Annotated in this window: 47 protein-coding genes and 1 pseudogene; 34 read left to right on the forward strand and 14 right to left on the reverse strand. The window is 73.0% G+C overall.

Annotated features, from left to right (window positions below):
* The 6 genes from dacB to folE form a co-directional block, all read left to right on the forward strand.
* The coding region (gene dacB, locus ACMA1D_RS18765; protein ID WP_414725149.1) for a D-alanyl-D-alanine carboxypeptidase/D-alanyl-D-alanine-endopeptidase at positions 1 to 718 on the forward strand (718 nt) is incomplete at its 5' end.
* A gap of 154 nt (positions 719 to 872) precedes the next feature.
* On the forward strand, positions 873 to 2,006 hold the full coding sequence (locus tag ACMA1D_RS18770; protein ID WP_414725150.1) for a zinc-dependent metalloprotease: 1,134 nt from the start codon (positions 873 to 875) through the stop codon (positions 2,004 to 2,006).
* 180 nt (positions 2,007 to 2,186) lie between these two features.
* The gene (gene tilS / locus ACMA1D_RS18775; protein WP_414725151.1) at positions 2,187 to 3,731 is read left to right on the forward strand and encodes a tRNA lysidine(34) synthetase TilS; all 1,545 of its coding nucleotides are present in this window, start codon (positions 2,187 to 2,189) and stop codon (positions 3,729 to 3,731) included.
* 59 nt (positions 3,732 to 3,790) lie between these two features.
* The gene (gene hpt / locus ACMA1D_RS18780) at positions 3,791 to 4,330 is read left to right on the forward strand and encodes a hypoxanthine phosphoribosyltransferase (RefSeq protein WP_349996615.1); all 540 of its coding nucleotides are present in this window, start codon (positions 3,791 to 3,793) and stop codon (positions 4,328 to 4,330) included.
* 235 nt (positions 4,331 to 4,565) lie between these two features.
* Positions 4,566 to 6,596: an ATP-dependent zinc metalloprotease FtsH gene (gene ftsH, locus ACMA1D_RS18785; protein WP_414725152.1), complete on the forward strand. Its 2,031-nt coding sequence runs from the start codon at positions 4,566 to 4,568 to the stop codon at positions 6,594 to 6,596.
* Positions 6,597 to 6,904: 308 nt separating this feature from the next.
* Complete coding sequence (gene folE / locus ACMA1D_RS18790) at positions 6,905 to 7,510, forward strand: GTP cyclohydrolase I FolE (protein ID WP_414725153.1); 606 nt, start codon at positions 6,905 to 6,907, stop codon at positions 7,508 to 7,510.
* 186 nt (positions 7,511 to 7,696) lie between these two features.
* On the opposite strand, the gene ACMA1D_RS18795 is transcribed toward folE, so the two are convergent.
* Positions 7,697 to 8,836 carry an alpha/beta hydrolase gene (locus ACMA1D_RS18795; RefSeq protein ID WP_414725154.1) on the reverse strand — a complete coding sequence of 380 codons (1,140 nt, stop codon included), beginning with the start codon at positions 8,834 to 8,836 and terminating at the stop codon, positions 7,697 to 7,699.
* A 153-nt stretch (positions 8,837 to 8,989) separates the two neighbouring features.
* Between ACMA1D_RS18795 and ACMA1D_RS18800 the strand changes: the two genes are divergently transcribed.
* The 6 genes from ACMA1D_RS18800 (at position 8,990) to ACMA1D_RS18825 (ending at position 14,568) form a co-directional block, all read left to right on the forward strand.
* Positions 8,990 to 10,969 carry a phosphatidylglycerol lysyltransferase domain-containing protein gene (locus ACMA1D_RS18800; protein WP_414725155.1) on the forward strand — a complete coding sequence of 660 codons (1,980 nt, stop codon included), beginning with the start codon at positions 8,990 to 8,992 and terminating at the stop codon, positions 10,967 to 10,969.
* 127 nt (positions 10,970 to 11,096) lie between these two features.
* Positions 11,097 to 12,170, forward strand: coding sequence for a dihydropteroate synthase (gene folP / locus ACMA1D_RS18805; protein WP_414725156.1), 1,074 nt, complete (start codon positions 11,097 to 11,099; stop codon positions 12,168 to 12,170).
* On the forward strand, positions 12,167 to 12,655 hold the full coding sequence (locus ACMA1D_RS18810) for a nuclear transport factor 2 family protein (protein ID WP_414725157.1): 489 nt from the start codon (positions 12,167 to 12,169) through the stop codon (positions 12,653 to 12,655). The genes folP and ACMA1D_RS18810 overlap by 4 nt, the downstream gene beginning before the upstream one ends.
* Positions 12,656 to 13,047: 392 nt before the next feature.
* A complete protein-coding gene (folB, locus tag ACMA1D_RS18815; protein ID WP_414725158.1) occupies positions 13,048 to 13,407 on the forward strand; it encodes a dihydroneopterin aldolase in 360 nt (119 codons plus the stop codon).
* The gene (folK, locus tag ACMA1D_RS18820; protein WP_414725159.1) at positions 13,404 to 13,997 is read left to right on the forward strand and encodes a 2-amino-4-hydroxy-6-hydroxymethyldihydropteridine diphosphokinase; all 594 of its coding nucleotides are present in this window, start codon (positions 13,404 to 13,406) and stop codon (positions 13,995 to 13,997) included. Before folB ends, folK begins: the two co-directional genes overlap by 4 nt.
* Positions 13,998 to 14,079: 82 nt before the next feature.
* A complete protein-coding gene (locus tag ACMA1D_RS18825; protein ID WP_414725160.1) occupies positions 14,080 to 14,568 on the forward strand; it encodes a DUF3180 domain-containing protein in 489 nt (162 codons plus the stop codon).
* Between the two features lie 94 nt (positions 14,569 to 14,662).
* Here ACMA1D_RS18825 and ACMA1D_RS18830 read toward each other — a convergent pair whose 3' ends face one another.
* Positions 14,663 to 15,823 (reverse strand): ABC transporter ATP-binding protein, encoded by a 1,161-nt coding sequence (locus ACMA1D_RS18830; protein ID WP_414725161.1) that lies wholly within the window; start codon positions 15,821 to 15,823, stop codon positions 14,663 to 14,665.
* A 159-nt stretch (positions 15,824 to 15,982) separates the two neighbouring features.
* Between ACMA1D_RS18830 and ACMA1D_RS18835 the strand changes: the two genes are divergently transcribed.
* From ACMA1D_RS18835 to ACMA1D_RS18850, 4 genes and pseudogenes are all read left to right on the forward strand, one after another.
* Positions 15,983 to 16,720 carry an ABC transporter permease gene (locus tag ACMA1D_RS18835; RefSeq protein ID WP_414725162.1) on the forward strand — a complete coding sequence of 246 codons (738 nt, stop codon included), beginning with the start codon at positions 15,983 to 15,985 and terminating at the stop codon, positions 16,718 to 16,720.
* Between the two features lie 5 nt (positions 16,721 to 16,725).
* Positions 16,726 to 17,289: pseudogene (locus tag ACMA1D_RS18840) on the forward strand (ABC transporter permease); the annotation flags it as partial.
* A gap of 195 nt (positions 17,290 to 17,484) precedes the next feature.
* Positions 17,485 to 18,411: an ABC transporter substrate-binding protein gene (locus ACMA1D_RS18845; RefSeq protein WP_414725210.1), complete on the forward strand. Its 927-nt coding sequence runs from the start codon at positions 17,485 to 17,487 to the stop codon at positions 18,409 to 18,411.
* A 133-nt stretch (positions 18,412 to 18,544) separates the two neighbouring features.
* Complete coding sequence (locus ACMA1D_RS18850) at positions 18,545 to 20,482, forward strand: hypothetical protein (RefSeq protein ID WP_414725163.1); 1,938 nt, start codon at positions 18,545 to 18,547, stop codon at positions 20,480 to 20,482.
* A gap of 191 nt (positions 20,483 to 20,673) precedes the next feature.
* Here ACMA1D_RS18850 and ACMA1D_RS18855 read toward each other — a convergent pair whose 3' ends face one another.
* Together ACMA1D_RS18855 and ACMA1D_RS18860 are read right to left on the reverse strand one after the other, a co-directional pair.
* Positions 20,674 to 21,816: an NADH-quinone oxidoreductase subunit D gene (locus ACMA1D_RS18855; RefSeq protein WP_414725164.1), complete on the reverse strand. Its 1,143-nt coding sequence runs from the start codon at positions 21,814 to 21,816 to the stop codon at positions 20,674 to 20,676.
* Between the two features lie 5 nt (positions 21,817 to 21,821).
* Positions 21,822 to 22,994: an SAM-dependent methyltransferase gene (locus ACMA1D_RS18860; RefSeq protein ID WP_414725211.1), complete on the reverse strand. Its 1,173-nt coding sequence runs from the start codon at positions 22,992 to 22,994 to the stop codon at positions 21,822 to 21,824.
* A 535-nt stretch (positions 22,995 to 23,529) separates the two neighbouring features.
* Here ACMA1D_RS18860 and ACMA1D_RS18865 point away from each other — a divergent pair.
* A complete protein-coding gene (locus ACMA1D_RS18865) occupies positions 23,530 to 24,738 on the forward strand; it encodes a sensor histidine kinase (RefSeq protein WP_414725165.1) in 1,209 nt (402 codons plus the stop codon).
* Positions 24,739 to 24,973: 235 nt separating this feature from the next.
* Positions 24,974 to 25,654 (forward strand): response regulator, encoded by a 681-nt coding sequence (locus ACMA1D_RS18870; RefSeq protein WP_414725166.1) that lies wholly within the window; start codon positions 24,974 to 24,976, stop codon positions 25,652 to 25,654.
* Between the two features lie 174 nt (positions 25,655 to 25,828).
* On the opposite strand, the gene ACMA1D_RS18875 is transcribed toward ACMA1D_RS18870, so the two are convergent.
* Positions 25,829 to 26,923, reverse strand: coding sequence for a DUF5937 family protein (locus ACMA1D_RS18875; protein ID WP_414725167.1), 1,095 nt, complete (start codon positions 26,921 to 26,923; stop codon positions 25,829 to 25,831).
* A 99-nt stretch (positions 26,924 to 27,022) separates the two neighbouring features.
* On the opposite strand from ACMA1D_RS18875, the gene ACMA1D_RS18880 reads away from it, so the two are divergent.
* The 11 genes from ACMA1D_RS18880 to ACMA1D_RS18930 all read left to right on the forward strand — a co-directional run bounded on the left by ACMA1D_RS18880 (position 27,023) and on the right by ACMA1D_RS18930 (position 37,946).
* Positions 27,023 to 27,292: a hypothetical protein gene (locus ACMA1D_RS18880; RefSeq protein ID WP_414725168.1), complete on the forward strand. Its 270-nt coding sequence runs from the start codon at positions 27,023 to 27,025 to the stop codon at positions 27,290 to 27,292.
* A gap of 535 nt (positions 27,293 to 27,827) precedes the next feature.
* Positions 27,828 to 28,799: a Rossmann-like and DUF2520 domain-containing protein gene (locus ACMA1D_RS18885; RefSeq protein ID WP_414725169.1), complete on the forward strand. Its 972-nt coding sequence runs from the start codon at positions 27,828 to 27,830 to the stop codon at positions 28,797 to 28,799.
* Positions 28,796 to 29,926: a pantoate--beta-alanine ligase gene (gene panC / locus ACMA1D_RS18890; protein WP_414725170.1), complete on the forward strand. Its 1,131-nt coding sequence runs from the start codon at positions 28,796 to 28,798 to the stop codon at positions 29,924 to 29,926. Before ACMA1D_RS18885 ends, panC begins: the two co-directional genes overlap by 4 nt.
* Complete coding sequence (locus tag ACMA1D_RS18895; protein WP_414725171.1) at positions 29,923 to 32,163, forward strand: L-aspartate oxidase; 2,241 nt, start codon at positions 29,923 to 29,925, stop codon at positions 32,161 to 32,163. Before panC ends, ACMA1D_RS18895 begins: the two co-directional genes overlap by 4 nt.
* A 2-nt stretch (positions 32,164 to 32,165) precedes the next feature.
* Positions 32,166 to 33,206 carry a carboxylating nicotinate-nucleotide diphosphorylase gene (gene nadC, locus ACMA1D_RS18900; RefSeq protein ID WP_414725172.1) on the forward strand — a complete coding sequence of 347 codons (1,041 nt, stop codon included), beginning with the start codon at positions 32,166 to 32,168 and terminating at the stop codon, positions 33,204 to 33,206.
* The gene (locus tag ACMA1D_RS18905) at positions 33,206 to 34,003 is read left to right on the forward strand and encodes a type III pantothenate kinase (protein WP_414725173.1); all 798 of its coding nucleotides are present in this window, start codon (positions 33,206 to 33,208) and stop codon (positions 34,001 to 34,003) included. Before nadC ends, ACMA1D_RS18905 begins: the two co-directional genes overlap by 1 nt.
* 931 nt (positions 34,004 to 34,934) lie before the next feature.
* Positions 34,935 to 35,897 carry a hypothetical protein gene (locus ACMA1D_RS18910; RefSeq protein ID WP_414725212.1) on the forward strand — a complete coding sequence of 321 codons (963 nt, stop codon included), beginning with the start codon at positions 34,935 to 34,937 and terminating at the stop codon, positions 35,895 to 35,897.
* Between the two features lie 174 nt (positions 35,898 to 36,071).
* Entirely contained in the window at positions 36,072 to 36,257 is a 186-nt protein-coding gene (locus ACMA1D_RS18915; protein WP_349994623.1) for a hypothetical protein, read from the forward strand.
* A 269-nt stretch (positions 36,258 to 36,526) separates the two neighbouring features.
* A complete protein-coding gene (locus ACMA1D_RS18920; RefSeq protein ID WP_414725174.1) occupies positions 36,527 to 36,922 on the forward strand; it encodes a BlaI/MecI/CopY family transcriptional regulator in 396 nt (131 codons plus the stop codon).
* Between the two features lie 9 nt (positions 36,923 to 36,931).
* Complete coding sequence (locus tag ACMA1D_RS18925) at positions 36,932 to 37,450, forward strand: amino-acid N-acetyltransferase (protein ID WP_349994621.1); 519 nt, start codon at positions 36,932 to 36,934, stop codon at positions 37,448 to 37,450.
* 160 nt (positions 37,451 to 37,610) lie between these two features.
* Positions 37,611 to 37,946 (forward strand): Lsr2 family protein, encoded by a 336-nt coding sequence (locus ACMA1D_RS18930; protein ID WP_349994620.1) that lies wholly within the window; start codon positions 37,611 to 37,613, stop codon positions 37,944 to 37,946.
* On the opposite strand, the gene ACMA1D_RS18935 is transcribed toward ACMA1D_RS18930, so the two are convergent.
* Positions 37,877 to 38,527 (reverse strand): SCO3374 family protein, encoded by a 651-nt coding sequence (locus tag ACMA1D_RS18935; protein WP_414725175.1) that lies wholly within the window; start codon positions 38,525 to 38,527, stop codon positions 37,877 to 37,879. The genes ACMA1D_RS18930 and ACMA1D_RS18935 overlap by 70 nt on opposite strands.
* A 618-nt stretch (positions 38,528 to 39,145) precedes the next feature.
* Between ACMA1D_RS18935 and ACMA1D_RS18940 the strand changes: the two genes are divergently transcribed.
* Entirely contained in the window at positions 39,146 to 41,671 is a 2,526-nt protein-coding gene (locus ACMA1D_RS18940) for an ATP-dependent Clp protease ATP-binding subunit (RefSeq protein WP_414725176.1), read from the forward strand.
* 299 nt (positions 41,672 to 41,970) lie between these two features.
* On the opposite strand, the gene ACMA1D_RS18945 is transcribed toward ACMA1D_RS18940, so the two are convergent.
* Together ACMA1D_RS18945 and ACMA1D_RS18950 are read right to left on the reverse strand one after the other, a co-directional pair.
* On the reverse strand, positions 41,971 to 44,118 hold the full coding sequence (locus ACMA1D_RS18945; protein ID WP_414725177.1) for an NACHT domain-containing protein: 2,148 nt from the start codon (positions 44,116 to 44,118) through the stop codon (positions 41,971 to 41,973).
* Positions 44,119 to 44,889: 771 nt separating this feature from the next.
* Complete coding sequence (locus ACMA1D_RS18950) at positions 44,890 to 48,267, reverse strand: NACHT domain-containing protein (protein WP_414725178.1); 3,378 nt, start codon at positions 48,265 to 48,267, stop codon at positions 44,890 to 44,892.
* Between the two features lie 623 nt (positions 48,268 to 48,890).
* Here ACMA1D_RS18950 and ACMA1D_RS18955 point away from each other — a divergent pair.
* Complete coding sequence (locus ACMA1D_RS18955; protein WP_414725179.1) at positions 48,891 to 49,685, forward strand: M23 family metallopeptidase; 795 nt, start codon at positions 48,891 to 48,893, stop codon at positions 49,683 to 49,685.
* A gap of 154 nt (positions 49,686 to 49,839) precedes the next feature.
* Here ACMA1D_RS18955 and ACMA1D_RS18960 read toward each other — a convergent pair whose 3' ends face one another.
* Both ACMA1D_RS18960 and ACMA1D_RS18965 read right to left on the reverse strand, forming a co-directional pair.
* The gene (locus tag ACMA1D_RS18960) at positions 49,840 to 50,346 is read right to left on the reverse strand and encodes a hypothetical protein (protein ID WP_414725180.1); all 507 of its coding nucleotides are present in this window, start codon (positions 50,344 to 50,346) and stop codon (positions 49,840 to 49,842) included.
* Positions 50,347 to 50,401: 55 nt separating this feature from the next.
* A complete protein-coding gene (locus ACMA1D_RS18965) occupies positions 50,402 to 50,917 on the reverse strand; it encodes a hypothetical protein (RefSeq protein WP_414725181.1) in 516 nt (171 codons plus the stop codon).
* A 25-nt stretch (positions 50,918 to 50,942) separates the two neighbouring features.
* On the opposite strand from ACMA1D_RS18965, the gene ACMA1D_RS18970 reads away from it, so the two are divergent.
* Positions 50,943 to 51,497: a hypothetical protein gene (locus ACMA1D_RS18970; protein ID WP_414725213.1), complete on the forward strand. Its 555-nt coding sequence runs from the start codon at positions 50,943 to 50,945 to the stop codon at positions 51,495 to 51,497.
* A 27-nt stretch (positions 51,498 to 51,524) separates the two neighbouring features.
* The gene (locus ACMA1D_RS18975) at positions 51,525 to 51,782 is read left to right on the forward strand and encodes a hypothetical protein (protein WP_414725182.1); all 258 of its coding nucleotides are present in this window, start codon (positions 51,525 to 51,527) and stop codon (positions 51,780 to 51,782) included.
* A gap of 416 nt (positions 51,783 to 52,198) precedes the next feature.
* Here ACMA1D_RS18975 and ACMA1D_RS18980 read toward each other — a convergent pair whose 3' ends face one another.
* On the reverse strand, positions 52,199 to 52,792 hold the full coding sequence (locus ACMA1D_RS18980; RefSeq protein ID WP_414725183.1) for a TetR/AcrR family transcriptional regulator: 594 nt from the start codon (positions 52,790 to 52,792) through the stop codon (positions 52,199 to 52,201).
* A gap of 183 nt (positions 52,793 to 52,975) precedes the next feature.
* On the opposite strand from ACMA1D_RS18980, the gene ACMA1D_RS18985 reads away from it, so the two are divergent.
* Positions 52,976 to 53,989: an NAD(P)-dependent oxidoreductase gene (locus ACMA1D_RS18985; RefSeq protein WP_414725184.1), complete on the forward strand. Its 1,014-nt coding sequence runs from the start codon at positions 52,976 to 52,978 to the stop codon at positions 53,987 to 53,989.
* Between the two features lie 103 nt (positions 53,990 to 54,092).
* Here the strand turns inward: ACMA1D_RS18985 and ilvD are convergent, their stop codons facing one another.
* The 3 genes from ilvD to ACMA1D_RS19000 all read right to left on the reverse strand — a co-directional run bounded on the left by ilvD (position 54,093) and on the right by ACMA1D_RS19000 (position 57,633).
* Entirely contained in the window at positions 54,093 to 55,955 is a 1,863-nt protein-coding gene (ilvD, locus tag ACMA1D_RS18990) for a dihydroxy-acid dehydratase (protein ID WP_414725185.1), read from the reverse strand.
* A 167-nt stretch (positions 55,956 to 56,122) separates the two neighbouring features.
* Entirely contained in the window at positions 56,123 to 56,812 is a 690-nt protein-coding gene (locus ACMA1D_RS18995) for a TetR family transcriptional regulator (protein WP_414725186.1), read from the reverse strand.
* Positions 56,809 to 57,633, reverse strand: coding sequence for a sugar phosphate isomerase/epimerase family protein (locus tag ACMA1D_RS19000; RefSeq protein ID WP_414725187.1), 825 nt, complete (start codon positions 57,631 to 57,633; stop codon positions 56,809 to 56,811). Before ACMA1D_RS19000 ends, ACMA1D_RS18995 begins: the two co-directional genes overlap by 4 nt.
* Positions 57,634 to 57,671: the final 38 nt, after the last annotated feature.

Consider the following 57,671-nt stretch of genomic DNA (forward strand, 5'->3'; position numbering starts at 1 on the left):
CGACCACGAGCCCGACCACGAGCCCGACCACGAGCCCGACCACGAGCCCGACCACAAGGCCGACGGCAAAGGCGACGGCAGGGACGACCACGAAGGCGCCCGCAAGCCCGACCGCGGCAAGCGGGCCACCGCACCCGGTGCGGCCGACGCCCGCCGGACCACCCTCGCCAGCGTCCGCTCGCAGCCGCTGTCCGCCCTGGTCGAGCGGATGCTCACCAACAGCGACAACGACATCGCCGAGGCGCTGGCCCGGCACACCGCCCGGGCCAGCGGCGAGCCGGCCAGCTTCGCCGGGGCGCAGCGGGCCGTCACCGCCAGGCTGCGGGAGCTCGGCGTCCCGGTGGCCGGGGCCCGCTTCGCCGACGGCAGCGGCCTGGACCGGGCCGACCGGGTCTCGGCCGCGACGCTCGCCCAGGTCCTGGTGCGGGCGGCCGACCCGAACCGCCCGTCCCTGCGCCCCGTACTCACCGGACTCCCGGTCGCCGGCTTCACCGGCACGCTGCGCGACCGCTATCCGCAGGACTCGGTGGGCCGCGGCGTCGTACGGGCCAAGACCGGCACCCTGACCGGGGTCAACACGCTCGCCGGGACCGTCGTGGACGCCGACGGCCGGCTGCTGACCTTCGCCTTCCTCACCGAGGGCAGCACCGACCCGGCCGCCGCCCAGCGGGTCCTCGACCGGCTGGCCTCCGCCGTCGCCAACTGCGGCTGTCGCTGACCCGCCGCGCCCCGGCCGCGGCGCCGTCGCGTACCCGGTACGCGACGGGACCGCAGGCCACCGGGGGTGCGCGGGTCGCGCGGCGGATGTCCGTCAGGCGAACGGAAACATCGTTCGCTACCCCACACGGGGAAGGCCCACGTACCGTGAAGCCATGACGAGCATCGGTGGTGTCGAGATGGTCGACTGGAACCTCGCGGTAGCGACCGCGACCCGGTTCGCGCGGTCGGGTCCCGAAGTGAGCCAGGACGAGGCGCGGACGGTGGTCCAGGAGCTGCGCCGGCACGCCAAGGCGTCCGAGGAGCACGTGCGCGCCTTCACCCGGATGGCGCCGGCCGCCGACGCGGACACCCCGGTCCTGGTCGTGGACCGGGCCGGCTGGGTGCGGGCCAACGTCGAGGGGTTCCGTGCGGTGCTCGGCCCGCTGCTCGACAAGATGCAGAGCCGCCGCGCCAGCACCCCGGGCGGCGCCGTGCTCGGCGCCGTCGGCGGCAAGGTCACCGGCGTCGAACTGGGCATGTTGCTGTCGTTCCTGTCCTCCCGGGTGCTCGGCCAGTACGAGACGTTCGCACCGCCCAGCCGCGACCTGCCGGGCGGCGCGGGCGGCGGCCGGCTGCTGCTCGTCGCCCCCAACATCGTGCACGTCGAGCGCGAACTCGACGTGGCCCCGCACGACTTCCGGCTCTGGGTGTGCCTGCACGAGGAGACGCACCGCACCCAGTTCACGGCCGTGCCCTGGCTCCGGGACCACCTGGAGTCCGAGATCCAGGCGTTCCTCGGCGAGACCGACGTGGACCCGGCCACCCTCCTTGAGCGGCTGCGCGAGGCCGCCCAGTCGCTGACCGGAAACCGTCCCGAGCATCCCGACGGCGGCCCGGCCGAGCGCGGCGGGCGCAGCATCGTCGAGCTGGTGCAGACCCCGGCGCAGCGTGACATCCTGGCCAGGCTGACGGCCGTGATGTCGCTGCTCGAAGGCCATGCGGACTTCGTGATGGACGGCGTGGGCCCGGCCGTGGTGCCCTCGGTCGCCGAGATCAGGGAGAAGTTCCAAAAGCGCCGGGCCAGCGGCGCCGGCCGGCTCGACCAGGCGCTGCGCAAGCTGCTCGGCCTCGACGCCAAGCTGCGCCAGTACCGGGACGGCGAGCGGTTCGTACGGGCCGTGGTGGACGAGGTCGGCATGGACGGCTTCAACCGCGTCTGGACCTCCCCGAACACCCTCCCCACCAAGGCCGAGATCCACAAACCGGCGGACTGGGTCGCGAGGGTGCACCGTAGGGCAGAGTCGTAGCGCACGCACGCCAGGAGGCAGGAGAACGCTCACTTCATCACTCGTCTGAGGGACCCTCGGCAACGGGTAGGCGTGCGATGCTCGGGTAACAGCTCGGCTCTGTCACCATCTACATACTTAGCGTGACTGGAGCCCGCGTGGCTCCCGAGGCACCCCCCGAATGAAAGATGGGAAACGGACATGGGTCCCCATCCAGCGGTCGCCGCGATACGCCTGGCGGTTCGCCGCGTACTCAACGACCTCATCAACGACGTCGACCTCCACCCCACACCCCGCCCCGCGCCCGCCGCGTTCGGCCGCCCGCGCGCCGCGCACGGCCAGACCGCCGGGCCCGACGCGCACCACGGCGGGTCCCCCACCGCCGCGCACGGCACCGGCACCGGCGACCCGGCGGGCGCCCGCAGCGCGCCGGTCCCGCAGCCGTCGGTCGGTGGCCGGCCGGCTGCCGACCCGCGCCCCCTGATCCTCGTCGCGTGCTCCGGCGGCGCCGACTCCATGGCGCTCGCCTCCGCCCTCGCCTTCGAGGCACCCAAGCTCGGCCTGCGGGCCGGCGGCATCACCGTCGACCACGGCCTGCAAGAGGGCTCCGAGGTGCGCGCCGCCGAGGTCTGCGAGCGCCTCGCCGCGCTGCACCTGGACCCCGTGGAGGCCGTGACGGTGGCCGTCGGGCGCGACGGCGGCCCCGAAGCCGCCGCCCGCGACGCCAGGTACGCGGCGCTCGACCACGCCGCCGAGCGGTACGGCGCCAGCGCCGTCCTGCTCGGCCACACCCGCGACGACCAGGCCGAGACGGTCCTGCTCGGGCTGGCCCGCGGCTCCGGCACCCGCTCGCTGTCCGGCATGGCCGTCGTCTCCGGCGAGGGCGGGCGCTACCGCCGCCCCTTCCTCCACCTCGACCGACAGACCGCGCGCCGCGCCTGCCTGGCCCAGTCGCTGCCGGTCTGGGACGACCCGCACAACGTCGACCCGGCGTTCACCCGCTCCCGGGTGCGCCACGAGGCGCTGCCCGTCCTGGAGAAGGCGCTCGGCAAGGGCGTCGTCGAGGCCCTGGCCCGTACGGCGCAGCTCTCCCGCGACGACGCGGACGCGCTGGACGCCTGGGCCGCCGAGGCCGAGGCCGCCGCCCGCGCCGTCCGCCCCGGCGTCGGCAGCCGCGCCACCGTCACCGCCCAGGCCACCCCGCTGCGCCCGGCCGCCGCACCCCCGGCGGCCCGCTCCGGCGCCCCCGCCCGCCCCGCGGTGACCACCGCCCCGGCCGGCGCCGGCGCGCGATCCGGTGAGGCCACCCCGGACCGGATCGCCACCGACACCATCGCCACCGAGACCCTGGACGCCCCCACCCCCCAGGCGCCCACCGCCGTGCCCGCACCGCCCTCCCGTGCGGTCGCCGCCGACCCCGCCAACGCCCCGGGCCCGCGCGGCCCGCTCACCCGCTCCAGGGCCGGCGTTCACCCCGACGGCCCCGCCCCCGTTCCCGCCGAGCCGGCCGGCGTCATCGACTCCCTGGACACCTCGGCCCTGCGCGACCTGCCGGCGGCCGTGCGCCGCCGGGTGCTGCGCCGCGTCGCCATCGCGGCCGGCTCGCCCGCCGGTTCCCTCTTCGCCCGACACATCGAAGAGGTCGACCGGTTGATCACCAGTTGGCACGGTCAGCGCGCCATCAACCTGCCCGGCCGCATCGAGGTGCAGAGGCAGGGTGGCAGACTGGTCATCCGGCAGGGCTGATCCGCCCGAGCCTGGTAAGCGGGAAACAAGCGAGAGTGGCGCGGGTGGACGACAAGGACATGGGCACCGACCTCCAGTCGGTGCTCATCACCAAGGAAGAGATCGACGCGAAGCTGGCTGAGCTGGCCGCCCAGATCGATGCGGAGTACCAGGGCAAGGACCTGCTCATCGTCGGCGTGCTCAAGGGCGCCGTGATGGTCATGGCGGACCTGGCGCGGGCCCTGTCCACCCCCGTCACCATGGACTGGATGGCGGTGTCGTCCTACGGCGCCGGCACCCAGTCCTCCGGGGTGGTGCGCATCCTCAAGGACCTGGACACCGACATCGCGGGCCGCGACGTACTGATCGTCGAGGACATCATCGACTCCGGTCTGACGCTGTCCTGGCTGCTGTCGAACCTGGGCTCGCGCGGCCCGGCCTCGCTCAACGTGGTCACCCTGCTGCGCAAGCCGGAGGCGGCCAAGGTGGACATCGACGTGAAGTGGATCGGCTTCGACATCCCGAACGAGTTCGTCGTGGGTTACGGTCTGGACTACGCGGAGAAGTACCGCAATTTGCCCTTCGTGGGCACTTTGGCGCCGCACGTCTACGGCGGTTGACCGGCCCATCGGCGGCCGAAGGGCCCGGCGGGAACCGGTCATCGTTTCCCGCCGTTGAAGCATGGGAAGGCCATTTCGTTAACCGCCCGTGGCGGCGCCTGGTGACAATGCTGGGGTACCGTCCGAAGGTCAGTCTTTTCAGACCGAGTAAAACACCGTACGCACAAGCAGCCCTCGCCAGAGGGTTCCGTGCCTCACTGTGGCAGGAGGGACGGGGCGAATCCGCCCCGTATGGATGGACGTGAAGCGCTACTTCCGTGGGCCGGTCATGTGGATCGTGCTGGCCGTCCTCGCCGTGGTCGTGTTGATGCAGGTCGTCGGTTCGTCCGGCGGCTACAAGTCGGTGGACACCAGCGAGGTCGTCAATGCGATCGACAAGAACCGAGTCAAATCCGCAGAGCTGACGACCGGCGACGAACACAAGATCAAGATTCAGCTCAAGGACGACGAGGAGAAGATCTCCGGGAGCCGTAAGCTCCAGGCGAACTACATCGGCGACCAGGGCGTCCGGATCGCCACGACCCTTCAGGCCAACGCCGAGAAGGACCAGATCCCCGACGGCTACACGGTCTCCCAGTCGAAGCAGAATCCGTTCATCGGCATCCTGCTGTCGCTGCTTCCCTTCGTGCTGATCGTCGTCGTCTTCCTGTTCCTGATGAACCAGATGCAGGGCGGCGGCTCCCGAGTGATGAACTTCGGGAAGTCGAAGGCCAAGCTCATCACCAAGGACACCCCGAAGACGACGTTCGCCGACGTCGCGGGGTCCGACGAGGCGGTCGAGGAGCTCCAGGAGATCAAGGAGTTCCTCCAGGAGCCGGCGAAGTTCCAGGCCGTCGGCGCCAAGATCCCCAAGGGCGTGCTGCTGTACGGCCCCCCCGGCACCGGCAAGACGCTGCTCGCGCGGGCCGTCGCCGGCGAGGCGGGCGTCCCGTTCTACTCGATCTCCGGCTCCGACTTCGTCGAGATGTTCGTCGGTGTCGGTGCCTCCCGTGTCCGTGACCTGTTCGAGCAGGCCAAGGCGAACGCCCCGGCCATCGTCTTCGTCGACGAGATCGACGCCGTCGGTCGCCACCGCGGCGCCGGCATGGGCGGCGGCCACGACGAGCGCGAGCAGACCCTCAACCAACTCCTGGTCGAGATGGACGGCTTCGACGTCAAGGGCGGTGTGATCCTGATCGCCGCGACCAACCGGCCCGACATCCTGGACCCGGCGCTGCTGCGCCCGGGCCGGTTCGACCGGCAGATCGCGGTGGACCGCCCCGACATGCAGGGCCGTCTTGAGATCCTCAAGGTGCACCAGAAGGGCAAGCCGGTCGCGCCCGACGTCGACCTCCAGGCCGTCGCCCGGCGCACCCCCGGTTTCACCGGTGCCGACCTGTCGAACGTGCTGAACGAGGCGGCGCTGCTGACCGCCCGTAGCGACAAGAAGCTGCTCGACAACCACGCCCTCGACGAGGCGATCGACCGTGTCGTGGCCGGCCCGCAGAAGCGGACCCGGATCATGAGCGACAAGGAGAAGAAGACCACCGCGTACCACGAGGGCGGGCACGCCCTGGTCGCGGCGGCCTCGCCGAACAGCGACCCGGTGCACAAGGTCACCATCCTCTCCCGCGGCCGAGCCCTCGGGTACACGATGGTGCTGCCGGACGACGACAAGTACTCCACCTCGCGCAACGAGATGCTCGACCAGCTCGCGTACATGATGGGCGGGCGCGCGGCGGAGGAACTGGTCTTCCACGACCCGACGACCGGTGCGTCCGACGACATCGAGAAGGCCACCCGCACGGCCCGCGCGATGGTCACCCAGTACGGCATGACCGAGCGGCTCGGCGCGATCAAGTTCGGTTCCGACAACTCCGAGCCGTTCCTCGGCCGCGACATGTCGCACCAGCGTGACTACTCGGAAGAGGTCGCCGCGCTGGTCGACGAAGAGGTCAAGAAGCTCATCGAGAACGCGCACAACGAGGCGTGGGAGATCCTGGTCGAGAACCGGGACGTGCTCGACAACCTGGTTCTGGCCCTCCTGGAGAAGGAGACGCTGAACAAGGAGGAGCTGGCGGAGATCTTCTCCACCATCGTCAAGCGCCCGCTGCGTCCGGCGTGGACCGGCTCCTCGCGGCGTACGCCCTCCACCCGGCCGCCGGTGCTCTCGCCCCGCGAGCTCGCCCCGGCCAACGGTGCGGCGTCCACCACGAGCATCGCCAAGGGCGGCACGCCCGAGGACTCGGTGGACCTGCAAGACGAGCCGCCGCGCGGTGATGTCTGAGGCAGCGCCGCCCGCGCGGTGACGTCTGAGGCAGCGCCGCCGCGCGGTGAGGTCTGAAGTTTGAGGGCCGCCGGGGACGGGTCGTAGGACTCGTACCAGGGCGGTCAGCACCGGGGTCGGCCTGCGGGCCGGCCCCGGTGGCGTTCGTCACGGTGGCCGATGTGGACCGGTCCCGGAATGAAGACCGCGCCCCCCAGGTTCTAGCCTGGGGGCGCGGCTTTTTTGTATGGAGGCGCGGGCTGGCCCCGCCCGTCAGGCCGTACGGCGTGCACGACGGCACGGCACGAGCGAGGAACGAGGCAACGCCCATGACCGACCCGGTCACTTTGGACGGCAGCAGCAGCATCGGCGAGTTCGACGAGAAGCGCGCCGAGGGCGCGATCCGCGAACTGTTGATCGCGGTCGGCGAGGACCCGGACCGCGAGGGGCTGCGGGAGACGCCCGCCCGGGTGGCCCGTGCCTACAAGGAGATATTCGCCGGTCTGTGGCAGGAGCCGGAGGACGTGCTGACCACCACGTTCGACCTGGGTCACGACGAGATGGTGCTGGTCAAGGACATCGAGGTGTTCAGCACCTGCGAACACCACCTGGTGCCGTTCCGGGGCGTGGCGCACGTCGGGTACATCCCGTCCGGCGACGGCAAGATCACCGGCCTGTCCAAGCTGGCCCGGCTGGTGGACGTCTACGCCCGCCGGCCGCAGGTCCAGGAGCGGCTGACGACCCAGATCGCGGATTCGCTGATGCGGATACTGGAGCCGCGCGGGGTGATCGTCGTCATCGAGTGCGAGCACATGTGCATGTCGATGCGGGGCATCCGCAAGCCCGGCGCGAAGACCCTGACCTCCGCGGTCCGCGGCCAGCTCCGCGACTCGGCCACCCGCTCCGAGGCGATGAGCCTGATCATCGGCCGCTAGCGGCCGACTGCTGCACCCCGGTCTGCCGGCCGGCTCAGGGTTACGCGCGTACGGCGCCGGGCTCGGGGCCGGCCGCTTTCGGTGGGGTGGGGAATCGCCCGGTGGTGGCCGGGACGGTCCGGCGGGATTCGGGTCGGCCCGGCGTGGCGCGGGGCCCCGGCGTGGCGCGGGGCGGCCCGGCGGGGTTCAGGAAGGGGAGGCGGGGGATTCCAGACGGCTGCCGAGCCAGGTCAGGGTGCCGGAGACCTCGCGCCGCCAGGTGTTGAAGTTGTGGCCGCCGCTGTCGAGCAGGATCGATGAGATCCGGGTCGGCTCACCGGCCTCGTTGAGCCGCTTGACCTTGTCGATGAACTTCAGCGTGTCCTTGTAGTTGTGCTCGCCCTTCTTGCTGCTGGTGACCAGCAGTGACACCGGCGGCGCCGGCTTGTGGTCGAGCCGCCACATCAGGTTGTTCTCGCGTTCGAGCTGCTTGCTGCCGCCGAACAGGTCGCCGGTGGTGCGGTCGATGGGCGCCTTGTACGAGGGGGAGAGCCCGGCCCCGGCGGAGAACGCCTCGGGGTGGCGCATGGCCATCTTCAGGGCGCAGTAGCCGCCGGTCGAGTTGCCGACGACTCCCCAGTGCTTGGCGCCCCGGCCTATTCGGTAGTAGGCGGATATCGCCAGTGGCAGGTCCTTGGTGAAGAACGTCTCGGTCTGCGGGCCGCGCGGCACGTCCACGCACTCGGTGTCCCGCGGCGGCGCCACCGTCGGCCGCAGCATGACCAGCACCATCGGCTGCATCTTGCCCTGTTTGACCAGCTTGTGCGCGGTCTGCGGATAGCGCAGGCCGTTGATCAGCGCCTCTGCGGTGCCCGGGTAGCCGGTCAGCACGACCGCCGCGGGGAAGCGCCGGTCCGGCTGGGTGAAGTACTGGGGCGGCAGGTACACGTACGCGGGGCTGGCGATCTTCGACGTGGGGCCCTGCACGGTGATCTTCTCGATGCGCCCGCCGAGCCGGGCCTTGTCGCCGCCGGGGACGTTGACCTTGCGGGTGCTGATGACCTTGACCCGCTTGTGCGCCGGGGTGTCGTGGTCGACGACGACGCCCGGGGTGTCCTCGGTGCCGAACAGGTCGGCCCACGACCCGTAGAAGCCGAACGTCTGGTTCGCGAACAGGCCGATCGCGCAGAACACCGAGAGCTGGGTGACCAGCAGGGTGCCGACCCGCCCGATGACGGCCCACGGGGTGCGCCCCGCCAGCCGTGGCCACAGCCAGACCGTCGCGGCGAAGAACAGCACGGCGGCGATGACGGCGAACGTCACGACCAGGTTGCTGGTGAGACCCATGGCGAACTTTCTACGAGCGACCGGTCACCCGGGCCGCGGGAGGGAACCCCGTGCGGTGAATCTCCGTCCTAGAGGGCGCACATTTGACGAGATTTGACGAGAGCTGTGACCAGCGGGCAGCAGATCCTCTTGACAGGGGCGACGGGAAAGTACATGTCTGCAAGGCAAGACGGTGAAGAGTCCAAAGTGGTTGCCACCCGGTTGCGACGTGTGGCCCAGGGGCCGAGGCCCGAGACCGTTCCCTCCGTGATCGGCACCGCCTGTGCGCTGATCGGCCTGCTCGACATCGCCGCGGGCGTCTTCCCGCGCTTCCGCCACAGTTGGGTGCACTCCGTGGCGGAGATCCTGCCGGGTGCGGTCAGCCCGCTGGCCGCCGCCGCCTCGATCGTGGTGGGCGTCCTGCTCCTCATGCTCGCCCACGGCCTCAAGCGGCGCAAACGACGGGCCTGGGTGGCGGCGACCGCCCTGTTGCCGGTCGGCGCCGCGGCGCAACTGATCTACCGGCACTCCATCACGGGTGTCGTCCTGTCGCTGGCGCTGCTCGCGGTGCTGCTGCGGCACCGGGGCGAGTTCGCGGCGCTCCCCGACCCGCGCACCCGGTGGAAGGCGCTGGCCAACTTCGTCCTGCTGGGCGGGGCCAGCGCCGCGCTCGGCCTGGTCATCGTCGGCTCGCACCCGGGCAAGGAGGTCGGCGCCCCCTCCTTCACCGACCGGTGCCAGCACGTGCTGTGGGGGCTGATCGGCTTCGAGGGCCCGGTGGACTACACCGGCGGCGTGGACTACACGGTGGGGTACTCGCTCGGCGCGCTCGGCCTGCTGACCGTGGTGACCACCGCGTACCTGGCGTTCCGGCCCGAGGAGCCGGCCGCCCGGCTGACCGCCGAGGACGAGGGGCGGCTGCGGGAGCTCCTTGAGCGGCACGGCGGGCGGGACTCGCTCGGCCACTTCGCGCTGCGCCGCGACAAGGCGGTGGTCTTCTCGCCCAGCGGCAAGGCCGCCGTCTGCTACCGGGTGGTCTCCGGGACGATGCTGGCCAGCGGCGACCCGGTCGGCGACGTGGAGGCGTGGCCGGGCGCCATCGAGTGCTTCATGGCGGAGGCGAAGGCGCACTCGTGGACGCCCGCCGTGATGGGGTGCAGCGAGACCGGCGGCCAGGTCTGGACCCGGGAGACCGGGCTTGACGCGCTGGAACTCGGCGACGAGGCGATCGTGGACGTCGCGGACTTCACGCTGAGCGGGCGTTCGATGCGCAACGTGCGGCAGATGGTCGGCCGCATCCAGCGCAACGGCTACCAGACCCGGGTGCGGCGCGTCTCCGAGCTGGACCAGGACGAGCTGCGGCAGATCCAGCGGGCGGCGGCCGACTGGCGCGGCACCGACACCGAGCGCGGGTTCTCGATGGCGCTGGGCAGGATCGGCGACCCGAACGACGGCGACGCGGTGATCGCCACCGCCCACCGCGCGGACGAGGCGGACGAGGGGGCGGCCGGTGGCCCGTACGGGGATCTGAAGGCGGTGCTCCACTTCGTGCCGTGGGGCCGGGACGGGATGTCGCTCGAACTGATGCGGCGGGACCGGTCGGCCGACCCGGGCATGAACGAGCTGCTGATCGTGGCCTCCCTCCAGGCCGCGCCTGAGCTGGGCGTCAAGCGGGTCTCGCTGAACTTCGCGATGTTCCGCTCGGCGCTGGCCCGCGGCGAGCGGCTGGGCGCCGGGCCGGTGCTGCGCGGCTGGTGCGGGCTGCTGCTGTTCCTCTCACGCTGGTTCCAGATCGAGTCGCTGTACAAGTTCAACGCGAAGTTCCAGCCGCGCTGGGAGCCGCGCTTCGTGGTCTTCCGCAACACCCGTGACCTGCCGCGCATCGGCCTGGCCGCGATGCAGGCCGAGGGCTTCGTATCGCTGTCCCTGCCGCGCCCGCGGTGGTGGCGCGGGGGTTCCGGTTCCGCGTCCGGCGGGGGCTCGTGCGGCACCGGCGCGGACGGCTGGGAGCTGGCCGCCGCCGGCAGCGGGCAGCGCGGCCGGAGCTCGGACGCCCGGGCCGCGGCCGTACGACCCGCGGGCGCGGGGCACACCGGCGGCCCCGGAGTGCCGGTCGGGGCCGGGGCCGGGACGCCCGGCGGGGCGGCGAGCTAGCGGCGGCGAGCGGGCCGCGACGGGGCGCCCCGGTACGCGCCGGGGCCCGGGTTGCGCCGGTCCCGGGCGCCGGAGCGGGGCGGGCCGCCCCGGGCGGTCGGCGAGGCGGGCAGCCTAGGCTGGAGGCATGAGTACGTTGCGTGAGGGCGGTGGCCGGCGGGGGATCGGCGGGTTGGTCGGGCTGCCCGAGTGGGACCGGTGTGCCGTGATGGGCGTGGTGAACGTCACGCCCGACTCCTTCTCGGACGGCGGCCAGTGGTTCGACACCGAACTGGCCGTCAAGCACGGCCTCGACCTCGTCGCCAGCGGCGCCGACCTGGTGGACGTGGGCGGCGAGTCCACCCGCCCGGGCGCGGCGCGCGTCGACGAGGCGGAGGAGCTGCGGCGGGTGGTGCCCGTGGTGCGGGAGCTGGCCGCGGCCGGGGTCGTCGTCAGCGTGGACACGATGCGGGCGACCGTCGCCGAACAGGCCGTACGGGCCGGTGCGGCGCTGGTCAACGACGTGAGCGGGGGCGGCGCCGACCCGGCGATGGTGCCGATGGTGGCGGCGGCCGGGGTGCCGTTCGTGGTGATGCACTGGCGCGGCCAGTCCATCGACATGAACAACCGGGCGGTCTACGCGGACGTGGTCGGCGAGGTGGTGGCCGAGCTCACCGAGAGCCTGGAGCGCGCGGTGGCCGGCGGCATCGAGCCCGACCGGATCGTCCTCGACCCGGGCCTGGGCTTCGCCAAGAACGCCGACCACGACCTGGAGCTGGTCGCGCACCTGGCGCGGCTGCGCGGGCTCGGCCGGCCGCTGCTGGTCGCCGCCTCGCGCAAACGGTTCCTCGGCCGGGTGCTGGCCGGCGGCGCCGGCAGCCCGCCGCCGGCCAGGGAGCGGGACGCGGCGACGGCCGCGGTCTCCGCGCTCGCGGCGCGCGAGGGCGCCTGGGCGGTCCGCGTGCACGAGGTGCGGGCCAGCGCGGACGCGGTGCGGGTCGCGCAGGCGATCGAGCAGGCGGGGCGGGCCGCTGCGGAGCGCGGCGCGGGGGTGGCCGGGACGGCGGGCGCCGGTGGCGAGCGCGCCGGCGACAGGGGCGCGGACGGGGCAAGGACGGAACAGGTGAGGACGGCGCAGGCCGGGGCAGGCGGAACGTGCGAGGCGAACGAGGCGAACGAGGTGGGTGGGGTCGGCGTGGCCAACGCAGAGGGAGCGGTGTGACTTCCCGTACGGACAGCGAACTGGTGGAACTGGCGAACACCGCCCTCTACGAGGCGATGGAGCGCGGGGACGCCATGGCGCTCAGCCGGATGTGGCTGGACGACGACGTGAGCTGCGTGCACCCGGGGTGGCCGGTGCTGCGCGGGCGCAGCGAGGTGCTCCGCTCGTACGCGCTGATCATGGCGAACACCGAGTACATCCAGTTCTTCCTGACGGATGTGGAGGTGTCGGTGCTCGGCGACACCGCGCTGGTCACCTGTACGGAGAACATCCTCAGCGGCGGCCCGGCCGAGGAAGAGGGCACGCTCGGCCCGCTGGTGGGGCAACTCGTGGTGGCCACCAACGTGTTCCGGCGCAGCCAGGACGGGTGGAAGGTCTGGTCGCACCACGGTTCGCCGGTGCTCGCCGAGAGCGATGACGCGGACGGCCCCGGCAGTGGCCCCGACGACGGGATCGGCGGCAGCCCGGCCGACCTGGGCGACTGACGCGGGCGCCACGACGCTGCCCGTACGGGAGCGGTCGGAGGCGGTTGAGCCATGCCCGTACGGGAGCGGTTGAGCCCTGCCCGTAAGTGTCCGTACGGGAGCGGCGGAGCCCTGTCGCGTACGGCGTGGGGGGCGGGGTCAGCGGCGCGTGCTGGTTCACTCGTTCGAGCTGTGTAGTGGGCGGGTAGGGAGTGGAGGCACGGCGGCCGGGGGGTGTTCCCCCGGTGTTCACCTAGCAGTTCGGCGCCGTGCTGTCCATAGCCCCCACGAGCGGGTGCTGTCGGTGCTCGCAGGTAGATTCGATAACGGGGGTATGACTCAACCCGTGCAGGGAGGGCGGCGCCGGCCGTGGTCGGGGTCGTCCACACCGACGACAAGCTGGAGTGATTCGTGTGGATCGTGTCGCGCTGCGCGGCCTGAAGGCCCGTGGGCACCACGGCGTGTTCCCCGAGGAGCGCGAGCGGGGCCAGACGTTCGTCGTGGACGTGGTGCTCGGTCTGGACGCCCGGCCGGCGGCTGCCGACGACGACCTCACGAAGACCGTGCACTACGGGATCGTGGCCGAGGAGGTCGTGGCCGAGGTGAGCGGCGAACCGGTCGACCTCATCGAGACGCTCGCCGAACGGATCGCCCAGAAGTGCCTGGCCCACGCCGCCGTGCAGGAGGTCGAGGTCGTCGTGCACAAGCCGGAAGCCCCCATCACCGTTCCCTTTGACGACGTGACCATCACCATCACGCGGAGCCGAGTATGAGCAGCAGCGACCCGACCGTGCAGCCCGTTCCCGCCTCCGTGGTGGAGCAGGTGGACGCCGCCGACGTGACCCTGAGCAACCCGAAGTGGGCGGTGATCTCCCTGGGCAGCAACCTGGGCAACCGCCTGGAGACCCTCCAGGGCGCCGTCGACGCCCTGGAGGACACGCCCGGCCTGCGGGTCAAGGCCGTGTCGCCGGTGTACGAGACCGAGCCGTGGGGCGTGGACCCCGGCTCCCAACCCACGTACTTCAACGCGGTGGCGCTGATCAAGACGACGCTGCCGCCGTCCTCGCTGCTCGACCGGGGGCAGGCCATCGAGGAGGCGTTCGAGCGGGTGCGGGACGAGCGCTGGGGCCCGCGCACGATCGACGTGGACATCGTGACGTACCAGGACGTCGTCTCCGACGACCCGGTGCTCACGCTGCCGCACCCGCGCTGTCACGAGCGCGCCTTCGTTCTCGTACCGTGGCACGACGTGGAGCCGGAAGCAGTGGTTCCGGGGCGCGGTGCGGTGGCCGAGCTGCTGGCCGCGGTGGACCGGGCGGGCGTGGTGCCGCGGGCCGATCTGGAACTGCGGCTGCCCGAGTAGGCGTTGAGGTAGCTGGTGCCGGCGCGGGAGCGCGCGGGTGCCGGTGGAAGGGCTGTGGACGACGATGAGGGGCGACCGCTCGGTGAAGCAACTTCGAATCGGGGTGTTGGTCGGGCTCTTCGTCGTGGCCGGCGTGCTGTCGTGGGCGGGGGCGCGGCTGTGGGACTCGCTGGACACGCTGCCGAGCGTGCCGCTCGCGGCGCCCATCGTGCTCGCGCTGATCGCCGTCGTCCTCGGCGCCACCGGCCTCTCGCTGCGCTCCCGGCTCCAGGCCCAGCGCGAGCGGCGGCCCGGCGCCAAGGGCGTCGATCCCCTGGTCGCGGCCCGTGCGGTGGTCTTCGGCCAGGCGAGCGCGCTGGTCGCCGCGCTGGTCTCGGGGATGTACGGCGGCGTCGGCCTGTTCCTGGTGCTCACCGAACTCGACGTGCCGGCCCGCCGCGACCAGGCGATCTACGCCGGTGCGTCGGTGGTCGCCGGCATCGCGGTGGTCGCCGTGGCGTTCTTCCTTGAGCGGGTCCTCAAGCTTCCCGAGGACGACGAGAACGACCCGCGGGGCGCGTCCCGGGCGTGACCCGCTAGGCGCCCCGCGGGCCACACCGCGCGGGGGCGTCGGCGCCGACCTGCATGTTCGCGGTCGGCTGGCCGACGCGCCCGCGATGGTCTGGTTACGCGTCAGCGATCGTCTGGAGTTCCACGTCCGCGCGCGGGATGTCCTGGGCGTCGGCGTCGATGGAGCGGCGCAGTGCCTCGTGCAGCCGGGCCGGGGTCAGTACGCCAAGGAAGCGGTCGCCGTCCAGGACCGCGATCCAGCCCGCGTCGTGCTGGAGCATGGTGCTGAACGCCTGCTTGAGCGAGGAGCCGACCGGCAGCCACGCCTCCATGCGCCGGGCGTGCTCGCCGACGGTGCCGCCCGCCGCGGCGGACGCCGCGTCGGCCACGATCCAGCCGTGCAGGTTGTCCCGGTCGTCCAGGACGACGGCCCACCGGGCGCCCTCGGCCGTGAGCCGGGCCGCGGCCTTCGGCAGCGGGTCGTCCAGGTGCACCACGGGCGGCTGTTCCAGGTCGCCGGGCTCGATCGGGGTGACGGTGAGCCGCTTGAGGCCGCGGTCGGCGCCGACGAAGTCGGCCACGTACGGCGTCGCGGGCGCGCCGAGCACCGTGGCCGGGGCGTCGAACTGCTCGATCCGGCCGCTGCCGTAGACCGCGATCCGGTCGCCGAGCCGCACCGCTTCCTCGATGTCGTGCGTGACGAACAGGACGGTCTTGCGGACCTGTTCCTGAAGGCGCAGGAACTCGCTCTGGAGGTGTTCGCGCACGACCGGGTCGACCGCGCCGAACGGCTCGTCCATCAGCAGCACGGGCGGGTCGGCGGCGAGCGCGCGGGCCACCCCGACGCGCTGCCGCTGGCCGCCGGAGAGCTGGTCGGGGTAGCGGTCGCCGTAGACGGACGGGTCGAGTCCGACCAGGTCGAGCAGTTCCGCGGCGCGCTCCCTGGCCTTGGCGCGCTGCCAGCCGAGCAGGTGCGGGACGGTCGCCGTGTTCTCCAGGACGCTCTTGTGCGGGAAGAGGCCGACCTGCTGGATGACGTACCCGATGCGGCGCCGGAGCGTCACCGGGTCGATGGTGGCGATGTCCTCGCCGTCCAGGAAGATCTGACCACTGGTCGGCTCGATCAGCCGGTTGACCATCTTCATGGTGGTGGTCTTGCCACAGCCGGACGGCCCGACGAGCGTGACCAGCTCACCCTCCGCGACCTCGAAGGACAGGTCGTCCACCGCGGTGGTCCCATCGGCGTAGCGCTTGCTGACGTGCTCGAAGCGGATCATGGGTCCCCATTGTCGCCGTATTCGTTGAAGAACATATTGCGCTCTCGTGGCGGTAGGGCTCGATTGTCAGTGCCCGGGGTTAGGGTCGCCAGGCATGGGACCGGCGCGTGGCCGACGCGTGGGGCATGGGTTGGGCGCGCGCGGGGGAGGTGGGCGGTCATGAGTGCGAAGGGCTGCCTGGCAGCGAACGAGTGGATCTGCGGCGAGTACGTGCGCTCGCGCAGTCAGGAGCTGACGGACGCGACGGTGCAGCACGTGTGGATCACCGCCGTCTCGGTGGGCATCGGGCTGCTGGTGGCGTTCCCGCTGGCGCTGCTGGCCCGCCGCTGGCGGGCCGCGGCCGGGCCGGTGCTCGGCCTGACGACGGTGTTGTACACGGTGCCGTCGCTGGCCATGTTCGCGCTGCTGATGCCGGTGTTCGGGGTGTCGGCCGCGGTGGTCGTCACGGGCCTGGTGCTCTATTCGCTGACCGTCCTGGTGCGGAACGTGCTGGCGGGGCTCGAATCGGTGCCGGACGACGCCCGCGAGGCGGCCCGCGGCATGGGGTACGGGCCGGGCCGGCTGCTCATCGAGGTGGAGCTGCCGCTGGCGCTGCCCGCGCTGATGGCGGGCGTGCGGATCGTGACGGTCTCCACCATCTCGCTCACCACGGTCGGCGCCATCGTCGGCTTCGGCGGCCTGGGCAACCTCATCTACGACGGCATGGACAGCTTCTTCAAGGCGCAGGTGCTGACCGCGTCGGCCATCTGCGTGCTCCTCGCGGTCGTCGCCGACGTGCTGCTGCTCGGCGTGCAGTGGCTGCTGACGCCCTGGACCCGCGGGCGCGGGCGGGCCGGCGGCGGGGGCGGGACACGGATCGGGACCCGGCGCGTGGCGCGCGCCGCGAAGGCGGGCTGAGGACGATGGACGAGATCACCGGCGCCTGGGACTGGCTGACCACCGGCGCCAACTGGGCCGGCAGCACCGGGGTGTGGCACCGCCTCGGCGAACACCTCTACCTCTCGGCGGTGTGCCTGCTCATCTCCTGCGCCATCGCCCTGCCGATCGCGCTGTACCTGGGCCACATCGGCAAGGGCGGCGCGCTCGCGGTCAACATCTCCAACGCCGGCCGCGCGGTGCCCACCTTCGCGGTCCTGGTGGTGCTGATGCTCACGCCGCTGGGCAAGCACGGGGACCTGCCGACCATCATCGCGCTGGTGCTGTTCGCGGTGCCACCGCTGCTGACCAACGCGTACGTGGGGATGCGCGAGGCCGACCAGGACGTGGTGGAGGCCGCGCGCGGGATGGGCATGTCGGGCTGGCAGTTGCTGGGCCGGGTGGAGCTGCCGCTGGCCTTCCCGCTGATCATGACCGGGGTGCGGTCGGCGGCGGTGCAGGTGGTGGCGACCACCACGCTGGCGGCGCTGCCCGGCGGCGGCGGGCTCGGCCGGATCATCACGGCCGGCTTCAACACCTACAACTCGGACCAGGTGGTGGCCGGCGCGGTGCTGGTCGCCGGGCTCGCGCTGCTGGTCGAGGGCGTGCTGGTGGTCGCCGAGCGGCTGCTGAGCCCGGTGCCGCGGCCGGTGCGGGCGGCGAAGCGGCGGGCCGAGCGGGAGCGGCGCGCGGAGGAGCGGCTGGCCCCGGCGACGGCGGTGAAGTTCGCGGCGGGCGGCACGGCCGTGGTCGTCGCGCTGGGCGCGGTGGTCTTCGGGTACGGGGGCAAGAGCCTGGAGGCGTCCTCGGCCAGGGGCGGCGGGGGCAAGGGCTCGGTGGTGGTCGGATCGGCGGGCTTCACCGAGTTCAAGATCATGGCCGAGTTGTACGCACAGGTCCTGGACGACGCCGGTTTCAACGCATCGATCCAGCCACTGAAGGCCCGCGAACTGTACGCACCGGCCCTGGAGAAGGGCCAGATCGACGTGGTCCCGGAATACGCGGCGACGCTCGCGGAATTCCTCAACGCGAAGGTGAACGGGCCGGACGCGCCGGCGGAGAAACCCGTCGCGTCGGATGACACGGACAAGACCGTCGCGGCGCTCAAGAAGCTCGCCGAACCGCGCGGACTGAAGGTCCTTTCGGCCGGTGACGCCATCGACCAGAACGCGTTCGCGGTGACCAAGGAGTTCGCCGCGAAGCACAACCTGTCCACCCTCTCGGATCTCGGCGCGGCGAAAATCAAGATCAAATTGGCCGCGGGTGACGAGTGCACCCAACGCCCCTTCTGCGCACCCGGTCTGGAGAAGACGTACGGCATCGACGTGACCGAGGTCGACCCCAAGGGCGTGGGCACCGTGCAGTCCAAGCAGGCGGTCAAGGACGGCACCGACGACATGCTGTTGACCACCACCACGGACGCCACGCTCGACGACTTCGACCTGGTGCTGCTGAAGGACGACAAGGGCCTGCAAAACGCCGACAACGTGCTTCCCGTGGTGAACGCGAAGGACGCCGGCAGCGCCAAGCTGGAAGCCGTACTCGACAAGCTCACCCGGGTCTTGACGACCGAGGACCTGGCGACGATGAACCGTGCGGTGGACGCGGATCGGGAGAAGCCGGCAGACGTCGCGAAGGACTATCTCAAGAAGAAGGGATTGCTGGCGAAGTAACCGGGAGGGAACAGATTCCGGGGCGGGCAGCGGAGTGCAACGTACGCACGGTAAGTTTCAGGCCATGCCACGTGGACGCCATCGTCATTCCCCGCCTCTGCACCGGCTGCTCCCTCCGCTGACCGTGGCAGGCGTGTCAACCGCCTGTGCCGCGGCGGCCTGGCTGGTCGGTGAGCCCCTCCTCGTCCGTTCGCTCGCCACGCTCGCCGCGGTGACCGCGATCGTCGGGGCCGTGCTGCTGCGCCGCTGGGACAACGCTGCGGGCAAGCGGGTAGCCGACCTCAACAGCGCCCGGCTGCGGGACGAGTGGCGGGCCGAGGAACGCGTGGCCGAACTGGAGACGGGCGCCGAGCAGGCCCGTGCGGTGCGCAACAAGCTGGAGGGCAAGCTGCGCGCCCGGCGCGCGGAGTTGGCCCGGCTGCGCAACGAGCACGCCGCGCTGCTCCGCCGCTACGCCACCGCGGAGACCGCGCGCGCCAAGACGTTGGAGGACCGCCGCCGGCTCGCCGTCGGCTCCCCCCGGGACGAGGTGGAGCCCGCGTCCGCTGAGGCGTCCGCGGACCTGTCTGCCGACGCGCAGGCCGGCGCCGCGGTCGGCGCGCGGGAGGCCCGCGGCGCGGCCCGCCGTTCGGCCGCGGCGCTCCCGCCCGCGGCTGCGCGTGCGGCGGACGCTAGCGGGGCCGCGCGGTCGGCCGAGTCCGACGAGGCGGCTGAGCCCACGGAGGCCGTTGAGCCTGCTGAGCTCGCCGGGTCCGTAGTGCGGCTCGGGCCCGCCGCGTACGAACAGGCAGCGGCGGCCCTGCGCGACTTCGCCCGCAACGCGGCGCGTCAGCGTGCGGAGGCGGAGGCGGATGCGGCTGCGGTGGCCGTAGCCGGACCGTCGGACGTGGCTGGTGCGGCCGGTGTGGCCGGTGACGTCGATGTTGTCGATGGCGCCGGCGCCGTCGCGGCTGGTGACGTGCCCGTCGAGTCGGCTGCCGAACGGTCCGACGGGCCGTCTGCCGGGCTCTCCGACGGGGTTGCTGACCGGGCGGCTGACGAGTCCGGGGCGGCGGGCGGCGCCGCCACGACCGTTCCGGCGTCCGATGCGGCGCCCGTGACCGGTGGGGACGTCCCGGCGGCGGCCGGTGCGGGGCGGCTGCCCGGTGCGATGCCGGCCCTGGTCGAGCGCCCGGACGCCCCGGCGGCCACGGCTGGCGCCGCGGACCAGGCCGGCCCTGACCAGCGCGCCCAGGACGAGCAGCGCGCCCAGGGCGAGCAGAACGAACAGGGAGAGCAGGGCGAACAGACCGAGCGTGATGAGCGCGGTGGCGTCGCCCCGGCGGCGCGGGTGCGGGTGGAGCCGGCCGCCGCGGTGGTCCCGGCCGTCGCGCCCGCTGCCGCCGCGCCCGTGGTGCGGCCCGCGACGTCCGGCCCGGTGCCGCCGGTTCCGCCGACCGGTATCCCGCCGGTGCCGCCGGCCATGGTGCCGCCGCGCACGGCACCGGCTGCCGCGGTGGCGCCGGCCGTCGCCGTGGTGCCCGCGGTGCACGCCCCCGCCGCGCAGGTGCCCGTACCGCCCACCGGAGTCCGGCAGGTGACGGGCCCGCAGTTCCCCACCGGGCAGGCGCCGGCGGCGGGCGCGGGGCAGACCACCGCCCGGCCGACCGAGGCGACCGCGCCGACCGCGTCGGAGCACAGCCGGGCCGAGGCCCCGGCGGGCCCGCCGGCTGCGGCAGCGCCCGCGCCCGCGGCAGCGCCCGTACCCACCGCAGCGCCCGCGCCCACCGGGCAGCAGGCACCGGCGCGGCGCGCCCCGCAGCATCGGCCCGCCTCCCGGGCCGTCGGTGGGTTCGACTTCTTCGGTACGGCGACGGCGCAGGAACCGCCCGCCGCGCTGGAGGACGACCTCGCGGACGTGGTCGGCGCGGAGGCGATCGCGGACCATGTGGCGCACGCCCAGGACGCCCCGGTCGCCCCCGAGGCGGCCGAGGAGCAGACCGCGGCCGACGGCGAGGGCGTCATCGACCTGACGGCGCACGACGAGACCGAACAGATCGACATGGCGGAACTCCGCGGCGCCATCTCCTGACGCCGTACCCCGCACGCCGGCCCGGACCTCAAGGAGGCCCGGGCCGGCGGCGTTTCGGGCGTTGCGAGAGCCGTCCGGCGGACCGGCCCGGGGGCCCGTAGGGCCTCGTACGGCCCGGGGCCGCGCAGCCCCCGGCCCGCGCAGCCCCCGGCCCGCACGGAGCGAACCCGCCCCTCCTCGCTCTCCTCGCCCTACTTGTCGATGTCGCCGACGACGAAGAACAGCGAGCCGAGGATGGCGACCATGTCGGCGACCAGGGTGCCGGGGAGCAGGTCGGTCAGGGCCTGGATGTTGTTGAAGGAGGCCGAGCGCAGTTTGAGGCGGTAGGGGGTCTTCTCGCCCTTGGAGACGAGGTAGTAGCCGTTGAGACCGAGGGGGTTCTCGGTCCAGGCGTAGGTGTGCCCCTCGGGGGCCTTGAGCACCTTGGGGAGCCGCTGGTTGATCGGGCCGGGCGGCAGGTCGGCGATGCGGTCCAGGCAGGCGTCGGCGAGGTCGAGCGAGTTGTGCGTCTGGTCAAGGAGGCATTCGAAGCGGGCCAGGCAGTCGCCCTCGCTGCGGGTGACGACGCGCAGCGTGTCGCGGAGTTCCCCGTACGCGAGGTACGGCTCGTCGCGGCGGAGGTCGAAGTCGACGCCGGAGGCGCGGGCGATCGGGCCGCTGACCCCGTACCCGTGCACCGACTGGGCGGTGAGCACGCCCACGTCGCGGGTGCGGGCCCGGAAGATGTCGTTCCCGAGCACCAACCGGTCATAGACGTCCATCCGCGAACGCGCCTCGGCCACCGCCGCGCGCGCCCGGCCGAGCCAACCGGCGGGCAGGTCCTCCTTGAGGCCGCCGACCCGGTTGAACATGAAGTGCATCCGGCCGCCGGAGATCTCCTCCATGACGGCCTGGAGCTCCTCGCGCTCGTGGAAGGCGTGGAAGACCGGGGTGATACCGCCCAGTTCGAGGGGGTACGAGCCGAGGAACATCAGGTGGTTGAGTACCCGGTTCAATTCGGCCAGCAGGGTGCGGGTCCACACCGCGCGCTCGGGCACCTCCATGCCGAGCATCCGCTCGACGGCGAGCACCACGCCGAGCTCGTTGGAGAAGGCGGAGAGCCAGTCGTGCCGGTTGGCGAGCATGATGATCTGGCGGTAGTCGCGCGCCTCGAACAGCTTCTCCGCACCGCGGTGCATGTAGCCGATGACCGGCTCCGCGTGGGTGATGACCTCGCCGTCGAGCACCAGCCGCAGCCGCAGCACGCCGTGCGTCGACGGGTGCTGCGGCCCGATGTTGAGCACCATGTCGGTGCTCTCCGCCGCTCCGCCGATGCCGACTGTCGTCTCCGTCATGCGCCCTAGTCTCTCAGCTCGCCCCGACGGGTTTCGGCCGCGTCCCGGGGTGGCCGGGGGAGTACCCGGTCGACGGCGAGTCCCCGTACGGGCTGACACAGCCAGCGGAAGCGCCCGAGGCCCGCGGGGTCGGTCAACTCGGCCGCGGCACCGGCCGCGCCCAGCGCCCGCAGATAGCCCACCGGGTCGCTGCTGGCCTGCGCCAACGGCGGTCGCCGCCCCTGCACGCCGAGCGCGTGCAGGGCTGCTCGTTGGGTCCGGATGGTGGGGGCTGCGGCGCCTCGGCCCGGGGTCGGGGTCGGGGTCTCGGCCGCCCCGGCCGCGCGGGCGCCCGCCGCCGCGCAGGCGTCCAGTGCCACGTGGGCGGTCAGGTCGCAGGAGCCGTCCGGTACGGGGCGGACCTCGCGGCCGGCGCGGAAGCCGGTGAGGGTGCCGTACGGGGGGCGCTCCGCGCGCTCGTGCGCGTAGTCGACGGCGATCGCCAGCCCGGCGTCCAGGCAGGCCACGGCCCGGGCCCAGGCGGCGTCGCGGGGTGCCCCGAGTTCGGCGCGCAGCCCCGGTTCCGGGCCGAGCGGCCACCACGCAGCCAGCCATGCCGCGTCCGCGGCCGACACCGGCCCGCCCAGCCGCTCCGTACCGTCCGGCGCCACCCGCACCAGGCGCGGCATGCCGTCCGCGGCCACTTCGACCACGTCGAGCGGCACGTTGTCCAGCCACTCGTTGGCGATCAACAGGCCGGTCAGCGAGCCGGGCGCGGGCAGCTCGGGGAGCCACTCGATGCGCGGGTCGAGCCCGGCCGGCCGCTCGGCGCGCTCGACGGCACACGGCCGGAGCCTGCCCACGAGCCCGCGCGCGACGCCGCCCCCGCCAGCGGTGGCGCCCGCCTCCCCGGCAGCGCCGCTGGCCTCACCACACGCGGGACCACCCACCGCACCCACCGCATCGACCACGTCCACCGCGGCCACCGCATCCAACGCGGCCAGCACGCCACGGAGGAGTTCGCCGCGGCCGGCGCCCACGTCGAGCAGGGTGAGTTCGGCGGGGTGGCCGAGCGCCGCGTCCACCCGGGTCAGCAGGGTGGCGATGGCCTGCGCGTACTGCGGCGAGGCGTGGACGGAGGTACGGAAGTGACCTGCGGGGCCCTCGGGGCGCCGGTAGAAGCCGTTCGGCCCGTACAGCGCGGACTCGGTCGCCTCCCGCCATCCGACGTCCTCCGCGGACCGCCCCGCGGGGCGGGGGGCCGCGCCCGCGTCATTCGCCTCGTCGGATGGTTCGGGTGGTTCCGTCCTAGGGCCTGTCTGTTCCACCTGGTCCGGCCGTTCTCTCCGCTGCTGAGGGTCCCGGCCGTGCCCGGCCGGCGTCGAGCGCGTACCCGCTCTGCTCCCATCTTCGCCGCTCCCGGCCGCCGGTCCGGCGGCCGGTGGCGCGCCCGCGCGCCCGTGGGCCGCCGATGCGCCCCGTACGACCGGTTTCGCCGCGGCGGGCCGGCCGGCGGCCCGGACGGTCGGCCCGGGCGTGAGATACGCCCCACCGATCCGACGCCGGGCTCATCCCTTCCACCGGCGCCTCGCTGACCTGCACTTTTGCTCATACGGGGCAGCAATACGGAGGAAAGCGAGCGCTCGATCTCCACCTTGCGGAGTACGCCGGTGCGTACCGGATCGACCGTCCGGTTGACCTCTGCACTTACTTCCCCTGCCTACGCTGGGTGACGTGCAGCGTCTCTACGATTTCCTCCGCAGACACCCGACCGGTGTGGACGGCTTCTGGGCCGTCATGCTGGCGGCCGTCTCGCTGCTCTGGATCGTGCAGGACAACGAACGGAACCACCCTGGGCCCATGGCGGTGGCAGCGAGCGGCGTGCTGTGCGGCACGCTCTGCCTGGCCAGTGCGTTCCGCCGGCAGGCGCCGGAGAAGATGCTGCTGGTGTGCGCCGGCGTCGGCGTCCTCCAACTGATCACCGACGTGGAGGTCAACCCAGCCGACTTCGCGATGCTGGTGTTGATCTACACCTGTGCGGCCGACGGCGCCCGCTGGTCCTCCTGGCTCGGTCTGGGAGGCGGCCTCATCGCCCCCTCGATCGCCGCGGTGCGCTGGCCGCCGGAAACCGAGACCGAGTGGCAGTCGATCGTCTCCGTCTTCTTCATGACCATCCCGTTCGCCCTCGCCTGGGTGCTCGGCGACTCGATAAGGACCCGCCGGGCCTACTACGCCCAGTTGGAGGAGCGCGCCGCCCGGCTGGAGCGGGAGCGCGAGGCGCAGGCCAAGGTGGCCGTCGCCGGCGAGCGCGCCCGGATCGCCCGCGAGCTGCACGACGTGGTCGCGCACAACGTGTCGGTGATGGTGGTGCAGGCCGACGGCGCCGCCTACGTCCTGGACGCCGCCCCCGACCAGGCCAAACAGGCCCTGGAGACGATCTCGGGCACCGGCCGGCAGGCGTTGGCCGAGATGCGGCGGCTGCTGGGCGTGCTGCGTACGGGGGAGGGCGCCGAGGGCGGCGAGTACGTGCCGCAGCCGGGCGTGGAGCAGTTGGCGGAGTTGATAGAGCAGGTGCGCGGGGCCGGGCTGCCGGTCGACTTCAAGGTGGAGGGCGACCCGCGCCCGCTGGACAGCGGTGTGGAGTTGACCGCGTACCGCATCGTGCAAGAAGCGCTCACCAACACGCGCAAGCACGGCGGCCAGCACGCCGGCGCGACCGTGCGCCTGGTGTACGCGGGCAGTGAGCTCGACCTGCTGATCGAGGACGACGGCCGGGGGGCCGGGCGCGAACTGTACGAGACGGGCGGCGCCGACGGCCTCGGCCACGGTCTGATCGGTATGCGCGAGCGCGTCGGGATGGTCGGCGGCAGTCTGGACGCGGGGCCGCGCAGCGGCGGCGGGTTCCGGGTCAGCGCGGTGCTGCCGCTGAAACCGGGGAGGTGAGGGCGGTGAGCGGGGCCCGCGGGGCGTCGCGTAGCGTCCCCCACCACGGCGGGCACCTGCCCGCGCCCATCGGCTGCCGACCCGCCCCCGGCCCGCGGGCCTGACCGGGCCCGGCCGGCCCGTACGCCAACCGTCCGAAGCGCCGCCCACCCTGCTCGACGGTCGCCCGAAGACCTCGTTCGATGATCACCCGAAGACCCCGCTCGACGACCACCTGAAGAAAGCGACCGAACCGATGCCGATCCGTGTGATGCTCGTCGACGACCAGGTGCTGCTGCGGACCGGCTTCCGCATGGTGCTCGCGGCCCAGCCGGACATGGACGTGGTGGCCGAGGCTGGCGACGGCCTCGAAGCGCTTGAGGTACTGCGGTCCACGCAGGTGGACGTCGTCCTGATGGACGTCCGCATGCCGCGGCTCGACGGCGTGGAGGCCACCGCCCGCATCTGCCGCGCCGAGAACGCGCCCAAGGTGCTCATCCTCACCACGTTCGACCTGGACGAGTACGCGTTCTCCGCGCTGAAGGCGGGCGCCGGCGGCTTCATGCTCAAGGACGTGCCGCCCGCCGAACTGCTCACCGCCATCCGCGCGGTGCACAGCGGTGACGCGGTGGTCGCCCCCAGCACCACCCGCCGGCTGCTCGACCGCTTCACGCCCATGCTGCCCAGCAGCACCGGCTCGGCCGAGGCGGAGCGCTCCGAGGTCAGCAAGCTCACCGACCGCGAGCGCGAGGTGATGCTGCTGGTCGCCCAGGGCCTGTCGAACGGCGAAATAGCGGCCAAGCTGGTGCTCTCCGAAGCGACCGTGAAGACCCACGTGGGCCGCATCCTCACCAAGCTCGGCCTGCGGGACCGGGTGCAGGTGGTGGTGCTGGCGTACGAGACGGGGCTGGTCAGGGCCGGCGGTACGGCGTCGTAGCGGCGACCGGGGGCGCGGTGCGCGGCGGGACCTGGCGTGGCGCGGCGCGGCGTACGGGGCCTGGTGCGGCGCGTGGTGGGACGTGGGACCTGGCGCGGCGCGCGGGTGGGACCTGTGACGTGGCGCGGCGCGTGGGGGACGCGGGCGCGCCGGTCCGCGCTCCCGCCCGCCGCCTCACCGCAGTACCGACTCCAGGAAGTCCGTGCCGAGCCGGGCCATCGCCGTCAGATCGAGGTGGTGCAGTACGTACCGGCCGCGCCGTCGGGTGGACAGCAGCCCGGCCTTCTTCAACACGGCCATGTGCCGCGAAACCTCGGGCGCGGTGATGTCGTACGCGGTGGCGAGCTCGCCGGTGGTGTGCGCGCCGCGGGCCAGGGTGCGGCAGAGCTTCATCCGGACCGGGTGGGCCACCGCCTCCAGGCGGAGCTGCACGATGTCCAGCGCCTGCGGGCGGGGCAGCTCGGGCGAGTTGACCGGGTAGTGCACGACCGGCTTCCACCCCGGCGCGTGCAGCACCAGCAGGTGCGGCCAGCCGAACGCGGTCGGCACGAACGTGATCCCGTGCCGGTCGCCCGGCTGGGTCGCGCTGGTCCTGCCGGTCACCAGCTTGTCCACCACGATCTGCTGCCGCTCCGTGTCGAGCGTCAGCGCCGGCGAGACCGCGGCCAACGCTTCGGCGAGCCCCTTGTGGCGCAGCAACTCCGCCTTGTGCCGGGCGTCGGCCGCGAGTTGGAACCGCACCCGCTGCCAGGTGTCCCCGAAGAACGCCTGCTCACAGTCCTCGAAGAGGCGGCGGAGCCAGGCCCGTACGGCCGGCGGGTCGGCCAGGATGCGTTCCACGAAGGCTGCCTGGGCCGGGCCGCGCGCCGCCGCGCGCTCCCGGGTGCGCTCGCGCTCGGCCCCGTCGTGCAGCGGGTTGGGCCGCGCGGTCCCGTACTGCGCCGAGCAGGAGATCTCCAGCGCCGCCATGACGAACTGCTCCTCGGGGAGTTCGTCGAGCCGGTCCAGGTCCTCGGTCAGGGTGGCGCCGGGGTTGGGCGGCAACAGCATGTCGGAGCGCGTGGTGCGCCACAGGAAGTCCGCTTCCTGGAGCCGGTCGGCCAGCTCCGGCTTGAGGGCGCACGCGGTGGTGGTCGTCCAACTGTGCAACCCCGGGTGGTGCGCCGGCTCGGCCAGCGCGTGCAGCGCCGCGCTCAGCTCCGCCAGGGGTGAGGGGGCGAAGACGATGCGCTCGGGGGACAGCCCCGCGATGTCGATGGTCAGGCTCACCCTCCTACTGTGCACTGCCGATGCCCCAGGTCAACGTCCACTTGACGGCCTTCGTCAATCGAAGCGACGGCCGCGCTCAGGCTGCCGCACGGTGAAGCCATGGACATCACGCAGCAGTACGCACTCGACCTCTACCGCAGCGCACAACAGGGCGTGCCCGCTCCGCCCGCGCCGGGCCGGCACGACTGGCGGGTGGCCGCCGAGGTCCGCGAGTACCGCAGATTCCAGGCCGTGATCGCGGAACGCGCCGCGACCGGCGGCCCGCTGACCCGTCTGCTCCACGCCGTCCGCCACACCCTGCGCCGCCGGCACCACCCCACCACCCCGCACACCAGCACCGGGGCGCGATCGGTGCGGGCTGGTTGCTGAGTGCGGTACGGGGCGGGGGCCTGGGCAGTACGGGGGCATTGAGCGGGGTGCGGGGTGCGGGGTGCGGGGTCGGGAGCGGCTGGGGCGCGGTCGGCCGTGGCGGTTGCCGATGCGCGGTACGAGGCGGGGCCGGCACGAGGGGCGTGGGGCGCGGCCGGGCGGGCCTGGGCGGTGCGGGTGCGGAAGTTGGCTGGTGGGGTGGGGGCTGGTTGCCGCGTGACGGGGCTTGCGACGGGCCCCGGGGCGGTGCATGGACGGTTGGTACGGGGCGCGTTGGGCGGTCGGGCTCGACCCGAACGGCCCGTACGGGAGTACGGGTGCGGGCGCCCCGCCGCGGGGCCGCCGGCGGCTGGCTCGCCCGTCGACGGGGGGCCGAGACCCCGCAAAGCCGGAGCGTAAACCGCAGGTCAGAGATGGTGGCCGCCGAGTTATCCACAGGCTGAGGACGTCCCAGGGGATCGCCGGGGGCACTCGCGTAGCATGGCGCTCAAACGTCCGGTACCCCTCGCGGACTGGAACGGAAGGCCGTCGCCCCGTGAATCCACCCACCATCCCCGAACCCCAGGACAGGCCCGCCCGGCTCACCGTCGGAGTCGTCGGCGCGGGCCGGGTCGGACCCGCGCTCGCCGCCGCGCTGAAGCTGGCCGGGCACCGTCCGGTCGCCGCATCCGGCGTCTCCGACGCCTCCCGGCGGCGGGCCGCCGCGCTGCTACCCGGGGTGCCCCTGGTCACCCCGGCCGAGGTGCTGGCCCGCGCGGAGCTCGTGCTGCTCACGGTGCCTGACGACGCGCTGCCCGACCTGGTCACAGGGCTGGTCGAGACGGGCGCGGTGCGCCCGGGGCAACTGCTCGTGCACACCTCGGGGCGGCACGGCACGGCCGTGCTCGCCCCCGCGCTGCGGGCGGGCGCGCTGCCGCTCGCGCTGCACCCGGCGATGACCTTCACCGGCACGCCGGTGGACGTGGACCGGCTCGCGGGGTGCGCCTTCGGCATCACCGCCCCCGATGAGCTGCGGCTCGCCGCCGAGGCGCTGGTCATCGAGATGGGCGGCGAGCCCGAGTGGATCGCCGAAGAGGCCCGCCCGCTGTACCACGCGGCGCTCGCCATCGGCGCGAACCACCTGGTCACGCTGGTCGCGCAGGCCCGTGAACTGTTGCAGGAAGCGGGCGTCGCGGCCCCCGGCCGGATGCTCGGCCCGCTGCTCGGCGCCGCCCTGGACAACGCGCTGCGCAGCGGCGACGCCGCGCTGACCGGCCCGGTCGCGCGCGGCGACGCGGGCACGGTGGCCGCGCACGTGGCCGAGCTGCGCCGGCGCGCACCGCAGGCCGTGCCGAGCTATCTGGCGATGGCGCGTACGACGGCGGACCGGGCGCTCGCGCACGGCCTGCTGAAGCCCGAGTTCGCCGAGGACCTGCTGGACGTGCTGGCCCACCGTGCGGACGACGGGCCACCGGGCGGCAGCGGGGGGACGGACAGTGCGAACGGGACGAGTGGAGGCGGCCGATGACCCCGCGACGGTGGAGCGAGCCGGTGGCCGGCGAGCCGGACGTGGAGCTGTGCACCAGCGTCCGTGAGTACGGCGAGGCGCTCGGCCCGTATCCGACGCCCGGCCGCTCGGCCGTGGTGATGACGATGGGCGCGCTGCACGCCGGGCACGCCACCTTGATCCGCGCCGCGCGCGCCCGGGTGGGCGATGAGGGCCTGGTCACGGTCACCGTCTTCGTCAACCCGCTCCAGTTCGGCGCGGGCGAGGACCTCGACCGCTACCCGCGCACCCTGGACGCCGACCTCCGGGTGGCGGCCGACGCCGGCGCCGACATCGTGCTGGCGCCGCCGGTGCACGAGGTGTATCCGGGCGGCCAGCCCGAGGTGCGGCTCGCCGCGGGCCCGATGGGCGAGCGGTACGAGGGGGCGTCCCGGCCGGGGCACTTCGACGGGGTGCTCACCGTGGTGGCCAAACTGCTCCACCTCACCCGCCCTGACCTGGCCTTCTTCGGTGAGAAGGATGCCCAGCAACTGGCCTTGATCCGCCGCATGGTCACCGACCTGAACTTCCCCGTGCAGATCGTCGGCATCCCCACCGTGCGCGAAGACGACGGCCTCGCCCTCTCCAGCCGCAACCGCTACCTGTCGGCCGCCGAGCGCGGCACGGCCCTCGCGCTCTCCCGGGCGCTGTTCGCCGGGCGCACGGCACTGACCGGCTCGACGACCCCGCCGCCCAGCGGCACGCCGCCGATGGGCGAGACGGAGCTGACGGCGGGCGTGGCCCCGAGCCTCAACGGCAGGTCGGGCGCCGCCGCGACCGGCCCCGGCCGCCCCGACCCGGGGGTCGGACACGCCGTCGCGGGCGCCGCCACCCGCGCCAGGCCCGCGCCCGAGACGCCATCGCGGCCCGCGGACCTGGTGCCGCCCGGCGCCGTGCGGGAGGCCGCGCGCGCCGTGCTGGCCGAGGCGGCCAGCGCCGATCCGCCGCTGGTCCTCGACTATCTGGCGCTGGTCGACCCGGCCGACTTCACCGAGGTCGACGACGGCTACGTGGGCGAGGCGGTGCTCGCGGTCGCGGCCCGGGTCGGCACCACCCGCCTCATCGACAACATCCGCCTGGAGTTCGCGGGCCGGGGAGACAGATCATGACCGACCAGCCTGGGGCAGGACCCCGCACCGACCACGCGCGCGCGGGCACGCATCCCGCGGACGCTGCGGGCATGCATCCCGCGGACGCCACGGACGCCACGGGTGCCGCGGGCTTCTCGGACGCCGCGGCCGGCGACGGCGTGGACCCCGGCGCGGCCCACGACTCCGGCGTGCGGTTGTACGCGCCCGAACCGGGCTGGGCGATCGACGCCGACGTGGTGGTGGTCGGCTCCGGCGTGGCCGGGCTGACGGTGGCGCTGCGCTGCGCCGCGGCGGGCGCAGCGGTCACCGTCGTCACCAAGGCCAGGCTCGACGACGGGTCCACGCGCTGGGCGCAGGGCGGCATCGCCGCGGCCCTGGGCGAGGGCGACACGCCCGCGCAGCACCGGGACGACACGCTCGTCGCGGGCGCCGGGCTGTGCGACGAGGCGGCCGTGCACACCCTGGTCACCGAGGGCCCCGGCGCCGTACACCGACTGATCGCCACCGGGGCGCAGTTCGACAGCGACGCCGCCACCGGCGAGATCCTGCTCACCCGTGAGGGTGGTCACCACCGCCGGCGCATCGTCCATGCGGGCGGTGACGCGACCGGCGCCGAGGTATCCCGGGCGCTGGTCGAGGCCGTCCGCGCGGCGGGCGCGCCGGCGCCGACCCCGGCCCCCGTACCGACACCGGACGCGCAGCAAGCCGCGGACGCACCGCAAGCCCCGGCCGCCCCGGCCGCACCTGTCCCCGCCGTGCGCCCCGGCCGGATCGAGACCATCGAGAACGCCCTCGTGCTCGACCTGCTCAGGGACCGGGCGGGCCGGGCCGCGGGCGTGACCCTGCACGTGATGGGCGAGGGCCAGCGGGACGGCGTCGGGGCGGTGCGGGCCCGGCACGTCGTGCTCGCCACCGGCGGCATGGGCCAGGTCTTCTCGGCGACCACCAACCCGGCGGTCTCCACCGGCGACGGCGTGGCGCTCGCGCTGCGCGCCGGCGCCGAGGTCTCCGACCTGGAGTTCGTCCAGTTCCACCCGACGGTGCTGTGGCTCGGCCCGGACGCCGAGGGGCAGCAGCCGCTGATCTCCGAGGCGGTGCGCGGCGAGGGCGCGTACCTGGTGGACGCCGAGGGCACCCGGTTCATGGTCGGCCAGCACGAACTCGCGGAGCTGGCCCCGCGCGACATCGTCGCCAAGGGCATCACGCGCCGCATGCAGGAGCGCGGCGCCGAGCACATGTACCTGGACGCGCGGCACTTCGGCGCCGCCATGTGGGAGCAGCGCTTCCCGACGATCCTCGCGGCCTGCCGGGCGCACGGCATCGACCCGGTGACCGAGCCGGTCCCGGTCGCCCCGGCCGCGCACTACGCCAGCGGCGGCGTACGGACCGACCTGCGCGGCCGTACGACGGTGCCGGGCCTGTACGCCTGCGGCGAGGTGGCCTGCACCGGCGTGCACGGCGCGAACCGGCTGGCCTCCAACTCCCTCCTCGAAGGGCTGGTCTTCGCGGAGCGCATCGCGGCCGACATCACGGCGCGGCCCCTGCCGGACGGCACCGCTCCCGGTGGGGCGGCTCCCGCCAACACGCCGCCCGCCAACACGCCCCCCGCCGGCACCGACCTCGCCAGCACCGCTCCCGCCGGCACGCCTGCGGCCGACACCGCGACCACCGAGCCCCCCAGCCCCACCGCGGACACCGGAATCCCCACGGCACAGCCCTCCCACCCGAACCCCCTGCTCGCCCCCGAAGCACGGTTCGCCGTGCAGCGGATCATGACGACGGGGGCCGGAGTGCTGCGTTCCGGAGCGAGCCTTCGCCGGGCGGCCGAGCAGCTCGACCGGCTGCACGAGGACGCCGCGCAGGCGTTCGCCACCGACGGCAAGACTGCCGAGCCCGGCGTGGAGACCTGGGAGGCCACCAACCTGTTGCTGGTCGCCCGGGCGCTGGTCACCGCGGCGCTGCGGCGTGCGGAGACCCGCGGCTGCCACTGGCGCGAGGACTGCCCGGACCGGGACGACGCCTGGGGCCACCACCTGCTGATCACCCTGCGCCCGGACCGGACGCTGGCCGTCCGCCCGTCGCAGAGCCCCGACTTCCCGCCCGTACGATATGGCCCCGGCGAGCGGCCCCCAGCTACCGCCGGGTCCTCCGCAGAGCCGTCCGCCGGACCCTCCGCAGCGCCGCCCGCCGCCGCCGATCCGGCCCCGGCCAGTTCCCCCGAAGACAGCCCCACCGACCTCATCCAGGAGTCGTGACCGTGAGCACTCCCGACGACAGCGCCCAGCCAGCGGACCTCCCGCTGCTCCAGATCGGTGACCCGGCCGCCGAGGGAGCGGGCGGGGCCGGTGGCTGCGGCGACGGCTGCGGCTGCGGGGCGCCGGACGGCGCGTACGGCCTCGATCCGCTGGAGTGCGGACTCGACCCCGACCTGGCCGCGCTGCTGGTCGCCGCCGGGCTCGACCCGGTGCAGGTGGAGGACATCGCGCACATGGCGATCGAGGAGGACCTCGACCGCGGCGTGGACGTCACGACCGTGGCGACCATCCCCGAGGACGCGCAGGCCACCGGCGACTTCACCGCGCGCGAGGCCGGCACGGTGGCGGGCCTCCGCATCGCCGAGGCGATCCTGTCGGTGGTGTGCACCGACGCGTTCGAGGTCGAGCGGCACGCCGAGGACGGCGACCGGGTCGCCCCGGGCGAGAAGCTGCTGACCGTCCGCACCCGCACCCGCGACCTGCTGACCGGCGAGCGCAGCGCGCTCAACCTGATGTGCCGGCTGTCCGGCGTCGCCACCGCCACCCGCGCCTGGGCGGACGCGCTGGAGGGCACCGGCGCAGCCGTCCGCGACACCCGCAAGACCACGCCCGGGCTGCGCGCCCTGGAGAAGTACGCGGTGCGCTGCGGCGGCGGCGTCAACCACCGCATGTCGCTCTCGGACGCGGCGCTGATCAAGGACAACCACGTGATCGCGGCCGGTGGCGTGGCGGCGGCGTTCAAGGCCGTACGGGAGGAGTTCCCCGGCCTGCCGATCGAGGTCGAGGTGGACCGCATCGACCAGATCGAGCCGGTGCTCGCGGAGGGCGCCGAGCTGATCCTGCTGGACAACTTCACGCCCGAGCAGACCCGGGAGGCCGTCGCTCTGGTAGCCGGCCGGGCCAAGCTGGAGTCATCGGGCCGGCTCACCCTGGACAACGCGCGCGCGTACGCGGAGACGGGCGTGGACTACCTCGCGGTCGGCGCGCTCACCCACTCCTCGCCCATCCTCGACATCGGCCTGGATCTGCGGGAGGAGGACTGATGCTGCTCACCATCGACGTCGGCAACACGCACACCGTGCTCGGCCTGTTCGACGGCGAGGACATCGTCGAGCACTGGCGCATCTCCACCGACGCCCGCCGCACCGCCGACGAACTGGCCGTACTGCTGCACGGTCTGATGGGCATGCACCCGCTGCTCGGCGAGGAACTCGGCGACGGCATCGAGGGCATCGCCATCTGCTCCACCGTCCCCTCGGTCCTGCACGAGCTGCGCGAGGTCACCCGCCGCTACTACGGCGACGTGCCGGCCGTCCTGGTCGAGCCGGGCGTCAAGACCGGCGTGCCGATCCTGATGGACCACCCCAAGGAGGTCGGCGCCGACCGCATCATCAACGCGCTGGCGGCGGTCGAGCTCTACGAGGGCCCGTGCGTGGTCGTGGACTTCGGCACGGCGACCACGTTCGACGCGGTGAGCGCGCGCGGCGAGTACGTCGGTGGCGTCATCGCCCCCGGCATCGAGATCTCCGTGGAGGCGCTCGGCGTCAAGGGCGCCCAGCTCCGCAAGATCGAACTGGCCCGCCCGCGCAGCGTGATCGGCAAGAACACGGTCGAGGCCATGCAGTCCGGCATCCTGTACGGGTTCGCCGGTCAGGTGGACGGCGTGGTGGCCCGGATGGCCAGGGAACTGGCCGACGACCCCGACGACGTCACCGTCATCGCCACCGGTGGCCTCGCCCCGCTGGTCCTCGGTGAAGCGGCCGTCATCGACGAACACGAGCCCTGGCTCACGCTGATAGGGCTCCGCCTGGTCTACGAACGCAACGTCTCCCGAACGTGATCCGCTGCCGCACCTGAGCTGCTGCCGGGCCGGGCCCCGTTCCTGCGCGCGAGCTGCTTCCGGGCCGGGCCCCGCCGTCCGTAACCCATCCGCTGGCGCGCCCGGTCCACTGCCGCGCCCCGGTCTCGGAACGGCTGCGCCGGGCGAGGCGCGTACGGCGCGTACCGGCGGGCTGGTTCCGCACGGGGTGGTCCCGCACGGGGTGGTCCCCGGGGTCGATACGGGTGTGCCGGGTGCGGTCCGGTCGGCGTCTTCGGCGCGTGGCACGTGGTCGAACCTGGTGTTCCGCGTCCGTGTTCCGACCCGGGTTCGGTGACCCCCGAATTCTCCTTCCCGTGGTGCACTTCTCGCCGGCTGCTCATCCCCGCTTGTTTCCGTTCACATAAGCGCGAAACGGCTCGCAATTCTTCGCTTTTGACCGCCAGGTGTTCTGGCCGTCGCCTTGTCCGATCGCACGGATCGGTATTGCGGATTCCCACCCGCCACCTGGCCCAGCGACATCACACCGGCACCGACCCCGAGCGCGATCCGTGCCCGAGTCCGGCCGGAGTCCCGCCCGCGCCCGGCCCGCTTCCCGCCCACTGCGCCGATCGGCGCGTACGACGGTAGGACCGGACTGCGGTACGACCGGACGACGGCGGGCCCGCACGCCTCCGCGCCTCGTACTCCGTGCCCACCCACCACAGGCGCACCCGCACCCAAGACGCAAGCAGGGCACGCCCGGTGCTGCGCACTAAGCGACATTTGTCTGGTAAGCACTTAAAGTCGTTTCATGCCCACGCCCTATGGATCGCGAGGCGGTATGGCGTTCAGCGCAGATGAGCTGCGCGTTCTCCGGCGTGCCCTCGCGCTCGCGCTCGAACCGACCACCGCCGTCCCCGCCCCCGCGGCGGCCCCGCCCAGCGCGGACGCCGCGGCCGGGCCGGCCCCGCTGCGCCCGGCCGACCCCGCCGAGCAGCCGTGCCGCCCGGCCGACGGCGGGGCAGCCGCGTCCCGCCCGGCCGGCGCGTCGCGCGGCGCCCGTACCGCCCCGCCCGGCCAGCGCAGCGCCCCAGGCCAGCGGCGCCCGACCGCGGAGGAGGACCGGGCCGACGAGGTACGGGAGTTCCTGCGGCTCGCGCAGGGCGTGGACGAGGCCGTGCACGAGGGCGGCCGGCTCAGGGCCTTCCTGCTGGCGGAACTCGCCCGCTACCGGGCCGCGCTGCCCGGTGCCGCCGTCGGCTATCTGGAGCAACTGACGAGCGCCCTGTCCGCCGGCTACCTGCCGCGCGCCGAGGACCTGATGGCGCTCCGTGCCCTGCGCGCCGCCCCGGCGGGCCCGGCCGAGTCCCGGCGGCGGGCCGCCCTGCTGCGGCACTGCGAGCAGTTGGCCGAGTGGGAGGTACGGGCCCGGCTGGTCGCACTGCCCGGCGGCCGGACCGACCCGCCAGCGACCACGACCGCCACCCCGCCCACCACGGGCACGGCCACCACGGGCACACCCACCACAGGCACGGCGCCCAGCGCCCCGCGTGTCTCCGCCGCAGGGCCGGTCCCCGCGTCGCGCCCGGCCCCCACCACGCGTGCCGCCGCCCCTCCCGCCACCCTGTCCGGGGACGAACCCGCGCCGGCCGGGGCGCCGCGGCCCGCGCCGGGCAAGGGCCCCGCCGAGCGACCCGCGACGAAGCCGGGCCCCGCCGCGCCGCGCCGCCCGGTGCCCACCCCCGGCGAGGTCTTCCCCCGCAAGCGGCCCGCCCCGCAGCCCACCCAGGCGCCCCCGGCCGACGACCGTGAGCCCTCCGAGCCCCCCGAGCCCTCCCAGTTCGCCGGGCACGCAGGAAACTCCAGGCACCCGGGGCGCACCGGGCACTCGGAGGTTTCCCGATTCCCGCATCTGGCGGCCCGCTCGGCCTGACCGCCCGCCCCGGCCGGCGGATCTCCCGGGCCGGCGGAATGTTCGGGCCGGCGGAACGTTCGGCGTGGTGGGGCCGTCCCGGCCCCTTCGCCCCCGTTTCGCCGGCCCCCTGTCAAGGCCGCGCGGAGGCCACCGCGTAACCTGGTGCCCTCAGGCACAGGGAGGCCGACACTCATGGATTACGTCTCCGCGCTGGTCCCGCCCGTCGTGATGGCCGTGGCCTTTATCGCGCTGATCAAGACCATCGTGAAGAGCCAGGGCGGCGCCAATAAGAGCAAGGAGGACGCCGCGGTGGATTCCGTACTGGCGTCCGCCGAGCGGACCCGACAGGACGGCGTGCCGGGCGAACAGGGCGCCTGAGCCGACCGGCCGCGCCGCCCAGCACCCATTCCGGCGCCGGCCGAGCCACCCCGTACCCATTCGGCGCCGGCCACCCCACCCGGCACCCATTTCGGCACCGACCCGCCGCCCGTACCCATTCGGCACCGGCCGGCCGCGGCCGAAATCGGGAGGTGTCCACGGCCGCCGGGCCCAGCAGGGACGCATGAACCGTGCCAATGGCCGGATCATGCGTCCTTTTCTCTGCCCATTAACCGGGCAAATGGGACATCTGCCACTATTATTCAGGTGTGCCTCGGCCTTTGGGAGAGTTGGAAGACGCCGTGATGACGCGGGTGTGGAAGTGGAACCGCCCGGTCACCGTCCGAGAAGTGCTGGAAGACCTTCAGCAGGAACGCTCGATCGCGTACACGACCGTCATGACGGTAATGGACAACCTTCATCAGAAGGGCTGGGTCAGGCGGGAAGCAGAAGGCCGTGCCTATCGATATGAAGCCGTCTCCACCCGGGCCGCCTACGCCGCCGCACTCATGAACGAAGCGTGGTCCGCTAGTGACAACCCGGCGGCGGCCCTCGTGGCGTTCTTCGGGATGATGTCCGAAGGCCAGCGGGAAGCGCTCCGCGATGCCATGCGGGTGGTACAACTCGACGAGCCCGGCGACACCTCGGGTGAAGCAGGGCGATAGCGTCCGGCCATGTCCCCACTATCAAAAGCCGTCACAGTCCGCCGGGCCCGCACCACCGATGTTCGTGCCGTACGACGTCTCATCGACGCCTACGTGGGCGAGCGCATCCTGCTCGACAAAGCGACCGTGACGCTTTACGAGGACATCCAGGAGTTCTGGGTGGCCGAGCGGGACGAGGACGGCGAGGTCATTGGCTGCGGCGCGCTCCATGTGATGTGGGAAGACCTGGCCGAGGTGCGCACCCTGGCAGTCCATCCGGAGCTCATGGGTTGCGGTGTGGGGCACCAAGTACTGGACAAGCTGTTGCAGACGGCGCGATGGCTCGGGGTTCGGCGAATTTTCTGCCTCACCTTCGAAGTCGAGTTCTTCAGCAAGCACGGCTTCGTAGAGATCGGGGAGACGCCGGTCGACGGCGATGTCTACAGCGAGCTGCTGCGTTCCTATGATGAGGGCGTCGCGGAGTTCCTTGGCCTCGAACGGGTGAAGCCGAACACCCTTGGCAACAGTCGGATGCTTCTGCAACTGTGATCGCCGGCCCCTATGTCCGAATCGCTCACCTATCACATAGCTCCGCGACAGAGTGTTCCCACGCGGATGCGTAGCTGAACCTTCCCAGGGGGTTTGTGTTTTCTCGGGAAAAGCGGTTTGCTAATGCCTCGTAATCCCTTATCCGTGAAAGGAATCCTCAATGGCACAGAAGGTTCAGGTCCTTCTTGTTGATGACCTCGACGGTGGCGAGGCCGACGAGACCGTGACGTTCGCGCTCGATGGCAAGACGTACGAGATCGACCTCACCACGGCCAACGCGGACAAGCTCCGCTCCGCTCTTGAGCCGTACACCAAGAGCGGTCGTCGCACGGGCGGTCGTGCCGCCGGTGGTCGTGGTCGCGTGCGCACGGGTGCGAGCAGCAGCCAGGACACGGCGAAGATCCGCGCCTGGGCGAAGGAGAACGGTTACGAGGTCAACGACCGCGGTCGCGTTCCGGCGACGGTGCGCGAGGCGTACGAGAAGGCCAACGGCTGAGACCGGCCCGCCCCCTTGCGCCGCACGTGCAGCAGTCGGGCCCGGTGGCATTCCGTCGCCGCGACGCTGACCAGCCGGACCAGGTCCGGGACGTCGGCGTCGCCCTGAAAGCCGTCCCTTCCCGTTCCGTCGGGAAGGCCGTGGACCCCTCGGGCTCCCTCCCCGTGCCGGAGGCCGAGGGACGGCAATCCCCCTCTCGTTCCGCACCCCGGCCTCGGAGGCCGCACCCACGCGGCGGTCCCTCGCGAGCCGCGCCCCCCGAGGAGCCGCTGGGTGGGTGCGGGTGCGGCCATCCGACCGCCCGCGCCGAGTGCGGTCATCTCCAGCGGCACGCCGCCCCAGTCGAGCCAATCGAGCAGCCCCGGCAGCTCGTCGGCGCCGCCCGGGGCGATGAGGAAGCGCACCTTCCCCTGATGGACGGCCACCGGGCCGGTGCGCGGCACCCGGCGCAACGTCGCGTACCCCGCGGCGGCCGGCACCTCCACCACGTCGAAGAGCAGCCCGGTCAGCAACTGGACCGGGCCCTTGCATGCCGGGTCCGTGGGCCAGCCCAACTCACGCTCGTACCACTCGCGCACCACCCGCCACGGCGCGCGCGGACGCGGCCCGCTCCGGGGCGTGCGGGACGCGGGAGGGCGGGGCGGCAGCGGAACTCGGAGGAGTCCGACGGGACGAGATGGTCGGGGGAGCCGGGGAAGCCGGGGGAGTGGTGTCGCGTCCGGGTCGTATGGGGCCATGTCCGGGGCAACCCCAGCCGGGATCGAGGGGTTACGCTCGGTTGACACGACATGGCCGTGCGTGTTCGGCCTCGGGTGTGCGGGGAGCGGTTGAGGCTCTTCGGCGGCGCGAGGTTGTTCGCCCGTAGCGGATGGAAGCGGCTCACGCGGCATGGAGTGTCAGTGCGTGAGGGTAAAACAGTCCTAGTGGGAAGGGGCGGCCCGGCAGTCGGGGCAAGGGCGCGTTCGCCATCGGCGTAGTGGCGGTATGCGTAAGTGCTTGGCCTGCGGGAACATCGTCTCGCACCATCGGGTTGGAGCAGGTGTCGGCTGTTCGGGGCAGGAATCCTCGCCACCGGTACGGGGGGAGATCCCGGGTGTCGGCAGTTGGAATGAGCGGTCCCTGCTTGCGGGACTAAGCTGCGGAAGGACAGGGAGGGGATCGTCCCCGATCTTTCTGACCGCTCTGAGGAGCGATTAACGATGTTCGAGAGGTTCACCGACCGTGCGCGGCGGGTTGTCGTCCTGGCTCAGGAAGAAGCCCGGATGCTCAACCACAACTACATCGGCACCGAGCACATCCTCCTGGGCCTGATCCACGAGGGTGAGGGTGTCGCCGCTAAGGCCCTGGAGAGCCTCGGGATTTCGCTCGAGGCGGTCCGGCAGCAGGTGGAGGAGATCATCGGTCAGGGCCAGCAGGCCCCGTCCGGGCACATCCCCTTCACCCCCCGAGCCAAGAAGGTCCTGGAGCTCTCGCTCCGCGAGGCCCTTCAGCTCGGCCACAACTACATCGGCACGGAGCACATCCTGCTCGGCCTGATCCGCGAGGGCGAGGGCGTCGCAGCCCAGGTCCTCGTGAAGCTCGGCGCCGATCTGAACCGGGTGCGGCAGCAGGTCATCCAGCTACTCTCCGGGTACTCCGGGGGCAAGGAAGCCGCCACGGCCGGCGGCCCGGCGGAGGGCACGCCCTCCACTTCCCTGGTGCTGGACCAGTTCGGCCGCAACCTCACGCAGGCCGCCCGCGAATCCAAGCTCGACCCGGTCATCGGGCGCGAGAAGGAGATCGAGCGGGTCATGCAGGTGCTTTCGCGCCGCACCAAGAACAACCCGGTCCTCATCGGCGAGCCCGGCGTCGGCAAGACGGCGGTCGTCGAGGGACTGGCGCAGGCCATCGTCAAGGGCGAGGTTCCCGAGACGCTCAAGGACAAGCACCTGTACACCCTGGACCTGGGTGCGCTGGTCGCCGGTTCGCGTTACCGCGGTGACTTCGAAGAGCGCCTGAAGAAGGTGCTCAAGGAGATTCGCACGCGCGGCGACATCATTCTGTTCATCGACGAGCTGCACACCCTGGTGGGTGCGGGCGCGGCCGAGGGCGCGATTGACGCCGCCAGCATTCTGAAGCCGATGCTGGCCCGTGGTGAGCTCCAGACCATTGGCGCCACCACGCTCGACGAGTACCGCAAGCACCTGGAGAAGGACGCGGCCCTTGAGCGCCGTTTCCAGCCGATCCAGGTCGCGGAGCCGTCGCTGCCGCACACCATCGAAATTCTCAAGGGCCTGCGCGACCGGTACGAGGCGCACCACCGCGTTTCCATTACCGACGCCGCTCTGGTGGCCGCCGCGCAGCTCGCCGACCGCTACATCTCCGACCGCTTCCTGCCGGACAAGGCGATCGACCTCATCGACGAGGCCGGTTCCCGGATGCGCATTCGCCGGATGACCGCACCGCCGGACCTCCGCGAATTCGACGAGAAGATCGCCGACGTGCGCCGTGAGAAGGAGTCCGCGATCGATTCGCAGGACTTCGAGATGGCCGCCGGGCTGCGCGACAAGGAGAAGCAGCTCCTGGCCGCGAAGGCGAAGCGGGAGAAGGAATGGAAGGCCGGCGACATGGATGTCGTCGCCGAGGTGGACGAGGAGCTGATTGCCGAGGTTCTGGCGACGGCCACCGGCATTCCGGTCTTCAAGCTGACCGAGGAGGAGTCCTCCCGGCTGCTGCGGATGGAAGACGAACTGCACAAGCGCGTCATTGGCCAGAAGGACGCCATCAAGGCGCTCTCGCAGGCCATCCGGCGCACCCGGGCGGGGCTCAAGGACCCGAAGCGGCCCGGCGGTTCGTTCATCTTCGCCGGCCCTTCCGGTGTCGGTAAGACCGAGCTGAGCAAGACGCTCGCCGAGTTCCTGTTCGGCGACGAGGACGCGCTCATCTCGCTCGACATGTCGGAGTTCAGCGAGAAGCACACGGTTTCCCGACTCTTCGGCTCGCCCCCCGGATACGTGGGCTACGAGGAGGGCGGCCAGCTCACCGAGAAGGTGCGCCGCAAGCCGTTCTCCGTCGTCCTCTTCGACGAGGTCGAAAAGGCCCACCCGGACATCTTCAACTCGCTGTTGCAGATCCTGGAAGACGGTCGCCTGACCGACTCCCAGGGCCGGGTCGTGGACTTCAAGAACACGGTCATCATCATGACGACCAACCTCGGCACCCGGGACATCTCCAAGGGCTTCAACCTCGGCTTCGCCGCCGCGGGTGACGTCCGCACCGGGTACGAGCGGATGAAGAACAAGGTCAACGAGGAGCTCAAGCAGCACTTCCGGCCCGAGTTCCTCAACCGTGTCGATGACACCGTGGTCTTCCACCAGCTCACCGAGGAAGACATCATCCAGATCGTCGACCTGATGGTGACCAAGGTGGACGAGCGGCTGAAGGACCGCGACATGGGCCTTGAGCTCAGCGCGGACGCCAAGTCCCTGCTCGCCAAGAAGGGTTACGACCCGGTGCTCGGCGCCCGGCCGCTGCGCCGGACGATCCAGCGCGAGATCGAGGACACGCTCTCGGAGAAGATCCTCTTCGGCGAGCTGCGCCCCGGTCACATCGTGGTCGTCGGCGTCGAGGGTGAGGGCGAGGAGAAGAAGTTCACCTTCCGCGGTGAGGAGAAGACGGCGCTGCCCGACACTCCTCCGGTCGAGTCGGCCGCCGGTGGCAGCCCGAACCTGAAGAAGGAAGCGTGATCTGACGCAGCACGCCAGGCCGCTGCCCGGACAGGGCGGTGCACGGCGCGCACTCGGCACGGGGCCCGCCCCCGGGACCGCTTCGGCGGCCCGGGGGCGGGCCTTTTCCGTGGGCGCTGGCGCGTGGCTGTTCCCGTACGTGTGTGCTCGCGCATCGGTTTCTGCGTGGGCCCGTTGCTCCGCGTACGCGCTCGCGCCCCACCGTTCTCGGCCGCGTACGGGCGATGCGCACACGCGTATGTGCGTACGCAGCGCCGGGCTGGGGCCGGGGCCGGCCCTCGCTGGCCTGGCCGTCGGGGTCAGTCCTGGATGACCTGGATGCCGGCGGGGACCGCGACGGGCGTTGCGGTGCGGGGGAGTTGCAGGGTGTGCAGGTGAGGGAAGGCGCCCAGCCAGTCCAGGGGCGCGGGGCCCGGGTCGTGGGTGAGCCAGAGGTGGCTGAGGGGGCCGGGGGCGAGGCCGGCGACGAGTTGGGCCGGGGTGAACTCCCCGGTGACCTGGACGCACGGCCGGCCGCCGAGCCGGCGCAGCGCGGCCAGCTCCTCGGGGCTGGAGACCGGGAACTCCAGATCGCTCGGGTCGAGGTGGGCGATGATCTCGTCGGCGTAGCGGTCGGTGTCGTACCGCCGCCAGGACCCGGCGAGTTGGGCGCGTACCGGCCAGGAGGCGCGGTCGCGGAGCCGGGTCAGGTAGTCGATGGCCCGGTCGTCGGCGACCGAGGTGGCGGTGACGGCCAGCCGGTGCGCCTCAGCGTCCGACACACGGGCCGGGTCGGGCAGCATCTCCAGGACGATCGCCCCGATCCAGCCGAGCGCCCTGGCCCCCTCCAGGGTGGTGGGGCGCATCAGGTCGCGGGTGTAGCGGTGGACGCGGGCCCGTACCGCCGGGTCGAGTTCGGTGGCGTGCTCCAGGCAGGCGGCGGCCAGCAGCTTGCGGTGCCGGGCCTCGACCGGCCGGCCGCCCTTGCGCGGTGCGAGCAGGGCCTCTAGGAGGTAGCCGCATTCGTCGGGCCTGGCGAGGGCGACCGCCATCCGGATGACCTCCTCCCAGTCGTCCAGGTGGGCGTGGTCGATGAGGAAGTCGAAGTCGTGGCGCTCCACGGCCGCGCGGGCGCCCAGGTAGTCCTGGAAGGTGCGGTGCACGAAGTCGACGGTGTCCGGTGTGGGTTCGCGGAGCAGCCCGGTCCGGTTGAGCAGATGGCGGTAGATCTCCTCCGGCCCGCCCTGTTCGGCGGCGTGCGGGATGGCCGGCAGGTGTTGGGCGAGGATGTCGAGCGCCACGTCGCGGTCGATCTCGGAGCGGCCGTTGACCAGCATCCAGTGGGCCAGCTTCTGGAGGAGTTGCACCTTGGGTTCCTGCGGCAGGTCGATGCCGTCGGTGGGGTGCATGTCGCGCTCGCGGTCCCGGCGCTCCAGGAGCATGGAGAGGGCCGCGTCGTACAGCGCCCGCCGGCCGCGCGGCAGATAGCCGCGGCGGTCCCGGTGCAGGGCGCAGATCAGGCCGCACAGCAGCGGGTTGGTGGCGAGGCGGCCGAGTTCGCGGGTGATGCGGACGGCGCCGAGCAGCGTCTGCTCGTACGCGTCGATGCGGTCGAGGTCGGTCGCGTCCTCGCGGGCCGCGGCGTGCCAGCGCTGGATGAACGCGGCGACGCCCTCGCGGCTGAGCGGGGCGAGCGTGAGCTCGGCGAACCCGTCGTCGGTGAGCCAGTGCTCGGGCACTGCCGAGGGGCGCGAGGTGACCAGGCAGACGGTGTCGGGGTAGCGGGCGAGGAGGTCGCGCACGGCGTGCCTGAGGCGTTCGCGGTCCGTCTCCGGGGCCTCGTCCACGCCGTCCACCAGCAGCAGGGCGCGCCCGGCGGCCAGCACCCGGTTCGCCCAGCCGGGTGGTTGCGCGCCGGCGCACGGGTGGTGGGCCGCGGCCAGGAACCGGGCCGGCGCGGGAAAGCCGGGACCGCTGCGCCGGCCGCGCCCGGGGTCGCTGGAACCGGCCCCTCCGCGGGGCTCGCCTGGTGCGCCTGGTGCGGCCGGGCCACCCGGTCCTGCGGGCCCGCCGTGCTCGCGGGTGAAGCGGCGTACGGGGAGGACGAAGGGGACCCGGCCGCGCAGGGCGTGCAGCGCGTCGGGCAGTGCGCCGCGGGCCACCGCGACCGCCAGCCACTGCACCAGGGTCGTCTTGCCGGAGCCGGCGATGCCGCGGAGCAGCACGCGGTGCCGGCCGGCGAGCGCCTGCTCGGCGCGGAGCACGGCGCGCGGCCCGGCCGCCGCGCCGCCCCGGCCGTCGCCCTGCTGCTCGAACTCGGCCTCCAGGCTGAGGTAGGCGGTCTCCAGCGACCAGCGGTCGGGCGAGTGGGCGAGGTCGATGCCGTAGATGGTGAGGTGGTTGTGGCTGGCGACGAGGGAGCGTGCGTACTCCTCCTCGAAGGCGACGTCCGCGGCGTTCGATTCCATGGCTTCCCCGGCTCCCCCTGGTGGGTGTGGGCGTGTGCTCGTGGGTGGGGTGGGTGTGTTGGGTGTGGTGGGCTTTGGGTGGGTGTCCTTCTCAACTGGAGGGTGGAGTGGGCGGGTTGGTGGGTTGGTGGGCCTGCTGGGCGGTGGGTTGGTGGGTTGGTGGTGAAGACGCGGGTGTGGTGGGGGCGGTTCGCGCGGCGGTGTTCGTACGGTGCGGGGCTCGTACGGTGTGCGGCCGTGTGCCGTGGCGCTCGTACGGTGGGGGTTCGAGCGGGGTGGTGCGCGTACGGTGCGGTGCTCGGGGTGCCGGTTGTCGTGGGCACGGTTCTACGGGACGCGGGCCGGGAGGGGACCCGGTGAGCGTGGCCGGGGTGTGGCGGGTGGTTCGTGGTGCGGGGCCGGTCCGCTGGGGCTAGTGGGGGCGGGACCCCTCCCGGTCGGGGCTCCCTACGGTGGCGTTGGGCAGGCGCCATCTCGTACGGGTGGCGTCTGTTCCGGGTGGGCGCCCGGCCGGGGTCGGGTCTCGGTGGTCGACTCCCCGGGCGGGCGCCCGAGCCCGATGGGCCCGGCGCGTCAGCAAGCTCGACGGGGGGCGGCCCCTGGCCCTCAAGAGGCCCCGGCTGCCACCGACTTCAACGGGCCGGCACCCCAGCCTCCACAGGCAACCCCCACAACCCCAGCCCCCGAAGGCCCGGCAACCCAAGCCCTCAGCAGGACCGGCAACCCCAGCTCCCGAAGGCCCGGCGGCCCCCAACCCGCCTCCGTGCTACCTCACTCCCGCAGCCACTCTGGCAGCAGATCCGGATCGAGGGCTTCCACGCCCGTGAGGTGGGTGTCGCGGGGCAGGTGCAGGGTGCGGAGGTGGCGGAGGTCGGCGAGGGGGGTGACGTCGAGGCGGGCGTCCGACATGACGCTAGTCAGGTCCAGCCAGCGCAGCCCGGGGAGCGCGGTGGGCAGCGCCGTCAGCCTCGGAGCGTCGTCGAAGAACGCGTCCACGACCAGGTGCGCGAGGCGCGGGAGGCGGTGCTGCGGGCCGAGATGGTCCAGCGCGCGGCCCCTGACGTCCAGGTAGATCAGCTCGTCGAGCGTGCAGACGGTGTCCCAGTCGGCGGCGCTGGTCGGGCTGTTCCCGCCGAGTACGAGATGTTGGAGCTGCGGCCAGTGGGCGAGGGCCGCGAGCCCGTCGATGGCTTGTGGCAGCAGGCGCATGTCCAGCGTGCGCAGCGGGGCGCCCCGCGGGAACCAGTCAAGGCGCCACCGAACGTGCGGCCCCAGCCGCACGTCGAGCGACGTCAGCCCGTCGAGCGAGCGCAGCGGGCTGAGGTCCAGCTCGTACATGTGGGTGTCGGGCAGGCTCAGCACCAGCGCGGACAGCGGCAGTCCGGCCAGCGCAGTCAGGTCGTGGATGCGGTCGCAGTCCTGGATGTCGAGGGTGACCAGTTCCCGCTGCCCGGCGAGGAAGCCCAGGTCGGTGAGGATCTGGTGGTCGCGGATGCGCAGGTGGCTGAGGCGGTGCCCGCGTACGTAGTCGGCCATGGCGGCCGGGTCCAGGTCGCCGCGGGTCTCCAGCCGGGGTCGGCCGCCGAGCGCGGCCAGTTCGGCGAGTTCGGCCGCTGAGGTCGCCACGTAGTACAGCCCCTCGGGCGCCAGGTGCGCGATGACCTCGTGCGCGTACCGCTGGGTGTCGAACCGCTGCCAGGCCCAGGCGAGTTGGGACCGTACCGAGATCGCCGGGTGTTCCCGGAACCGGGCCAGGGTCGCGATGGCTGCGTCGCCCTCGATGTGCGAGGCGGTGACGACGACCCGGGTGGCGTCGCGTTCGGAGAGCCCTTCCGGCCCCGGCAGCAGCTCCAGGACGAGCGGGCCGACCTCGGCGAGCCGGCGGGCCTCCTCGTTGGTCCGGGGCGGGATCAGCCGCGCGGTGCGCCGCTCGACCTCGCCGCGCACCGCGGGATCGAGCTCGGCGGCGTGTTCCAGGCAGGCCATCGCCAGCAGGTGGATGCGCATCCGGGTGCCCGGGTCTTCGGCGGCGTCGCCGCGTTCGACCAGCTCACGCAGGAGTTCGGCGCGCTCGCGGGGCCGGGCGTGGGCGACCGCGAGCCGGATCACGTCCTCCCACTGGTCGTCCGCCGCGTGGTCGAGCAGCAGGCCGATGTCCCACTCCTCGACCGCGCGCTTGGCGCCCAGGTAGTCCTGGAAGGTGCGGTGCACGAAGTCCACGGCGCCCGGGGTCGGTTCGCGCAACAGGCCGCTGCGGTGCAGCAGGTGCTGGAAGACGGTGGCCGCGTCGCCCTGCCCCGCCGCGGCCGACACCGCGGGCAGCGCGTCCGCGACGATCCGCTGGGCGTGGTCGCGGTCCAGCTCGGTGCGGCCGTTGCGGATCAGCCAGTACGCGAGCCGCTGGAGGAGTTGCACCTGCGGCTCGTCCGACAGCTCGATGCCGTACGGGCCGCTCATGTCGCGCTCCCGGTCGCGGCGGGTCAGCAGCATGGACAGGGCCGCGTCGTACAGCTCCTTGCGGCCGTGCGGGAGGTAGCCGCGGCGGTCCCGGTGCAGCGCGCAGAGCAGGCCGCACATCAGCGGGTTGACGGCGAGGCGGCCCAGGTCCTGCTTGGTGCGTACGGCGCTGAGCAGGGACTTCGCATAGCCGTCGATGCGCTCGGCCGCCTCGCCGGTGGCCTCGGCGCGGGCGGCCGTGTGCCAGCGGCCGATGAAGGAGGCCACCTCGTCGCGGCCCATCGGCAGCAGCGTCAGCTCGTCGAAGCCCTCCCGGCCCAGCCAGTGGTCGCGTACGGCGGAGGGGCGGGAGGTGACCAGGTAGAGGTTGCCCGGGTACGCGTCGAGCAGGTCGCGCAGCCAGCCGCGGGTCTGTTCGCGCTCCCGCTCGGGGATCTCGTCGATGCCGTCGACCAGGACCAGGCCGCGGCCCTCGCCGAGCACCCGGTCCGCCCAGCCGGGCGGCTGCGCGTCGGCCAGCGGGCAGCCGACCGCGGCCAGGAACCTGCCGGGCGTCGGGAGCTGCGCCCCGCCCCGGGTGAGGGTGCGCAGCGGCAGGACGAACGGGATGCGGCCGTACACGTGCACCAGGCGGTCGTCGTACTGGCGGCGGGCCGCGACCACCGCGAGCCACTGCACCAGCGTGGTCTTGCCGGAGCCGGCGGTGCCGCGCACCAGCACCCGTTCCCGGTCGGCGAGCGCCTGATCGGCGCGGAGGGGCGGGGCGGGGACGGACAGCTCGTCGGCCGGGTCGAGCAGGTCGGTGTCGGCCAGGTCGGCCAGGTCGCGCAGGTCGATCGGGCCCAGGGGGTCTGCCGGGCCGCCCCCGGGCCCGTCGGTGGCGCGGCCGGTCGGCCGGTCGCCCTCCGGGCCGTTCGCCCAGGCGCCGGCGTTCCCCGTGCGGTGGTGGGCGGTGTGCCGGTCCGGGGCCGTACGGGTCGCCTGGAGGCTCAGGTACGTGGCGTCCAGCGGCCAGCGGTCGGGCGAGTGGGTGAGGTCGATGCCGTAGATGGTGAGCGTGCCGTGTTTGCGGGCGATGTACTGCGCGTACCGCTCGTCGAAGGCCACGTCGGTCGCCGCGTGCGTGGGGTTGCGCTCGATCAGTGCGTCGACCTTGGCCACCAGCCCGGCCAACTGCTCGCTCTGCTGGACGAGGGTGTGCGCGACGAAGCTGGAGCGCTGCGTGAAGAAGTGCAGGATGTGCAGGCAGGCGGTCTCCAGGACGCGCTGGTAGAGCGCCGTGGCGGGCTCGCTCAGGCCGCGCAGCCGGGCCTGGTCGGGGGCGTCCGCGGTGAGCCGGTGGGCCAGGCTGCGCGGGCCGTGCCGGACCGCCTCCACGTCGCTGAGGTGCAGATCGCCGAGGCCGTGCAGGGTGGCGGCCAGCGCGCGGGCGACCGCCTCCTCCTCGTCCTGCGGCACCGGCCGCTCGTGCGGGCCGGCCGCGCGAACGCTGCGCCGGACCAGTTCGGCGGCGAGTCGGTGCAGGTCACGCTCGGTGAGGGTGCGCTTTTCGCCGCGGAAGGAGACCAGCCCCGAGATCCGCACCGGCCGGTCGACCAGCCCTGCGCCCGGCGGCTCCACCACGAACAGCTTCTTGACGATCGGCACGATGGCGCTCGACAGCAGCCGGACGCCGATGGCTGATGGTTCCACTGCCCGTCCCCCGATTTCCGAATCCCCCGCGCGGCCCGTACGGACCGCACCCGCCCGGGGCGCCCCCGCCGTGCCCCGCGCCCCCGTCCGTGGCCGGCGCCGGGCCGCGTCCCCAGCGCCCGGCCGGTGCAACAGGCTACTGCGGACGGGGGGCGCCGGACCCGCAGCGGGGCGGCGAACGATCAGCCGCGCGGCACGCGCGGGGCCCGTGGGAGCGGTGTCGCCGGTGACATGGGGCACAGCCCCCCGACGGCCTACTAGGTCAGGTAGCGGGCCGGGCCGCGGGCCGGCCGGGACTTTCGGCCCCTTGGCCCCGGGCCTTTCGCGAGGGGGCGGCCGGGGCTTTTTCCATACGGCGCGCGAGGCCCGGAAAATGCGGCCCGGAAGGGCACGGGATGCCGCCGAACGCACCACGGAATGGTCTTTACGGGTGATCGCCCGCGGTGTGGAAGGGACGAATTCCCCTCGCTCGTGCTACGAGAAGGAGTAGTAGAAGGCCAATACATACACCCCTTGGCAGAAAACCGGGCCCGGGTTACCAAGGTATGGCGATCCCGGCGAACCGCAGAGGATTCGCAGTCGGGATCAATACATTTCCTGGATTTCTCCGGAGGTACTTCCGTATGACGCAGCACACCAAGGCCACCCGCGTGAACAAGTCGGTCCTGCGCACTCGCGCCACCGTGTTGGCCGTGGGTCTGGGCGGCTCGCTCGCGCTGGGGACCGGGGTGGCGCTGGCAGCGACGCCGCACTCCCCCCTCTCCGCCGCGGCTTCGGCCGATTCCCTGGTCAAGTCGATTCAGGCACAGGCGAAGACGCAGCAGAAGGCGGCGGACCGGGACGAGAAGAGCGCCGCGCAGAAGAACGAGAAGCACACCAAGAAGGAAAAGGGCAAGAAGGCCGACCAGAAGAAGGCCAAGAAGGCCGGCGAGCGGGACAAGGGGCACGGTGCGAAGGGCAAGCGTGCCGACCGGTCCAAGCGCGGCCCGCTGAACGCCTCCTCCTGGGTCGCCCCGGTCGGCGACGCGCCGCTGAGCGCGCCGTTCGCGGCCGGCGGTGCCCGCTGGGCGCACGGCCACTCCGGCCAGGACTTCGCCGTCTCCACCGGCACCTCGGTCAAGGCCGCGCACGGCGGCACCGTGATCAAGGCCGGCGGCAACGGCGGCGGCGACGGCCCGGCGTACGGCAACGCCATCGTGGTCAAGCACGCCGGCGGCACGTACTCGCAGTACGCGCACCTGTCGAAGATCAAGGTGGCCGTGGGCCAGTCGGTCCGCGCCGGCCAGGAGATCGGTCTCTCCGGCAACACCGGAAACTCCTCCGGTCCGCACCTGCACTTCGAGATCCGCACCGGCCCGAACTACGGCTCCGGCATCGACCCGCTGGGCTTCCTGCGCGGCCACGGCCTGAGCTTCTGACCGGGCCCCCGCCCGATCCGCCGCACCCGCCCGGCCACGTGGCTGAGCTGCGGTGACGGCACCCCACGCGACGAGCGGCGGCCGGTCCCCCCGAGGGATCGGCCGCCGCTCGTCGTGCTGTCGCGGGCTCGGGTCGGAGGCTCAGCGCCCGGGCTCAGCCCCCCGAGTGGGCGCCGCTGCCCCGGTGCTCGGCGTCGGGGCACGCGTCGCCGTCGTCCTCGCCGACGGCGACGCCCAGCGGCCCGGCCAGGGCGGCCGAGAGCGCCGCGCAGAGCGGCAGTTGCAGCGTGAACAGCGCGACGATCAGGGTGAGGAAGGCGTAGTCGACGGCCTGGCCCGCGCCGTCGGACACGAACCTGACCACGCTGATGACCAGCAGCACGCCCGCGTACGCCACCGCGTTGCGGGTCGCGATCAGCCAGCGGTGCGGCGTCGGGCGGGTCGCCGCGAGCACGCCGATCACCAGGGCCGCGGCCACCGGGAAGACCAGCGCCGACGGGCTGAGCCAGTCGCTGGAGAACGTCTGCCAGGAACTGTCGCCGTCGTCGTCCGGATAACCGCCCGCATAGATCAACACGAACGACAGGAGCGCACCCACCGCCCACGGAATGCAGGACGTCGCTATCGCGAACGTGGCTGCCTTGGGAAGGGGTGCGCTCATGGGTCGTGCCAATCGTCAGGGGGCCAGACGGACGGTTTCCGTACCGTGCATTCCGTCAGTACCCGCCGTTGTTGCCAATCGTAGCCGCGGGGCAGGCCGGCTTGAACAGGCAGGTCGGGCTGGCCTGCTTGGCGGTGTGCAGGAACTTCGTGTACGTCTTCATCGGCGAGCGGGTGAATCCGCTGATGATGATTTCGTGGTCGGGCATCTGCTTGTGCCGGCCCGAGATGTAGAAGTCGCCGCTGCGGCTGATCCTGGCGTTGTAGTAACCGGAAATGCTGCCGACGCTGCAATACGGGTTACCGGCCTCGGTGATGCCCCGCACCTGAGCCGTCTTCGAGTTCTGCGACATCACCCGGAACGACATCTTCTTCTTGCTCGCCGTCTTCTTGGCGACGAACTTCCCATTCGTCTTGTAGACGTGCGTGGTGCCGATGTGCGCATTCCACGACGAGCCGCCCTCCCAGTACACGATTCCGGTGAGGTCGGTGCGGTGGCTCTTGCTGTCGGCCTTGCTGAAGCCGCGGTTGTCGCCGGCGTACTTGTAGCCCTTGGTGTACTTGCAACCCACCGGCGCGGTGACCCACTTGCTGCGGATGAAGGTGCGGTACTTGATCGTCGTGGAGTGGTACTTCTTGGCCTTCGCCTCGGCCTTGAACGCGGCCGACTCCAGCGCGGCGGGCTGCGCCGAGGTGGGCACCTGGACGTTCAGGTTCCAGGTGTGGCCGTTGACCGGCCGCTCCCCGGTCCTGGCGAAGTCGGCGCGCTCGCCGTCCGTCCACTCGCTCGCCGGTGCGTTCGCCGTGGTCGAGATCGTGTACTCGCTCTCCGCGCCGGGCCGCACCGCCACGTCGCGCAGGCTGGTGCCGCGGGTGGTGGCGATCAGCTTGCCGTCGCGGAAGACCTGGTACGGGGCGGCGCCGCGCACGCCGGGCCAGGACAGGTCGACGAACTCGGAGTTGGAGGCCCAGGCGGCCCGGGCGGTGGTGGCCGAGGTGCCGGCCAGGGTGGTGCCGGCCAGCGTCGGGCCGTCGTCGCCGGCGCCCTTCAGGACGGTGAAGTCGGTGGCGGCGCCGGTGATGTGGCGCAGCGCCCGCGGGGCCTTGCCGCCGTCGGTCAGGAAACGGCCCTGGCCGGCGCTGAACCGGTAGTCCGCGCTGCGGACGGTGGTGGTGCCGGTGCCGAAGGCGGTCTCGGCGGCGGGGGCGGGGTGCGCCGCGGCCGGGGCGTCGCCGGTGAGCGGGCTGGCCACCGCGCCGGTGGTGCCGCCGGTCAGCAGGGCCAGCGGCAGCGCCACGGCGACCAGCGCCCGGGGCGCCTGCCGGCGGGCGCCCTGGGCGATCGACGGGTCCGACGGGTCAGCGGACCGCGTCGGGTCCGGCTCGGCGCCCGGTGCGGACCCGGTGGAAGTGCTGCGTATGGAACGCATGAAGTGATGTCCCCCTGAAAGCCTGATGGCTGGCTTGATTCTGGCCATCGCAGTTCGGTCATGCTGGGCCAAATGGTGGCCGCAGTGCAGGTCACCCTAGCTGCAATGGCGCGTACAGGTCACGTCTGTATGGCGTATAAGAGTCGCCGGGCGCTGCGGCCCGCGGCGGATGCCCGGGCAGGGGTGCGGGGCGTTCCGGGGCTGGTGGCGCCTTCCCTGCGGGTGGCGGCAACTCGCGTACGACGGGCGGAAGTTGGGGCACCAGCGGGGCGGGCGGGGCCGCCGTGCGACAGGTGTCGCCGGTCGGTTTCGCCGCGCGGCAGGTGTCGTTGGCCGGGGCCACCGCGCGGCCGAGGCCATCGGCCGGGCCCTCCGCGCGCCAAGCGGCGGCCGAGGCCGCCGGGTTGTCCGTACCGGCCGGGCCTAGCGTGCGGCGCGCACCAGTTGGGCCAGATAGCGGCCCGCGATCTCCAGCGGCTCGGTGCTCTGCGAGACCTGGGCGGCGAGTTCGGCGCCCTCGATGGTGCTGATGGCCAGGTGGGCCAGGTCGTGGGCGGCCGGGTCGGGGATGCCGGCGGTGCGCAACTTGGTGTGCACGAGGGCGCGCCAGCGGGCGAACGCCGCGGCGGCTGCGGCCTGGATGTCGGGGGCGCGGCCCGCCGTGCCGAGGGCGGTCGCGGTGATCGGGCAGCCGTCGGTCCAGTCGGAGGCGGCGAGCCCCGTGGCGAGGTCCCGGCAGAGCGCGGCGAGGGCGGCGGCCGGGTCGTCGTCGGCGTCCAACGCGGCGCTGAGCTCCTCGGCGAACTCCTGGTCGCCGTGGTGGATCGCGGCGACGGCCAACTCCTGCTTGCCGCCGGGGAAGAAGTGGTAGACGGAGCCGAGGGTGGCCTGGGCCTGCTGGGCGATCTGCTTGATGCCCGTGCCGTCGTAACCCTGGCGCTGCATCAGCGCGGAGGCCGCGCGGACGATGCGGGCGCGGGTGTCGGGGGCCCCGGCGTTCTTCGTCTTCGTGCTCACGCCCGTCAGTCTACGCAGTAGAACGTTCGTTTTAGAGCTGTGCTACGGTGCCTCCCGGCGCTAAGTAGAGCGTTCGTTTTAGCGGATGTCCTCGGGGACGGATCATTGGGAGGGGTCGCCATGCGTACGGCTTCGGGCGTGGGTGGTGTCGGTGACGTGGGTGGAATCGATGGCGTTGCCGGCGTGGGGGCGAGCGTTGCGTCGGGTGCGGGTGCGGGTGCGGGTGCGGGCGCACGGACGGGCGCGGATGCCGTCGCGGGTTCGCCCGCTGCGGCGGGGCCGGGGGCGGCCGTCAAGGACGGGGGCACGGGTCCCGACCCGGCCGGGCGCTCGGTGACCGTGCTCGGGCTCGGGCCGATGGGGCGGGCGATGGCGCGCGCGTTCCTGGCCCGCGGGTACGCCGTGACGGTGTGGAACCGCACCGCGCACAAGGCGGACGACCTGGTGGCGGCCGGCGCGCGGCGGGCCGGTTCGGTGCGGGAGGCGCTGGCCGCCAATGCGCTGGTGGTGCTCAGTCTGACCGACCGCGCCGCGATGTACGCGCTCCTCGAACCGGCGGTGGCCGCCCTGCCGGGCCGGGTGCTCGCCAACCTCAGCTCCGACACCCCGGACGGTGCCCGTGCGGCGGCGGCCTGGGCGGAGCGGCACGGCGCGGGGTACCTCGCGGCCGGCATCGCGGCCTCGCCGCCCCAGGTCGGCACGGACCAGGGCCGTGCGTACTACAGCGGCCCCGCCGAACTGTTCGAGGCGCACCGCGGGGCGCTCGGGGTGATCAGCCCGGTCGAGCACCTGGGCGCCGATCCCGGGCTCGCGCCCCTCTGCTACCAGGTGCAGATGGACCTGTTCTGGACGGGCCTGACCGGCTGGCTGCACGCGGTGACGATGGCCGAGGCACACGGGGTGGGCGCGGCGGAGGTACTGCCGTACGTGCTGGACGTGGCCGGCTCGCTGCCGGAGGTCCTCCGCTTCTACAGTGCCCGTCTCGCCGCCGGCGACGACACCGGGGACGTGGACCGGATCGCCATGGGTGCGGCGAGCGCGGCCCACGTGGCGCAGACGGCGCGCGCCGCCGGCGTGGACCCGACGCTGCCCGATGCGGTGCTCGCCACCTTCCAGCGCGGCCTCGCCGCCGGCCACGGCGACCGCAGCTTCACCGCCCTGCGCGAGGCCCTGCGGGCGGCACCCGCGCGGGCGTGAACCGGGCGGGCGTGAACCGGGCGGGCGTGACCGGGCGGGCGTGAACCGGGCGGGCGTGAACCGGGGCGCCGGCGAACCGGCCCGTGGGCCCGCCCGCCCCCGCTCAGCCCCCGAGCCGGCTGACGTCCCGGACCGCGCCCTTGTCCGCGCTGGTGGCCATCGCCGCGTACGCGCGCAGCGCCTGGGAGACCTTGCGCTCGCGCGCGGCCGGGCGGTAGTCGCCGAGCCGTTCCAGCAGGGCCGCCCGGCGCTCGGTCAACTCCTCGTCGGGGACGAGGAGTTCGATGGTGCGGGCGGGGATGTCGATGCGGATCGGGTCGCCGTCCTCGACCAGGGCGATGGTGCCGCCGGACGCCGCCTCGGGCGAGGCGTGGCCGATGGAAAGGCCCGAGGTGCCGCCGGAGAAGCGGCCGTCGGTGACCAGGGCGCAGGACTTGCCGAGGCCGCGGCCCTTGAGGAAGGAGGTCGGGTAGAGCATCTCCTGCATGCCGGGGCCGCCCTTGGGGCCCTCGTACCGGATGACCACCACGTCGCCCGGCTTGACCGTCTTGTTCAGGATCTTCTCGACGGCCTCCTCCTGCGACTCGCAGACCACGGCCGGGCCCTGGAAGGTCCAGATCGACTCGTCCACGCCTGCGGTCTTGACCACACAGCCGTCCACGGCGAGGTTGCCGCGCAGCACGGCGAGGCCGCCGTCGGCGGAGTACGCGTGCGCGGCGTCGCGGATGCAGCCGCCGGCGGCGTCGGTGTCCAGCGAATCCCACCGCTCGGACTGCGAGAACGCCTCGGCCGACCGCTTGCAGCCGGGCGCCGCGTGCCACAGTTCGAGCGCCTGCGCGGTGGTCGCGCCGCTGCGCGGGTCCCAGGCGTCGAGCCACTCCTTGATGCCGGCGGAGTGGACGGTGTGCACGTCCTCGTTGAGCAGCCCGGCGCGGTAGAGCTCGCCGAGGATGGCCGGGATGCCGCCGGCGCGGTGCACGTCCTCCATGTAGTACGTGCCCTGCGGCGCCACGTTCGGGGCGACCTTCGCCAGGCACGGGACGCGGCGCGAGACGGCGTCGATGTCGGTCAGGTCGTAGCCGGCGCCGGCCTCCTGCGCCGCGGCCAGCAGGTGCAGGATCGTGTTGGTCGAGCCGCCCATCGCGATGTCCAGCGCCATCGCGTTCTCGAACGCGGCGTGCGTGGCGATGTTGCGCGGCAGCACACTGGCGTCGTCCTCGCCGTAGTAGCGCCGGGTCAGCTCCACGACGGTGGCGCCGGCCCGCTCGTACAGCTCCTTGCGGGCGGTATGGGTGGCCAGCACCGAACCGTTGCCGGGCAGCGCCAGGCCGATCGCCTCGGTCAGGCAGTTCATCGAGTTGGCCGTGAACATGCCCGAACACGAGCCGCAGGTGGGGCAGGCGTTCTCCTCGATGCGCAGGATGTCCTCGTCCGAGACGTCCTCGTTGACCGCGTCGCTGATGGCGTTGATCAGGTCGAGCTTGCGGACGGTGCCGTCGACCAGGGTGGCCCGGCCGGCCTCCATCGGGCCGCCGGAGACGAAGATCGTGGGGATGTTCAGCCGCAGCGCGGCCATCAACATGCCCGGGGTGATCTTGTCGCAGTTGGAGATGCAGATCAGGGCGTCCGCGCAGTGCGCCTCGACCATGTACTCCACCGAGTCGGCGATCAGGTCGCGCGAGGGCAGGCTGTACAGCATCCCGCCGTGGCCCATCGCGATGCCGTCGTCCACCGCGATGGTGTTGAACTCGCGCGGCACGGCGCCCGCCGCCTTGATCGCCTCGCTGACGATCCGGCCGACCGGCTGGAGGTGGGTGTGCCCGGGCACGAACTCGGTGAAGGAGTTGGCCACCGCGACGATCGGCTTGCCGATGTCCTCGCTCGCTACCCCGGAGGCCCGCATCAGCGCGCGGGCGCCCGCCATGTTGCGGCCGTGGGTGACGGTACGGGACCTCAGCTCGGGCACGGTGCTCACTCCCTGGTGACGCCTGACGCGTACGCCGGTGCGTACGTCAGTGCATGCGTACGGTGTCGTACGAGCCTACGCCCCCGGCTCCAAGATCTGGACGCGTATTCCGGGATGCGAGACGGGCGTGGGGCGTCCGCCGGTCAGTGCGCCGGCCGGTGGGCGCGTCAGCCGGTGGCGTCCCGTTCGGTGCCGCCCCGTTCGGCGGGCGCGGGCGCCGGCGCGGGCTCGGGGGCGGTCGGCGCGCCGGTCAGCAGCCGCTGGACACCCGGTGCGACCAGCGCGATGACCTCCTCGGGGGCGGCGCTGGCCAGCGGCTCCATCTTGATCACGTACCGCAGCAGGGCCATCCCCACCAGTTGGGCCGCGGCGAGTTCGGAGCGCAACTGCGGGTCGGGGACGTCGAGTTCGGCCGCGACGCGGAACATCAGCTTGGTGGAGACCAGCTCCCGGAAGACGGCCGCCGCCGCGTCGTTGCCGACCGCCGAGCGGAGGATCGCCAGCAGCGGCTCGCGGTGCGCCGGGTTCTCCCAGATGCCGAGGAAGAACCGGGCCAGCCGCTCGCCCTGCTCCGCCGGCGGCGCCGCCAGCAGCATGTCGGGGGCGAGCAGCGCGGGCCCGAAGTCCAGCTCGACGGCGGCGGCGAAGACCCGTTCCTTCGTACCGAAGTAGTGGTGGACCAGGGCCGGATCCACGCCGGCGCCCTTGGCGATGCCGCGGATGGACGCCCTGTCGTAGCCGCGGGCGGCGAACTCCGCGCGCGCCGCCGTCAGGATGCGGTCCCGCGCCGCCGGCTCGCCCGCGCCGCCGGCCCGCGGCCGACCGCGCCGGCGCGGGGCGCTGACGCCCTCGCTCACGGGCCGGCCGCCTCGGGCGGGACGGCCAGGTGCAGCCGGGTGAAGGCGAGCGCCTCGGCGAGGTCGGCCTCGCGTTCGGCGGCGGACATCGACCGCCGGGTGTTGACCTCGACCACGACGTGGCCGGTGAAGCCGTTGCCGGCCAGCCGCTCCAGGAGGGCCGCGCACGGCTGGCTGCCGCGCCCCGGCACCAGGTGCTCGTCCTTGCCGGAGCCGCCGCCGTCGGCGATGTGCACGTGCGCCAGCCGGTCACCCATCCGGTCCACCATCGCCAGTGCGTCGGCGCGGGCGGTCGCGGTGTGCGAGAGGTCGACGGTGAAGTGCCGGTAGTCGTCCTTGGTGACGTCCCAGTCGGGCGCGTACGCGAGCATCTCGCGGTCCCGGTAGCGCCACGGGTACATGTTCTCGACGGCGAACCTGACGTCCGTCTCGTCCACCATCCGCCAGATGCCGCTGACGAAGTCCCTGGCGTACGAGCGCTGCCAGCGGAACGGCGGGTGCACCACCACGGTGGAGGCGCCCAGCCGCTCGGCCGCCGCCCGCGCCCGCTGGAGCTTGACCCACGGGTCGGTGGACCACACGCGCTGGGTGATCAGCAGGCAGGGCGCGTGCACGGCGAGGATCGGCACCTGGTGGTAGTCGGACAGCCGGCGCAGCGCCTCCACGTCCTGGCTGACCGGATCGGTCCACACCATGACCTCGACGCCGTCGTACCCCAGGCGCGCCGCGATCTCGAAGGCCGTCGCCGTGGACTCCGGATACACCGAGGCCGTGGAGAGGGCGACCTTCGCATCCGGGATGCGCACCACTGGCTCCGTCACGAGGGACAGGGTACGGCGTGTCGCCGTCCGGGCCAGGG

It is taken from the genome of Streptomyces sp. 796.1 (assembly GCF_047525675.1).
In the GTDB taxonomy this organism is placed as follows: domain Bacteria; phylum Actinomycetota; class Actinomycetes; order Streptomycetales; family Streptomycetaceae; genus Streptomyces.

Coding starts and splice junctions, on each gene's coding strand:
- ACMA1D_RS18770 (WP_414725150.1), top strand. CDS start 873: ATGACGAGCATCGGTGGTGTCGAGATGGTCGACTGGAACCTCGCGGTA.
- tilS (WP_414725151.1), top strand. CDS start 2,187: ATGGGTCCCCATCCAGCGGTCGCCGCGATACGCCTGGCGGTTCGCCGC.
- hpt (WP_349996615.1), top strand. CDS start 3,791: ATGGGCACCGACCTCCAGTCGGTGCTCATCACCAAGGAAGAGATCGAC.
- ftsH (WP_414725152.1), top strand. CDS start 4,566: ATGGACGTGAAGCGCTACTTCCGTGGGCCGGTCATGTGGATCGTGCTG.
- folE (WP_414725153.1), top strand. CDS start 6,905: ATGACCGACCCGGTCACTTTGGACGGCAGCAGCAGCATCGGCGAGTTC.
- ACMA1D_RS18795 (WP_414725154.1), bottom strand. CDS start 8,836: ATGGGTCTCACCAGCAACCTGGTCGTGACGTTCGCCGTCATCGCCGCC.
- ACMA1D_RS18800 (WP_414725155.1), top strand. CDS start 8,990: ATGTCTGCAAGGCAAGACGGTGAAGAGTCCAAAGTGGTTGCCACCCGG.
- folP (WP_414725156.1), top strand. CDS start 11,097: ATGAGTACGTTGCGTGAGGGCGGTGGCCGGCGGGGGATCGGCGGGTTG.
- folK (WP_414725159.1), top strand. CDS start 13,404: ATGAGCAGCAGCGACCCGACCGTGCAGCCCGTTCCCGCCTCCGTGGTG.
- ACMA1D_RS18830 (WP_414725161.1), bottom strand. CDS start 15,823: ATGATCCGCTTCGAGCACGTCAGCAAGCGCTACGCCGATGGGACCACC.
- ACMA1D_RS18835 (WP_414725162.1), top strand. CDS start 15,983: ATGAGTGCGAAGGGCTGCCTGGCAGCGAACGAGTGGATCTGCGGCGAG.
- ACMA1D_RS18855 (WP_414725164.1), bottom strand. CDS start 21,816: ATGACGGAGACGACAGTCGGCATCGGCGGAGCGGCGGAGAGCACCGAC.
- ACMA1D_RS18870 (WP_414725166.1), top strand. CDS start 24,974: ATGCCGATCCGTGTGATGCTCGTCGACGACCAGGTGCTGCTGCGGACC.
- ACMA1D_RS18880 (WP_414725168.1), top strand. CDS start 27,023: ATGGACATCACGCAGCAGTACGCACTCGACCTCTACCGCAGCGCACAA.
- panC (WP_414725170.1), top strand. CDS start 28,796: ATGACCCCGCGACGGTGGAGCGAGCCGGTGGCCGGCGAGCCGGACGTG.
- ACMA1D_RS18895 (WP_414725171.1), top strand. CDS start 29,923: ATGACCGACCAGCCTGGGGCAGGACCCCGCACCGACCACGCGCGCGCG.
- ACMA1D_RS18905 (WP_414725173.1), top strand. CDS start 33,206: ATGCTGCTCACCATCGACGTCGGCAACACGCACACCGTGCTCGGCCTG.
- ACMA1D_RS18915 (WP_349994623.1), top strand. CDS start 36,072: ATGGATTACGTCTCCGCGCTGGTCCCGCCCGTCGTGATGGCCGTGGCC.
- ACMA1D_RS18925 (WP_349994621.1), top strand. CDS start 36,932: ATGTCCCCACTATCAAAAGCCGTCACAGTCCGCCGGGCCCGCACCACC.
- ACMA1D_RS18930 (WP_349994620.1), top strand. CDS start 37,611: ATGGCACAGAAGGTTCAGGTCCTTCTTGTTGATGACCTCGACGGTGGC.
- ACMA1D_RS18940 (WP_414725176.1), top strand. CDS start 39,146: ATGTTCGAGAGGTTCACCGACCGTGCGCGGCGGGTTGTCGTCCTGGCT.
- ACMA1D_RS18945 (WP_414725177.1), bottom strand. CDS start 44,118: ATGGAATCGAACGCCGCGGACGTCGCCTTCGAGGAGGAGTACGCACGC.
- ACMA1D_RS18955 (WP_414725179.1), top strand. CDS start 48,891: ATGACGCAGCACACCAAGGCCACCCGCGTGAACAAGTCGGTCCTGCGC.
- ACMA1D_RS18960 (WP_414725180.1), bottom strand. CDS start 50,346: ATGAGCGCACCCCTTCCCAAGGCAGCCACGTTCGCGATAGCGACGTCC.
- ACMA1D_RS18970 (WP_414725213.1), top strand. CDS start 50,943: ATGAAGGTGCGGTACTTGATCGTCGTGGAGTGGTACTTCTTGGCCTTC.